The organism is Pantoea sp. B_9, assembly GCF_008632015.1.
Lineage (GTDB): Bacteria > Pseudomonadota > Gammaproteobacteria > Enterobacterales > Enterobacteriaceae > Pantoea > Pantoea dispersa.
This window is the reverse complement of record NZ_VWVL01000004.1, coordinates 402,417-460,087: the sequence shown is the minus strand read 5'-3', so window position 1 is coordinate 460,087 and position 57,671 is coordinate 402,417. Positions and strand designations below refer to the sequence as shown.

Sequence of the window (57,671 nt, the reverse complement as noted above, 5' to 3'; positions counted from 1 at the left end):
GACCAGAACCGGCCGGGAACGAGATGCCAATCGGGAAGCGGGTGTGTGAGTCACCGCCAGTGCCGACGGTATCCGGCAGCAGCATACGGTTCAGCCAGCTGTGAATCACGCCATCGCCCGGACGCAGCGAGACACCGCCACGGTTCATGATGAAGTCCGGCAGCGTGTGGTGTGTGGTGACATCGACCGGCTTCGGATAAGCGGCAGTGTGACAGAAGGACTGCATCACCAGATCGGAGGAGAAGCCCAGACACGCCAGATCTTTCAGTTCATCACGGGTCATTGGACCGGTGGTGTCCTGAGAGCCGACCGAGGTCATTTTCGGTTCACAGTAGGCGCCAGGACGAATCCCTGCCACGCCACAGGCGCGGCCCACCATTTTCTGCGCCAGCGAGTAACCACGGTTGCTTTCAGCCACATCTTTGGCTTTGGTGAACACATCGCTGTGCGGCAGACCCAGCGACTCACGCGCTTTGGTGGTCAGGCCGCGACCGATAATCAGCGGAATACGGCCACCGGCGCGCACTTCATCCAGCAGCACGTCAGTTTTCAGCGCAAAGGTCGCCAGCAGTTCATTGGTCTCGTGATTGCGTACTTCACCCTTGTAAGGGTAAACGTCAATCACATCGCCCATGTTCAGGCGCTCAACGTCGAGTTCGATCGGCAGCGCGCCGGCATCTTCCATGGTGTTGAAGAAGATCGGCGCGATTTTACCGCCGAGGCACAGACCGCCGCCTTTTTTGTTCGGCACATACGGAATGTCGTCACCCATGAACCACAGCACTGAGTTGGTCGCGGACTTACGTGAAGAACCGGTACCAACCACGTCACCGACGTAGGTCAGCGGGAAGCCTTTCTGCTGCAGAGCTTCAATCTGTTTGATCGGGCCAACGTTGCCAACATCGTCGGGTTCGATGCCGTCACGTGGGTTTTTCAGCATCGCCAGCGCGTGCAGTGGAATATCCGGACGTGACCATGCATCCGGCGCCGGAGAGAGGTCGTCGGTGTTGGTTTCGCCGGTCACTTTGAACACGGTGGTGGTGATTTTTTCTGCCAGCTTAGGACGCTTGAGGAACCATTCTGCATCAGCCCAGGACTGGAGGATTTTCTTCGCGTGGGGATTACCCGCTTTGGCTTTCTCTTCGACGTCGTAGAAGTTATCGAACATCAGCAGCGTGTGGGACAGTGCTTCAGCGGCAATCGGTGCCAGAGCCTCATCGTCAAGCGCCTCGATCAGCGCATGGATGTTGTAGCCGCCCTGCATGGTGCCCAGCAGTTCGACTGCTTTTTCACGAGTGACCAGAGGAGAGTGGGCTTCGCCCTTTGCGATAGCTGCCAGGAATCCGGCTTTTACATACGCCGCTTCATCAACACCCGGCGGGACACGGTTGACCAGCAGGTCAGTCAGGAATTCTTCTTCACCCGCTGGCGGGTTTTTCAGCAGTTCAACCAGCGCGGCCATCTGGGAAGCATCTAACGGCTTAGGTACGATTCCCTGGGCAGCACGCTCGGCAACGTGCTTACGGTATTCTTCTAGCACGACGTTCTCCTCGCTCTCATTGTATAGCTTTCCGGTGCACCTGTTGATGCTGTCAAACAGTAGGGTGAGGTGCCCGGTTCTGCGTCGGCCAGCATAGCAGGATTTCGGCTGATTGTTAATCCGTTTACAAAAAAGCAACATCCGCGCGTTATTTAGCAGATTTGTCTGCGCTTTGCGCCAGAAGAGAAGCCAGAGCGGCTCTGGTAGTGCCTGTTCGCGCCTGTGCCGGTAGCCAGTGGAGCCAGGTTTTAGCGCGTAATTTGTTGCATCCGGCCCTCACACAGCGAATCCATAACCTGCAATCCCCTTTCAGGCCGGTTCATTCACTTTTGGTTATGTGCTAATGCGCTTGCACTAAACGGCTACCCTTCAGCTTCCCGCACACGTTTTCCTGAGGAAAAATTAATACCACATCACCTGATAAATATTGAACGTGATGCCTTGCGCGTATTTAATTAATTATCAACGCAGTGCCGGTTTAAATTAACCTTTAAACTTAGTCACTCAATTAAAATACACCCTTAAAAAATAACTGCGATTTAAAAAAGAGATAGAAAAATAAAAGAGGAAATGATAAATAAATAGCGTAGACTGCCTGCGGGCGCTTGAGGCTATCTGCCTTAAGATCTGCAAAAGAAATTGAGGTGGATGGTGGAAGGTGAACCGTGCGATTAATTTTCATTAACCGCACGGGTGAGCCACTACCCTACACCCAGACAGTGTCAGGGTAATGGCTTGCTCGTGCTAATGCAAGGAGTAAGTGATTATGAAGGTGAAATTCAGCACGCTGATTATCAGCGGGCTCATCCTGTTAGGTTTATGCCTGGCAAATCGCAGTTCACTGTGTGAATTACGATTGCGGATATTCGCGGCTGAATTATCGGCTGTCATGGCTTACGAAGCACAACAGTAAACTTCAATAGCGGAGGGTCTCCTCCGCTATTCCGGCATCGTTAACGTGTTGCTCCTGCGCCCGCTTTTATCTATTCAACTTACGTTTTCGATTAATAAAAAAACGGCTCCTTACAGGAGCCGTTAATTAACCTAAGCCTCAGGCGAAATTATTTCTTTTTCGCTTTCGGATTTGGCAGGTCAGTAATGCTACCTTCAAACACTTCCGCCGCCAGGCCAACCGATTCGTGCAGGGTTGGGTGCGCGTGGATGGTCAGCGCGATATCTTCGGCATCACAACCCATCTCGATAGCCAGACCGATTTCACCCAGCAGCTCGCCGCCGTTGGTACCGACAATCGCGCCACCAATAACACGGTGCGTCTCTTTGTCGAAGATCAGTTTGGTCATACCGTCTGCACAGTCAGACGCGATAGCACGGCCCGATGCCGCCCACGGGAAGGTGGACACTTCGTAGCTGATGCCTTTCTCTTTGGCTTCTTTCTCGGTCAGACCCACCCAGGCAACTTCTGGCTCGGTGTAAGCGATAGAAGGGATCACTTTCGGGTCGAAGTAGTGCTTCAGACCGGAAATGACTTCTGCCGCCACGTGACCTTCGTGTACGCCTTTGTGCGCCAGCATTGGCTGACCGACGATGTCACCGATAGCATAGATGTGTGGCACGTTGGTGCGCATCTGTTTGTCGACGCGGATAAAGCCGCGATCGTCCACTTCCACGCCTGCTTTGCCAGCATCCAGACCTTTACCGTTCGGTACACGGCCAATCGCCACCAACACTGCGTCGTAACGCTGTGGTTCAGCCGGCGCTTTTTTACCTTCCATGGATACGTAGATACCGTCGTCTTTCGCTTCTACCGCGGTGACTTTGGTTTCCAGCATCAGGTTGAATTTCTTGCTGATACGCTTGGTGAACACTTTCACCACATCTTTATCGGCGGCCGGGATCACCTGGTCAAACATCTCGACCACGTCGATCTCTGAACCCAGCGCATGGTAGACGGTACCCATCTCCAGACCGATGATGCCACCGCCCATAACCAGCAGACGCTTCGGAACTTCTTTCAGCTCCAGCGCATCGGTAGAGTCCCACACGCGCGGATCGTTATGTGGAATGAAGGGCAGTTCGATTGGACGCGAGCCGGCAGCGATAATGGCGTTGTCGAAGTTGATGGTGGTTGCGCCACCTTCCCCTTCTACCACCAGCGTATTGGCGCCGGTGAATTTACCCAGACCGTTCACCACTTTCACTTTGCGGCCTTTCGCCATGCCAGCCAGACCACCGGTCAGCTGAGTGATGACTTTCTCTTTCCAGGTACGGATTTTGTTGATGTCAGTCTGCGGCTGGCCAAACACGATACCGTGCTCTTCCAGAGCCTTAGCTTCTTCGATGACTTTCGCCACGTGCAGCAGCGCTTTTGACGGGATACAGCCGACGTTCAGACAGACACCGCCGAGGGTGCTGTAGCGCTCTACCAGTACGGTTTCCAGACCTAAATCAGCGCAACGGAAGGCTGCAGAGTAACCTGCAGGACCTGCCCCAAGTACCACGACTTGAGTTTTAATCTCTGTACTCATCATGACCTCTTGTTAGATTGCCGGCGGTCAAAAGCGACCCTTTCCCAGGCTCTTGATGCCCTATCTCCACCGGGACATTTCACCGCGAGAGTTTACAGAATTGTTAACAAACTGCCAACCGCGGCAACTCCGAATGCTTACAACAAGGCCGGCATTTGCCGGCCTTGATTAACGTCACATCACCAGACGGCGAATATCAGACAGCATATTGTTAATGATGGTGATGAAGCGCGCACCATCCGCACCGTCGATGACGCGGTGGTCGAACGACAGCGAAATCGGCATCATCAGGCGCGGAGCGAACTCTTTGCCGTTCCACACCGGCTCCATCGCCGATTTAGACACCCCGAGGATAGCCACTTCCGGCGCGTTAACAATTGGCGCGAAGTGCGTGGTGCCGAGGCCGCCAAGGCTGGAGATGGTGAAGCAGCCGCCCTGCATATCGCTGGCGGTCAGTTTGCCATCACGCGCTTTCTTCGACGTCGCCATCAGCTCACGCGACAGCTCAGTGATGCCTTTCTTGTTCACGTCTTTGAACACCGGAACCACCAGACCGTTTGGCGTATCCACCGCCACACCGATGTTGATGTACTTTTTCAGCGTCAGCTTCTGGCCATCTTCCGACAGCGAGCTGTTGAAGCGTGGCATCTGCTCCAGTGCCGCCGCGACCGCTTTCATGATGAACACTACCGGGGTGAACTTCACATCCAGCTTGCGCTTCTCGGCTTCCGCATTCTGCTGCTTACGGAACGCTTCCAGATCGGTGATATCGGTTTTGTCGAAGTGGGTCACATGCGGAATCATTACCCAGTTACGGCTCAGGTTAGCGCCCGAGATTTTCTGGATACGACCCAGTTCCACTTCTTCGATTTCACCAAACTTGCTGAAGTCCACTTTCGGCCATGGCAGCATGCCCGGAATACCGCCGCCTGCGGCCGCAGCCGGTGCCGCTTCAGCGCGTTTCACCGCATCTTTCACGTAAGCCTGCACGTCCTCTTTGAGGATGCGACCTTTACGGCCGGTGCCTTTGACTTTCGCCAGGTTAACACCGAACTCGCGCGCCAGGCGACGAATCACCGGCGTGGCGTGCACGTAAGCATCGTTTTCAGCAAATTCGCTCTTCGCATCGGCTTTCGCCGCTGCTGGCGCAGGTGCAGCAGCCGGTTTGGCTTCTGCAGCTGGTGCGGCTTCCTGTTTCGCTGCCGGTGCCGCAGCAGCCGGCGCAGCGCCTTCTACTTCGAACACCATGATAAGCGAACCAGTGCTGACTTTATCGCCGGTAGCCACTTTCAGCGCTTTAACCGTACCGGCAAACGGCGCCGGAACTTCCATTGACGCTTTATCGCCTTCCACCACGATCAGTGACTGCTCAGCCTCAACTTTATCGCCTACTTTGACCAGCACTTCGGTGACTTCCACTTCGTCGCCGCCGATATCCGGGACGTTAACGTCTTTGGCACCCGCAGCCGCGGCTGGCGCGGAGGCCGCCGCTTCTTTCACGGCAGGTTTGGCAGCCGCTGCTGGCGCCGCGCCTTCGGCTTCAAAGATCATGATCAGTGAACCGGTGTTCACCTTGTCGCCTGTGGCGATTTTGATCTCTTTCACCACACCGGCAAACGGTGCAGGCACTTCCATGGACGCTTTGTCGCCTTCGACGGTGATCAGCGATTGCTCTGCCGCCACTTTGTCGCCCACTTTAACCAGAATTTCGGTGACTTCTACTTCGTCGCCGCCGATATCCGGTACGTTAACGTCTTTCGCTTCGCTGGCGGCGGCCGCAGCAGGTGCGGCTTCCGCTGGTTTCTCTTCGGCGGCCGGTGCCGCAGCAGCTGCACCTTCGGCGTCGAAAATCATGATCAGTGAACCGGTATTCACTTTGTCACCGGTCGCGATTTTGATCTCTTTGACCACGCCAGCCTGCGGCGAAGGTACTTCCATCGAGGCTTTATCGCCTTCCACGGTGATCAGCGACTGTTCGGCTTCAACCTTGTCGCCCACCTTGACCAGAATCTCGGTGACTTCAACTTCGTCTGACCCGATATCCGGTACGTTAATTTCGATAGCCATTACTCTCTTACCTCTTAAGCCAGACGCGGGTTAACTTTATCGGCATCGATGTTGAATTTCGCGATCGCATCCGCCACCACTTTCTTCTCGATTTCGCCGCGCTTAGCCAGTTCACCCAGGGCTGCAACCACTACGTATGACGCATCCACTTCGAAGTGGTGACGCAGGTTTTCGCGGCTGTCTGAACGGCCGAAACCATCGGTACCCAGCACGCGATAATCGCTGGCTGGCACGTAGCTGCGAACCTGCTCTGCGAACAGCTTCATGTAGTCGGTCGATGCCACCGCCGGCGCGTCGTTCATCACCTGAGCGATGTACGGTACGCGTGGAGTTTCCGTTGGGTGCAGCATGTTCCAGCGCTCACAATCCTGACCGTCGCGTGCCAGCTCGGTGAACGAGGTCACGCTGTAGACGTCAGAACCGATGCCGTAATCCTTCGCCAGGATCTGTGCCGCTTCGCGCACGTGACGCAGGATAGAACCTGAGCCCAGCAGCTGCACTTTGCCTTTGCTGCCTTCTACCGTCTCCAGCTTGTAGATACCCTTACGGATACCCTCTTCCGCACCCTGCGGCATCGCAGGCATGTGGTAGTTTTCATTCAGCGTGGTGATGTAGTAGTAAATATTTTCCTGCGCTTCGCCGTACATACGTACCAGACCGTCATGCATGATGACTGCCACTTCGTACGCGTAAGACGGATCGTAAGAGATACAGTTCGGGATAGTCAGCGACTGAATGTGGCTGTGACCATCTTCGTGCTGCAGACCTTCACCGTTCAGCGTGGTACGACCGGACGTGCCGCCCACCAGGAAGCCGCGCGCCTGCTGGTCGCCTGCCAGCCACATCAGATCGCCGATGCGCTGGAAACCAAACATCGAATAATAGATGTAGAACGGAATCATCGGCAGGTTGTTGGTGCTGTAAGAGGTCGCCGCCGCCAGCCAGGAAGACCCTGCGCCGAGCTCGTTGATCCCTTCCTGCAGAATCTGGCCTTTCTCGTCTTCTTTATAGTACGCAACCTGCTCACGGTCCTGCGGCGTATACTGCTGGCCGTTCGGGCTGTAAATACCAATCTGACGGAACAGACCTTCCATACCAAAGGTACGCGCTTCGTCTGCGAGGATCGGCACCAGACGATCTTTGATCGACTTGTTCTTCAGCATCACGTTGAGCGCACGCACGAAGGCGATGGTGGTAGAGATCTCTTTGCTCTGCTCTTCCAGCAGCGCACTGAACTCTTCCAGCGCCGGCATTTCCAGCTTTTCGCTGAACTCAGCCTGACGGGTTGGCAGATAGCCACCCAGCTTCTCGCGCTGGCCGTGCAGGTAGTTGTACTCTTCTGAGCCTTTTTCGAAGGTCACATACGGCAGCTGTTCGATCTTGTCGTCAGCCACTGGCACGTTGAAGCGATCGCGGATGTAGCGAACGCCATCCATGTTCATCTTCTTAACCTGGTGCGCGATGTTTTTACCTTCCGCAGTGTCACCCATACCATAGCCTTTAATGGTATGCGCCAGGATCAGCGTTGGCTGACCTTTGGTCTCCTGCGCTTTCTTCAGTGCCGCGTAGATTTTCTTCGGATCGTGACCACCACGGTTCAGGGCGAAGATCTCTTCGTCTGACCAGTCTTTCACCAGCGCTGCGGTCTCCGGGTATTTACCGAAGAAGTGCTCGCGCACGTACGCACCGTCGCGTGATTTGAAGGTCTGATAGTCGCCGTCAACGGTTTCGTTCATCAGCTGAATCAGCTTGCCGCTGGTATCTTTCTTCAGCAGCTCGTCCCAGCGTCCGCCCCAGATCACTTTGATCACGTTCCAGCCAGCACCGGCAAAGATGCCTTCCAGCTCGTTGATGATCTTACCGTTACCGGTGACCGGACCGTCGAGGCGCTGCAGGTTACAGTTGATGATGAACACCAGGTTATCCAGCTTCTCACGGGTAGCGATGGTGATCGCCCCTTTGGATTCTGGTTCGTCCATCTCGCCATCGCCAAGGAAGGCGTAAACGGTCTGCTTAGAGGTATCTTTCAGGCCGCGGTGTTCCAGATATTTCAGGAACTTCGCCTGATAGATGGCGTTCAGTGGGCCGAGACCCATCGACACGGTCGGGAACTGCCAGAAGTCCGGCATCAGTTTTGGATGCGGATAGGAAGAGAGACCGTTGCCGTGGACTTCCTGACGGAAGTTGTTCATCTGCTCTTCAGTCAGACGTCCTTCAAGGAACGCACGAGAGTAGATGCCCGGAGAAATGTGGCCCTGGAAATAGACCAGATCGCCGCCATCCTGCTCGCTACGCGCGCGGAAGAAGTGGTTGAAGCACACTTCATAAATGGTGGCAGAAGACTGGAAAGACGACAGGTGACCACCCAGCTCCAGATCTTTCTTCGACGCACGCAGAACCGACATAATGGCGTTCCAGCGGATTGCGGAACGGATACGACGTTCAAGAGAGGTGTTCCCCGGATATTCCGGCTCATCTTCGACCGCAATGGAGTTGATGTAGTTGCTGACGGCATTGCCGCCCGCTGCCACTTTCACACCGCCTTTGCGTGCAGCACTCAATACCTGATCAATCAGATACTGCGCGCGCTCAACACCTTCTTCACGGATGACCGATTCGATCGCCTGTAGCCAGTCACGAGTTTCGATCGGATCCACGTCATTCTGTAAACGTTCTGACATGGGGTGTATTCCTTATCTGTGTCTAATACGTTGAATTATCAGGAGCCTGTCTGCTTGTGCTTTGCTTCTGATTCACAGCACAAGAAGACAGGCCCGTCGTTTATGTCGCACGTTCATTGCCGTGCGTTATTCCTTACGTTGCTGTAAACGACGCAGGGAGCGTTCACGACGGCTCTGCTCCCGACTTCTGTCCAGCAAGATTTCCTCAATGAACGCCAGGTGACGATGGGATGCCTCGCGTGCTTGTTCTGGCTCACGAGCCACAATCGCCTCAAAGATACTGGCGCGGTGACCGCTCACTTTCGCCAGCATTTCGCGGCGAGCGTAGAGCAATTCGAAATTCTGACGGACGTTCTGTTCCAGCATAGGGCCCATCGAACGCAGCAAGTGCAGCAGCACCACATTATGGGCGGCTTCTGTGACAGCGATCTGATACTTCATGACCGCATCGGCCTCAGCATCTAAATCGCCGCTGTCCTGCGCCTGCTGGATGTTGACGTGACAGTCGCGAATACGCTGCAGGTCTTCATCGGTGCCGCGCAGCGCAGCGTAGTAGGCCGCAACGCCTTCCAGCGCGTGGCGGGTTTCCAGCAGGTCAAACTGGGATTCAGGATGTTCAGCAAGCAGGCCGACCAGCGGGTCGCTCAGGCTTTGCCAGAGGTTCTGCTGTACGAAGGTGCCACCACCCTGACGGCGCAGCAGCAGGCCTTTGGCTTCCAGACTCTGGATCGCTTCGCGCAGCGATGGACGTGAGACATCAAACTGTTTGGCCAGTTCACGCTCGGGAAGCAGTTTTTCACCCGGCTGGAGCGTCCCTTCCATAATCAGGGATTCCAGCTGCTGCTCGATTGCATCGGAGAGCTTGGGTTGGCGAATTTTACTGTAGGCCATCATCCCTTCTTATGAGCCAAACGTCCGGAGTAAATTGGTAATACCAATTGAAAAATGGTGCCCGTAAAGTAACAAAGTATTCACCTTGTGTCTATATGGCCCCCCGCACACTTTCACCGCAGACACCGGTTACCGTGCGCTAACTTACCGGGATCTGGCAGAAAAGCGTCTCAGCGCGGCAAATGTTAACAGATTTCACTTTTACCAAATCTTACACTGCATTAGCGCGCATCAGGCTGCGTAGCCATAAGCGAATGCTATTCGTGTTTAAGCCTTATTCATGGCAGAAATAGCGCAAGGGAAGCGCAGAGGATGCTGCTGCTTTTTCAGCCATCTCTCAGCACAAAAAGCAAAAGCAGGTGCAAAGCGGCGCGCTTATCACTATTCTGGTCGCCAGGGTAGCTCAGGCTTGCACACAGCCCGCCGGATACCGTAAAGAAAAACGTACACAGATAGAACAGCCTTACAGTGCGCGCACTGCAGGTGCACAATAACAACATCATGAGGTTTGTATGGAACAACAGCATGGCGAAACGCTGCATCGCGGCCTGAAAAATCGCCATATTCAGCTGATTGCGCTGGGCGGTGCCGTCGGTACCGGTCTGTTTCTGGGCAGCGCATCAGTGATTAAATCGGCCGGTCCGGCCGTGATTCTCGGCTATGCCATCGCCGGTTTTATTGCCTTCCTGATCATGCGCCAGCTCGGTGAAATGGTGGTGGAAGAGCCGGTGGCCGGCAGCTTTAGCCACTTCGCCTATAAATACTGGGGCAACTTTGCCGGCTTTGCCTCCGGCTGGAACTACTGGGTGCTGTATGTGCTGGTGGCGATGGCTGAACTCACCGCCGTCGGCAAATATATTCAGTTCTGGTGGCCGGAATTCCCCACCTGGGCCACTGCGGCTATCTTCTTTGTGGTGATCAACGCCATCAACCTGACCAACGTCAAAGTGTTCGGTGAGATGGAGTTCTGGTTCGCGATTATCAAAGTGGTGGCGGTCATCGGTATGATCCTGTTTGGCGGCTGGCTGCTGTTTAGCGGCAACGGCGGCCCACAGGCCAGCGTCAGCAACCTGTGGAACCAGGGCGGTTTCCTGCCGCACGGCGTCAGCGGGCTGGTGATGATGATGGCGATCATCATGTTCTCCTTCGGCGGCCTTGAACTGGTGGGTATCACCGCCGCAGAAGCCGACAATCCACAAGAAAGCATCCCTAAAGCCACCAACCAGGTGCTGTGGCGTATCCTGATTTTCTACATCGGCTCGCTGGCGGTGTTGCTCTCCCTGCTGCCATGGACGCGCGTCACTGAAGAGACCAGCCCGTTTGTACTGATCTTCCACGAACTGGGCGATGCGCTGGTGGCGAATGCGCTCAACGTGGTGATCCTGACCGCCGCGCTGTCGGTGTATAACAGCTGCGTTTACTGTAATAGCCGCATGCTGTTCGGCCTCGCGCAGCAGGGCAACGCGCCAAAAGCGCTGCTGAAAGTGGATCGTCGTGGTGTGCCGGTGGCGACCATTCTGGTCTCGGCGGTAGCCACTGCGCTGTGCGTGTTGATTAACTATCTGATGCCGGGCGAAGCCTTCGGCCTGCTGATGTCGCTGGTGGTCTCCGCGCTGGTCATCAACTGGGCGATGATCAGCCTCGCGCACCTGAAATTCCGCAAGAAAAAAGACCAGCAGGGCGTGACCACCCGTTTCAGGGCGGTGCTGTATCCGCTGGGTAACTGGATCTGCCTGCTGTTCCTGGCGGCCATTCTGGTGATCATGCTGATGACGCCGGGCATGGCGATTTCAGTGTGGCTGATTCCGGTGTGGCTGCTGGTGCTGGCCGTGGGTTATACCGTTAAAAATCGGGTACAGAAAGCCTGATGCTTCACCGGGCCCGGCACGCTGCTGCCGGGCCGATCCGCTTCACACTTTTCCCTGCCCGCGTATTTTGTCCATCATCCTGACCGATTGTTCCCCACCAGGTTACTGATTTAACGCTGATAATTTTTGCTCCACTTGTCGCAGGAGACGACTGATGAAAGGAGCAGCCCTCTCGTTCAGAGAAAAACTGGGATACGGCATGGGTGACGCCGGATGCAACATGATCGGCGGTGCCATCATGCTGTTTCTCAACTACTTCTACACCGACGTATTTGGCCTTGCTCCGGCGCTGGTCGGCACGCTGTTGCTGTCGGTACGGGTGCTGGATGCGGTGACCGACCCGATAATGGGCGCGATTGCCGACCGCACGCAGAGCCGCTGGGGACGCTTTCGCCCGTGGCTGCTGTGGATATCGCTGCCCTACGTGCTGTTCAGCGTGCTGATGTTTACCACCCCGGACTGGAGTTATGAAAACAAGGTGATCTGGGCATTTGTCACCTATTTCCTGATGTCGCTGACCTACACCGCCATCAATATTCCTTACTGCTCGCTGGGCGGCGTCATCACCAACGATCCCGGTGAACGCGTCTCCTGCCAGTCATACCGCTTTGTCATGGTGGGCATCGCCACGCTGATCCTCTCGCTGTCGCTGCTGCCGATGGCCGAGTGGTTTGGCGGCGACAACAAAGCGCGCGGCTATCAGCTGGCGATGAGCGTGCTGGCGCTGATTGGCCTGGTGATGTTTCTGTTCTGTTTTGCCACGGTGCGCGAGCGTATTCGTCCGGCGGTACCGAGCAACGATGATCTGAAAAAAGATTTGCGCGATGTATGGAAGAACGATCAGTGGGTGCGCATTCTGCTGCTGACGTTCTGTAATGTCTGTCCCGGTTTTATTCGCATGGCCGCCACCATGTATTACGTCACCTGGGTGATGGGCCAGTCGACGCACTTTGCGACGCTGTTTATCAGCCTGGGCGTCATCGGCATGATGCTGGGCAGCACACTGGCGAAAGTCCTCACCGATCGCTGGTGCAAGCTGAAGGTGTTTTTCTGGACCAACATTGCGCTGGCGCTGTTCTCCAGCGGCTTTTACTGGATCGATCCACACGCCACCGTCACCGTGGTGATCGCTTATTTCCTGCTGAACATCCTGCACCAAATTCCGTCGCCGCTGCACTGGTCGCTGATGGCTGATGTCGATGACTACGGCGAATGGAAAACCGGTAAACGCATCACCGGGATCAGCTTCTCCGGCAACCTGTTTTTCCTCAAGGTCGGACTGGCGGTAGCGGGTGCCATGGTCGGGTTTTTATTGTCGATGTATGGCTATGACGCAGCGGCGAAGCAGCAGTCTGCCAGCGCGCTTAACGGCATTGTGCTGCTGTTTACCCTGATCCCCGGCGTCGGCTATCTGATCACCGCCGGCGTGGTGCGCCTGCTGAAAGTGGACCGCGCGCTGATGCGCACCATCCAGCAGGATCTCGCCCTGCGTCGCGCCAACTTCCATGACCTGTCTGCCCCCGTTCGCCGCGCAACCTCACAACCAGGAGAAATTAAATGAGCTGGCCTAACCCGTTTATTACGCAACGTGCCGATCCGTTTATTTTGCGCCACGGCGATGGCTACTACTTTATCGCTTCGGTGCCCGAGTACGATCGACTGGAGCTGCGCTATGCCAGCACGCTTAACGGCCTGATTACCGCCCCGGCCACAACTGTGTGGCGTAAACCGGACAGCGGTCCCTGCAGCGCCCTGATCTGGGCACCGGAACTGCACGTGATCAATGGCCAGTGGGTGATTTACTTTGCCGCCGCGCCGTCCCGCGAAATCAAAGAGGGGCTGTTTCAGCACCGTATGTACGCGCTGGTATGTGATGATGCCGATCCACTCAGCGGTCACTGGCAGCCGTGCCGCCGCGTGCAAACCCACCTCGATACCTTCGCCCTCGACGCCACCCACTTCGTACATCAGGGTAAAAACTGGTATCTGTGGGCGCAAAAAGATCCGGCCATTCCCGGTAACTCCAACCTTTATCTGACGGAATTACTGAATCCGTGGACGCTGAAAACCCAGCCGCTGATGCTCAGCCGGCCGGAGTATGAGTGGGAGTGTGCCGGCTTTAGCGTTAATGAGGGACCGGCGGTGATTCGTCATGGCGAGCGGCTGTTTGTCACCTACTCAGCCAGCGCCACGGATGAAAATTACTGCCTCGGCATACTGAGTATTGACGCGCAGGCCGATCCGCTCGACATCAGCGCATGGCATAAATCGGCGCGGCCGGTATTTGCCACCAGCTGGGATAATCACCAGTACGGTCCGGGGCATAACAGTTTTACCGTGGATGAAGCAGGACGGGATGTGCTGGTGTATCACGCACGGAATTACACCGAAATTGAGGGCGATCCGCTGTGGGATCCCAACCGCCATACGCGGCTTAAATATTTTGCCTGGCGCGAAGACGGCACACCGGATTTCGGCGTGCCGCCTGCCGATCACACTAACGTGCCGTAGATAGTCAGCAGCGCCACTACCACGACCAGTACCAGCGAAACGCGTTTGGCCAGCGCCACGGCGACCCGTGGCGTTTCCACTTTATCCAGATGCGGATCGCGCGCCAGCGAGAACTGCGCCAGGCTGGTCAGCACCTGATACTGTGGACGATGCACATCGCTGAGCGCGGCAAACCATGCCGGCAGCGCACGCTCGCCGTGGCCGAGCAGCGCATAAGCCACACCGGCCAGCCGCACCGGAATCCAGTCCAGCACGTGCAGAATGCGATCGATGCCGGACTGTGCGCGTTCCAGCGGGGAACGGTGTTTTGCGAGCCAGCTTTGCCAGGCACGCAGAAACGCATACCCCACCAGCAACACTGGCCCGTAAGGGCCACCGACCACAAACCAGAACAGCGGCGCAAGATAGAAGCGGAAATTAATCCAGATCAGCGCGTTTTGCAGCGCCTGCAGAAATTCGCGCTCGCTACAGTCAACCGGCACGCCGTGAATCAGCGTCAGCTCTGCCGCCATCGCCTGATGGGCCGCTTCATCATCGTGGCTCGCCGCTTTAAGATACTGATGATAATGCAGCCGCACCGAGCCGGCACCAATGCACAGCAAACCGACCACAATCCAGAACAGCAGCTGCGCCACGCCAAACAGAATGCCCTTCAGGCTCCACACCACCAGCCAGACCAGCAGCATGGCGATCACGGTCATCAGCAGCGTACGCAGCAACGAGAAGCGCTGGCGACCGCGAAACAGCGGCTCAAGCCGATGATCCAGCTGCCAGTGTTCACCTAATTTAAAAAGGCGTTCCCAACCCAAAACTAACAACAAACTAAACAACGTCATACCTGCTCCTGCGGTGTCAGGGGTGCTCCTGCCCGATAGCCTGTTTATAGCGTATCCAGTCAAATGCCGGACCGGGATCGGTCTTGCGTTCCGGCGCAACATCGCTGTGACCGGTGATACGCTGCGGCGTCAGCGGATAATGCTGCATCAGCAGGCGGGTAACCTGCTGCAGCGTAGCGTACTGGGCATCGGTGTAGGGCAGCGTGTCAGTGCCTTCCAGCTCAATGCCCATAGAAAAATCGTTGCAGTTTTCCCGTCCGGCAAACTGCGAAATGCCGGCATGCCAGGCGCGCTGGTCAAAGGAAACATACTGTACCAGCTCACCGTCACGGCGGATCAGACAGTGCGCCGCCACGCGTAACTGGGCGATATCCGCAAAATAGGGATGCGCATCAGCCGGTAGCGTACCGGTGAACAGCCGGTCAATCCACGGACCGCCAAATTCGCCCGGCGGCAGACTGATGTTATGAATGATCAGCAGCGACGGCGCTTCGTTATCCGGCCGCGCATTGAAGTGCGGCGACGGCACCTTGCGTGCGCTCGTGATCCAGCCGTGTTCCAGTTTCATGCCTGTTATCCTGAACAAAATCTGGCTGAGAATACCATGATTCCACCTCGCTGCTTGTGACTTAATGCGTTATGGCATCAGTAAGTTAAGGATACTAAACATTTCGCCTGGCGTGTCTGGCAATAGCTGCAAAATCAGGCTAAGGTGAGCGCACGTAATCCGCAGGGTGGAGCCGCAAAATCATGGTGTCGCGTCGTTATAATCCCGAACATCGTCGTCAGGAATTGCTTAAACGTATTCAGCTGGATATCCCGGAAACCGTGGCGCGCGCGCTTCAGGAGGATTTAGGCGGTGAGGTTGACGCTGACCGCGACATCACTGCCCAGCTGTTGCCGCAGGCGGCGCAGGCTGAAGCGCGCGTTATCACCCGCGATGCCGGTGTTTTCTGTGGTAAACGCTGGGTGGAAGAAGTGTTTATCCAGCTGGGCAATAACGTTTCCATTACCTGGCACGTCGAAGACGGCCAACCGCTGGTGGCCGATCAGCTGCTGTTTGAATTAAAGGGACCGGCAAGATTGCTGCTGACCGCAGAACGCACCGCGTTAAACTTTGTGCAGACGCTCTCCGGCGTGGCGACAGCCGTGAACCGCTATGTGGCGCTCTTGTCTGGCAGCAATACCCAGCTGCTGGATACGCGCAAAACCCTGCCCGGGCTGCGCACCGCGCTCAAGTATGCGGTGCTGTGCGGCGGCGGGCAGAATCATCGCCTGGGCCTGTCCGACGCTTTCCTGATCAAAGAAAACCACATTATTGCCAGCGGTTCTGTCAGTAAAGCGGTGGAGAAAGCCCTGTGGCTGCACCCGGATGTGCCGGTCGAGGTGGAAGTGGAAAGTCTCAGCGAACTGCAGCTGGCGCTGGCGGCCGGTGCCGACATCATCATGCTTGATAACTTCACGCTGGCGATGATGCAGCAGGCGGTTACGCTGACGGCGAAGCGCGCGCTGCTGGAGGTGTCCGGCAACGTGACGGAGACGACGCTGCCGCAGATCGCCGCCACCGGAGTGGATTATGTCTCGGTGGGCGCGCTGACTAAGCACGTGCAGGCGCTCGATCTGTCGATGCGTTTTCGCGAAGTCTGACGTAAGGCCATGCCGCCGGTGCTGGCGGCAAATTGCGAGCCGGCTTCCATCATCATGTGGCTTCGCCTGTAACGCGCTACATTGTCTGCGCGCCCCTTTCCGGGATTGAAACGCGCCCCCTTCCGCTTTTCCCCGCCCTTTTTTACCGTTGCGGCTCCACAACAAGGAGCCTCATTATGGATAAACAACGCGGTTTTACCCTGATCGAGCTGATGATTGTCATCGGTATCGTCGCCATCCTCAGCGCCATTGGCCTGCCCGCTTACCAAAATTATCTGCAACGTGCCGCGCTGACCGACATGCTGCAAACCATGGTGCCCTATAAAACTGCCGTGGAGCTGTGCGCCATTGAGCGCGGCGGACCGGCGCAGTGTCAGGCCGGCGAGCGCGGTATTCCCGCCGCTAAAGGCTCACGCTATGTGGCGAACCTGAGCGTGGTGAATGGTGCCATTACGCTGACCGGCCAGGAGAGCCTGACGGGGTTAACCGTTGCAATGTTGCCGATATGGAATGCGGCGGAAGGCGCACTCAGCTGGCAACGCAGCTGCACCAGCGACAATGCCAGCCTGCGCGACAGCTGCCTTGAGCAGTTCCGCTTTGCCGACAAGGAAGAAAACAATGGATAAGCCGGATAGCACCCTGCAGGCACTGTGTGCCCGCTATCAGGCCGTGATATTGCACCATGACGCCACGCACTTGCGCGTGGCGGTCGCGGACGCGCCAGACCCGTTGTTGTTAGAGGCGCTGCAGTTTGCCAGCCAGTGTGCAGTTGAGGTCGAGTGCTGGCCCGCCGCACGGCTGGAGCAGCTGCTGCACCAGCCAGAAAGCCGTGCGGCACCGCGCGAACAGGCCAGCGCCGAGTCCGCTATTCACGCTGTGGATCAGATTCTGCGCCAGGCCATACAGCGACGCGCCTCCGATGTGCACTTTGAACCGCAGCGTCACGGGCTGCGCGTACGGCTGCGGATTGACGGCGTGCTGCATCCGCTGCCGCAGTTACCGGATGCCCCACCCGCCGCCGTGCTGGCACGGTTGAAAATCCTCGGCGGTCTGGATATCGCGGAGCGTCGGCTGCCGCAGGATGGCCAGTTCAGTCTGGAGATGGATGACAAACCGGCGGCGTTCCGCCTGTCGACCCTGCCGGTCAGCCAGGGCGAAAAAGCGGTGGTACGCCTGCTGCAAAGCGAAAACAGCGCCATTGCGCTCGATAAGCTGGGCATGCCGGTGCCACAGCTGCGCCTGCTGAAAAACGCGCTGGCCAAACCGCAGGGGCTGATTCTGGTCACCGGCCCAACCGGCAGCGGCAAAACCTTTACGCTGTACAGCAGCCTGAGCGCCCTCAACGTGCCGGAGAAAAACGTCTGCAGCGTGGAGGACCCGCTGGAAATTCCGCTACAGGGGATTAACCAGACGCAGGTACAGCCACGGAGCGGTCTCGACTTTAACCGCGTCCTGCGCGCGCTGCTGCGGCAGGATCCGGACGTCATTATGATCGGCGAAATCCGTGATGCTGAAACCGCCAGCATCGCCGTAAAAGCGGCGCAGACCGGACATCTGGTGCTCTCAACCTTGCACACCAACTCGACGGCCGAAACCCTGACCCGCTTACGGCAGATGGACATTCCCGGCTATCTGCTTGGCCCAGCGTTACAGCTGGTGGTGGCGCAGCGGCTGGTGCGCCGTTTGTGCGTGCACTGTCGTCAGCCGGGCCAGGCAATTGCCCATCTGCCCGGCGACATGTGGCCCGGCACGCTGCAAACCTGGCGTGCGCCCGGCTGCGATCACTGCTTCTCGGGTTATTACGGCCGCCTGGCGCTGTTTGAAATCCTGCCGATGAGCAGCAGGTTGCAGAACGCTATCTCGGCTGATATGCCGCTGGAGCACCTGCTGACGCTGGCCGCGGAGCAGGGAATGAAAACGCTGCTGACCGCCGGGCTGGAGGCGGTCAGCCGCGGCGACACCTCTTTCGAGGAGATGCAGCGCGTGGTGGGCCTTGGCAATGGCTAATCGCTACCAGTTTCACTGGCAGGCACTGGACAGTATGGGCCTGCTGCAGGAGGGCGAGTCGCTGCAGCCCACGCAGGATGCCCTGCTCGGCCAACTGGGCGATCGCGGCATGCTGGTGGTGAGCTGGCAACGCGGCAAGTGCTGGCGCGCGCGCGACTGGAAGTGGCAGCAGAAAATTGACCTGATGCGCCAGCTGGCGACGTTGCTGAAAGCCGGGCTGCCGCTGGCGGAGAGTCTGACATTGCTGGCCAGCGGCCATCCTCATGCAGGCTGGCGCGTGCTGCTGAGCCTTCTGCAACAGCGGGTCATGGCCGGTGAGCCGTTTTCACAGGCGCTGCGCGCCTGGCCGGATATCTTCCCGCCGCTGTTTCCGGCACTGATGCAGGTAGGTGAGCTGACCGGGCAACTGGACGAATGTTGCCGCCAGCTGGCACTACAGCAGAGCAGGCAACAGTTTCTGCGCCAGAAAGTGGTGAAAGCGTTGCGCTATCCGCTGTTCATCCTGCTGGTAGCGCTGGCGGTCAGCGCCGGGATGCTGCTGTTTGTACTGCCGGAATTTGTTGCGGTGTACGCCAGCTTTGACGCACCGCTGCCGGCCTTTACCGCCGGCGTGATGGCGCTGTCGGCACTGTTGCAGCAGGCGGCGCTGCCGCTGCTGTTGTGCGGTGTGGCGTCCGGGTGGCTGGCGCGTCTGACCTATCGACGATCCGTTGCGTGGCAAAAGCGCAGCCAGCAGTGGCTGCTGCGGCTTCCGCTGCTGGCCCCGTTGTGGCGCGGCGGTCAGCTCAGCCAGATCTACGCGATTCTGCAACTGACGCAGCAGGCCGGGCTGACGCTGCTGCAAAGCCTGCAGGCGGTGGAAGTGACACTGGCCGCGCGACTGTGGCGCGATGCCGTCGTGGCGTTACAGCAGCATATTGCCGCTGGCGCGCCGCTGCACCAGGCGCTACAGGGACATCCGCTGTTTACGCCGCTGTGCGCTCAGCTGATCCGCGTCGGTGAAGAGGCCGGTGCGCTGGATGTGATGCTGGCGCGGCTGGCGGAGTGGCACGAAGCGCAAACGCTGACGCGCGCAGACAGCCTCGCCGCTTCGCTGGAGCCATTAATGATGGTGGTGATTGGCGGCATTGTCGGCACGCTGGTGATTGCCATGTATCTGCCGGTATTTGGTCTGGGAGACGCCATACGTTAAACGGGCGCACGCGGCGCCCGTTGCGGCACATCAGCGGTTAAAGACGCGGTTTTCCTGTTCTGCCACACGAATAAAGGTCGTGCGTTTGGTCAGCTCTTTCAGGCGCTCTGCGCCGACGTAAGTACAGGCCGAACGCAGTCCGCCGAGGATATCTTTCACCGTCTCCGCGACCGGTCCACGCAGCGGCAGACGAACGGTTTTACCTTCTGCGGCGCGGTAGCCCGCCACACCGCCCACATGACGTTTCATCGCGGATTCGGAGCTCATGCCGTAGAACAGCATGAACTGCTCGCCCTGCTCTTCAACAAGAGTGCCTTCGCACTCATCGTGCGCCGCCAGCATGCCGCCGAGCATCACGAAGTCAGCGCCGCCGCCGAACGCCTTGGCGATATCGCCCGGCACGGCGCAACCGCCGTCACTGACAATCTGCCCGCCGAGGCCGTGCGCCGCATCAGCACACTCAATCACCGCAGAGAGTTGCGGGTAGCCAACGCCGGTTTTGACGCGTGTGGTGCAGACCGAACCCGGACCGATTCCCACCTTCACAATGTCGGCACCGGACAGAATCAGCTCCTCGACCATTTCACCGGTCACCACATTCCCGGCACAAATGGTTTTCCCCGGGAAGCTTTCCCGCGCGCGCTGCAGGAAGGCAACAAAGTGCTCGGAGTAGCCGTTTGCCACATCAATACAGATAAAATTGAGTTGGGGCGACAGCGCGAGGATCGCGCTTAACTTTGTGAAATCTGCTTCTGAGGTCCCGGTGGAGACCATCACGTGACTGAGCACCGTGGCCGGTACGCGCTGGATAAAGGTCTGCCACGCTTCAACACTGTAGTGCTTGTGAACGGCGGTCAGCACGTTAAAGCCAGCCAGCGCTTCGGCCATGGTAAAGGTGCCGACGGTATCCATGTTGGCGGCAATCACCGGAACGCCGGACCAGGCGAGGCCTGAATGTTTGAAGGTGAACGTACGTTCCAGCTCAACCTCGGAACGGCTTTTCAGCGTGGAGCGTTTCGGGCGGATCAATACATCTTTAAAGCCCAGTTTTACATCTTCTTCGATACGCATAGCAGAGTGTCCTGGTTAGTGACGACGAACCGCAGTTCGGGTAGCGCTCACGGCTCCAGTGTCGTTATCATACGCGCCATTCGTTCCGCGACAAGACTGCGAATTTCACTTTATTTAAGCTACAATCCGTTAAATTTAGCTGAGAAAACCGATTGTGATCGGGCTCTCATCACGCTGCGGCAGATGAGAAAATGTTGAGAGAACGCTATGCCTTTTACCGTTGCACTGACCGGCGGCATTGGTAGTGGTAAAAGCACCATTGCTAACGCTTTTGCCGCGCTGAACGTCGACATCATTGATGCCGATGTGATTGCCCGCGAGGTGGTTGAACCGGGCACACCTGCGCTCAATGCGATTGTGAAACGCCACGGAGAATCGATTCTGACCGCAGAAGGCACGCTTTATCGCGCGCGTTTGCGGGAAATTATTTTCCAGCAGCCGCAAGAGAAAAACTGGCTCAATCAACTGCTGCATCCGCTGATTAACGCCCGTACCCAGCAGCTGAAGGCGCAGGCGACTTCGCCTTACGTCATGTGGGTAGTGCCGCTGCTGGTAGAAAATGGTCTGCAGCATCAGGCTGATCGGGTATTAGTCGTAGATGTCGACGAGGCCACGCAGCTGCAGCGCACCCGCCAGCGTGATGGTATCTCTCTCAGCCAGGCGCAACGGATTCTTGCCGCGCAGGCCAGCCGTCAGCAGCGTTTAGCCTGCGCGGATGACATCATTGATAACAGCGGCACGCCGGAACAGGCTTTGCCGCGCGTTGCTGAACTTCACCAGCGCTATTTACGCCTGGCAGCAACCGGACGGGATTAATATCATGAGCACAGTGGTTCTGTTTGAACACCCATTGAATGAGAAAATGCGCACCTGGCTGCGCGTGGAGTTTTTGATTAACCAGCTGCACGAAACGCTGCCGGTCAACAGCTCGGTTGCCGCACTGGGTGTATTTCGTATTATTGGCGACCTGCTGGATATCTTCGAACGCGGCGATATGCGCACCGAGCTGTTAAAAGAGCTGGAGCGTCAGCAGCAAAAACTGCGTGCCTGGCTGGATGTGCCGGGTGTCGATGAACACACTGTCAGCCAGCTACGCGAACAGCTGAAGCAGCAATCCAGCGAGCTGATGGCTGCGCCGCGCATGGGCCAGCAGCTGCGCGAAGACCGGTTGATTGCCTCCGTACGTCAGCGCCTGAGCATTCCCGGCGGCTGCTGCAGTTTTGATCTGCCGGGTTTACACATCTGGCTGCACCAGCCACAGGCGCTGCGCGATACCCTGGTGAATAGCTGGCTGGCCTCGCTCGATCCGCTGCGCAACAGCCTGACGATGATCCTCAACCTGATTCGTCAGTCGGGCGTGTTTCGCCATCAGACCAGCCTCAACGGCTTTTATCAGGATAACGCCGAAGGGTCCGACCTGCTGCGCCTGCAACTGACGCTGGAAGATGCGCTCTATCCGCAGGTCTCTGGTCATAAAAGCCGCTATGCCATCCGCTTTTTACCGCTCGATAGCGAACGCGGTGAAGTGCCGGCGCGACTGAATTTTGAATTAGCCTGTTGTTAGAGGATGTTATGCAGGAAGAGATGATTACCGTACCTTGCCCCAACTGCGGTAAAGCCGTGATGTGGGATGAACTCAGCCCGTGGCGCCCGTTTTGCAGCAAACGCTGTCAGTTGATCGATCTGGGCGAGTGGGCCGCTGAGGAGAAACGCATTCCCAGCAGCGGAGACATGACGGAGAGTGACGACTGGAGTGAAGAGCAGTCGTGATCGGCAGGGGCTCGCGGCCCCTGAGTTTAAATCTCGCCCGCCACTAAGCGGGCAATCAGGGCGTGGTTGGCCGGTGGAAATTCATCGGCCACTAAATCACGCTGCTCGACCCAACGCTGCGGCTGACCTTCGCGTCCCCACGGCTCACCCTGCCAGCCCTCCACCAGGAAGAAATGCAGCGTAACACGCAGGTCATCGTAACTGTGATCGGCCTGACCAATCGCTCTCGCCGCCGTCACTTCAATACCGGTTTCTTCCATCAGCTCACGTTTTAACGCCTGTTCTGCGCTTTCGTGCTGTTCAATTTTTCCGCCCGGGAACTCCCATTTATTGGCCATGTGCGAGCTTGCTGCGCGCTGGGCAAGAAAGATCTGACGACTGGCATTGCGAATGATGCCCACCGCAACCTGCAGGTGTTTCATAAGCTGGATTCCGCTTGTAGTGAGTGAGCGCTGATTTTAAAGCAGACGCCGGACGATGTTAACTGCTGTCGGCTTCACCGCGATCCTGTCGCACAGATTCCAGTTATTAAGACAGGTCGTAATGATCGCACGGCGCCATGTTGGGAATACTCGCAGCCACTTTACTCTAGCCAGGCCGACTACACATGGAACGCAAACTAACAACGTTTCTGGCGCAAGACGCACAGAAACAGATGAATACCTTACGCCATTTGGTTTTCCACGACATCCTGACGCTCGACAGCGCGCAAAACACCTTAACCTGGTGGCCAGAACAGAAGACCATCCCGCTTAATGAAGCACAGAAGCGCTTCTTCTCCTGCCTGCTGCTGCGCATCACCTCGAAACGGCAGATCATAGCCACGGTATGGAATGAGAGCTATCCGGGGATCAGCGACAACAACTATCACCAGCTGCTGTTTCAGAGCCGGGCGCTGTTGAAACGCTATGGTTTGCCGGATGGGCTGCTGGTTACGCTGCCCTACCATGGCGTGCGGCTGAATGAGGAGAAGCTGATGGCGATTACCCGCTAATCAGCCAAAGAAAAAGGAGCCCGCGGGCTCCTTTTTGTTATCAGGCCAGACGACCGTGACACTGTTTGTATTTTTTACCTGAGCCGCATGGGCACGGATCGTTACGTCCCACTTTCCGCTCACCGCCCTGTGCCGCCAGTGCAGCGGCCGCTGCGGTGTCGTCATCGACGTGGCTGAGCTGCTGCTGCTGTGCCAGACGCTCTGCTTCTTCACGACGCTGCTGCTCCATCGCTTCCACTTCTTCCGGCATCCGCACCTGCACTTTGCTCAGGGTGCTGATCACTTCGTACTTCAGCGACTCCAGCATCGCGGCAAACATGGCGAAAGATTCACGTTTGTACTCCTGCTTCGGATCCTTCTGCGCATAGCCACGCAGATGGATACCCTGGCGCAGATAGTCCATCGCCGCCAGATGCTCTTTCCACAGCGAGTCGAGCGTTTGCAGCATCACGCCTTTTTCAAAGTTGCGCATCATTTCTGCGCCGACCACTTCTTCTTTCGCCGCATAGTTTTCGCTGGCGCGGCTCATGATGCGCTCACGCAGCGTCTCTTCATGCAGATCCGGCTCTTTATCCAGCCACTCGGCAATCGGCAGATCCAGATCGAAATCATTGCGCAGACGCTCTTCCAGCCCCGGGACGTCCCACATCTCTTCCAGCGACTGCGGCGGAATGTAAGTGTCGATAGTGGCTTTGAACACATCTTCACGGATGCTGTTGATGGTGTCCGAAACGTCAGAGACATCCAGCAGTTCGTTACGCTGGCTGTAAATGGCGCGGCGCTGATCGTTAGCGACGTCATCGTATTCCAGCAGCTGTTTACGGATATCGAAGTTGCGGCTTTCCACTTTGCGCTGCGCATTAGCAATCGCTTTGGTTACCCACGGATGCTCAATCGCTTCGCCCGGCTTCATACCCAGCTTACGCATCATGTTGGACACACGATCGGAGGCAAAGATACGCATCAGCGCATCTTCCATCGACAGATAGAAGCGCGAAGAACCGGCGTCACCCTGACGACCCGCACGGCCGCGCAGCTGGTTATCGATACGGCGTGATTCGTGGCGTTCGGTACCGATAATATGCAAACCGCCTGCCGCCAGCACCGCATCATGGCGCAGTTTCCACGCCGCCTTGATGGCTTCAATCTGCTCTTCCGTCGGGTTTTCCAGCGCGGCTACTTCCGCCTGCCAGCTACCGCCGAGCATGATGTCCGTACCACGACCGGCCATGTTGGTCGCGATGGTTACCGCGGCTGGCTGACCTGCCTGCGCCACGATATCCGCTTCGCTGGCGTGGAACTTGGCGTTCAGTACGCTGTGCTTGATACCCGCGCGCGTCAGCTCCTGGGATACCACTTCCGATTTTTCAATCGAGATGGTGCCCACCAGTACCGGCTGACCGTTAGCCGTACAGGTACGAATATCTTCGATAATGGCATCGATCTTCTCTTTCTCGGTCATGTAGACCAGATCGGCCATATCTTTACGCACCATCGGACGGTTGGTCGGTACCACGATGGTATCGAGCTTGTAGATGGAGCTGAATTCAAACGCTTCAGTATCAGCGGTACCGGTCATACCGGCCAGTTTCTCGTAGATACGGAAGTAGTTCTGGAAGGTGATGGAAGCCAGCGTCTGGTTTTCATTCTGGATCTCCACACCTTCTTTGGCTTCGACCGCCTGGTGCAGGCCATCAGACCAGCGACGTCCCTGCATGGTACGACCGGTGTGTTCATCAACGATGATCACCTCGCCGTCCTTCACGATGTAGTCAACGTCGCGGGTGAACAGCGCATGGGCGCGCAGTGCTGCCGTCACGTGGTGCATCAGCATGATGTTGGTCGGCGAGTAGAGTGATTCGCCCTCATCCATAATGCCCTGGCTGACCAGCAGCTCTTCCACTTTCACCAGACCGCGTTCGGTCATGTGCGCCTGACGGGCTTTTTCATCCACCCAGAAGTCACCTTCGCCCTGGAAGTTATCCGAGTCTTCTTTTTCCTGGCGCACCAGGTGTGGAATGATTTTGTTGACCTTGATGTAGAGATCGGAGCTGTCTTCGGCCGGACCCGAGATAATCAGCGGGGTACGCGCTTCATCGATTAGGATCGAGTCCACCTCATCCACCAGCGCATAGTGCAGTTTACGCTGTACGCGCTCTTCCGGACTGAAGGCCATGTTATCGCGCAGATAATCGAAGCCGTATTCGTTGTTGGTGCCGTAGGTGATATCGGCTGCATAGGCAGCGCGCTTGGCCACCGCCGGCATGCCCGGCAGGTTGATACCGACTGTCAGACCAAGGAACTCAAACAGCGGACGGTTGTTTTCGGCGTCACGCTGCGCCAGATAGTCGTTGACGGTCACAACGTGCACGCCCTTGCCGCTCAGCGCGTTCAGGTAAGCCGGCAGCGTCGCAGTCAGGGTTTTACCCTCACCGGTGCGCATCTCCGCGATGCAGCGTTCGTTGAGCACCATGCCGCCGATCAGCTGCACGTCAAAGTGGCGCATGCCAAACACGCGCTTACTGGCTTCACGCACGGTGGCGAAGGCTTCGGGAATCAGGCTCTCCAGCGTTTCACCTTTTTTCAGGCGCTCGCGGAATTGATCGGTTTTCGCTTTCAGTTCGTCGTCAGACAGTTTGACGAACTCCGGCTCCATCTTGTTGATGACATCGACCACTTTACGCATGCGGCGCAGAGTACGATCATTGCTGCTACCAAAAACTTTCGTTAACAATTTGATTAACATAATAAATTTATCTCAATTCAGCCGTGACAATACGGGCTGCAAAGGCAAAAAACAGAAAAAGGAAAATAACGTTAGCGTTAAGCAATGAAAGGTCCGGCGCGGATGCCATGAATAGCAGCCTGCCAGTCAGCAGAAGAGTGAACGTTGGGCAAAACATGATGCGCTCGCGACGGCGGTGCCATCGCGGCTAAAGGTTGCGCGGGTGAAGTCAGCAGCGCCTGCAGCGAGTCAATCAGCGCCAGCTTTTGCGCCGCCAGCGGCAATGCATGCTCCGCTTCCGCTGTTGCGGGCGGCGTCATGCTGAATGAGAGATGGCGAATGACGGTGCGGATGGCGTGCTGATGCCAGTAGTCAACGTTGAAACTGGGGCGACGCGCGCTTTCCTGCATTCGAATCAGGTGATCAAACCGCACCACCTTGCCGGTAAACAGGCTGCTGACCGGCGAATCGCTGCTGGTGGGCTCTGCGCTTTGTGCACAGGCAGGCAGGCCGAGACTGGCCGCCACCATTCCCAACAGGAGATGAGGCCAGAAATAGCGTCTGCCGAGTTGTCGCCAGCGTGAGAAAATCCCGATCACCTTTCGTCCATCATGCCAGTCATTAAGCGCTAAGCCAGAGTTACGTTACGTACCCTGCTTACATGAGCGCCAGATAATAGCACTTATGTGGGGCTTCGACATCAGGGATTAAAGGGCTTACGGCGGATTTCACGTTTTTTTGCGCAGGGTTTGATCACTGACAACAGGGTTTTGCGAGCGGGATTACAGCGCCAGCGACGGGCAATAAAAAACGGCGGGTTCCACTGACCGGAGAGGGTGTCAGGGAAGCCCGCCGTTTGATGGCTGACTTATTACGCCAGCACTAAATTTGGCGCTTTGAAGGCCAGTGGCAGTTCAGCTTCGTCTTCGAAGGTCGCCCATTCCCAGGCTTCCTGCTTCGCCAGTACCGCCTGCAACAGCTTGTTGTTCAGCGCATGGCCGGACTTGAACGCAGAGAATGCGCCAATCACGTTATGACCACACATGAACAGGTCGCCGATGGCGTCCAGCATTTTGTGACGCACGAACTCATCTTCAAAGCGCAGGCCATCTTCATTCAATACGCGGAAGTCATCGAGGCCAATCGCACAATCTAAACTACCGCCCAGGCACAGGCCTTTAGACTGCAGATATTCGATTTCACGCATAAAGCCGAAGGTGCGCGCACGGCTAATCTGACGCACAAAGGATTCAGCCGAGAAATTGAGCTGGTAACGCTGCGAGCTTGAGTCGATCGCCGGATGTTTGAAGTCGATGGTGAAGTCGAGTGAAAAACCGTTGTACGGTTTAATCTCGGCCCACTTATCGCCATCTTCTACCCGTACCGTTTGCTTCACGCGCACGAATTTCTTCGCACTGTTCAGCTCTTCGACACCGGCATCCATCAGCAAATAAACAAAAGGCGCGGCACTGCCATCCATGATCGGAATTTCTGGCGCATCGACTTCAACAATAATGTTGTCGATACCCAGACCTGCCAATGCAGCATTCAGGTGTTCAACCGTCGAAATACGCACGCCTTCATCATTCACCAGGCAGGTACTCAGCATGGTGTCGCGCACGTATTTTGCATCAGCCGGGAAATCAACCGGTGGATTCAAGTCAGTGCGACGATAGATGACCCCGGTATTAGCCGACGCAGGGCGTAAAGTCAGCGTGACTTTTTTGCCGGTATGCAAACCGACGCCAGTCGCCTGAACAATACGTTTTAATGTCCTTTGTTTGATCATCGCATTATCTCGCAATATTACCCATCCGACCGCCAGTATAAATTACCGGCGGGCGAACACTTTAGCACAAAGAGCGGAGAATCCCAATTCTCAGGATATTCTTAGTCTGCCTGTTTACGCAGGAAGGCTGGAATATCAAGATAGTCAGGCTCTTTGCTGGATGACGCTGGCTGGTCATTCACCACTTTCGCGGCCGGTTTCTGCTCCTGCGGCAGCGGCGCCATGCCGTGCTGCTGGTAGCGATGATCCATGACCGGCTGAGTCGCAGGCTTGTTAGTCACCAGAGTGATTTCCGGACGCTTGTCCATGCCGATACCGGTCGCCACCACGGTGACGCGCAGCTCGTCGTTCATCTCTGGATCCAGTGAAGTACCGATAACCACGGTCGCGTTGTCCGAGGCGAAGGCGCGGATGGTGTTACCCACGGTTTCGAACTCATCCAGGCGCAGGTCGAAGCCCGCCGTGATGTTGACCAGCACGCCGCGCGCACCCGACAGATCGATATCTTCCAGCAGCGGGCTGGAGATCGCCATTTCGGCAGCTTCTTCAGCACGGTCTTCACCACAGGCAACGCCAGAACCCATCATCGCGTAACCCATTTCTGACATCACGGTACGCACGTCGGCGAAGTCGACGTTCATCAGACCCGGACGGGTAATCAGTTCTGCGATACCCTGCACCGCACCTTTCAGCACGTCGTTAGCCGCACCGAAGGCATCCAGCAGAGAGATACCACGGCCCAGCACTTTCAGCAGCTTGTCGTTAGGAATGGTGATCAGTGAATCAACATGCTTAGACAGCTCTGCGATACCCTGCTCAGCAAACGCCATGCGTTTTTTCCCTTCGAAGTTGAAGGGCTTCGTCACCACCGCAACCGTCAGGATACCTAAATCTTTGGCTACTTCAGCCACCACAGGAGCTGCACCGGTACCGGTACCGCCACCCATGCCCGCGGCGATAAACACCATGTCTGCCCCTTCCAGCGCAGAACGCAGTGCTTCGCGATCCTCTTCCGCCGAGGTACGGCCGACTTCCGGGTTAGCACCCGCACCGAGACCTTTGGTGATATTGGTCCCGATCTGAATCGTCTGGCCGACCGCCGTTTTACGCAACGCCTGCGCGTCGGTATTCACAGCGAAGAATTCCACACCTTCGATACGCTCGCGTACCATGTGCTCTACGGCGTTGCCACCGCCACCGCCGACGCCGATGACTTTAATCACCGCGTCATTGGTTAATTCCATAGGTTCAAACATGATTTCTCTCCGTTATGTGCCTGTCGCCTGGAGATCATAAACATTGCCTGATGATCTCCTTTTTCAAAAAATTAAAACTCTTTCTTCAGCCAGCTGTTGATGCGTTTAAACCAATTGCCCACTGAAGCACGTTTTTCCGTTTCTGCATCACCGTTCATGTGTGACTCTTTGCCGTAATGCAGCAGGCCAACCGCCGTCGAGTAGTACGGCTCCTGCGCATAATCCGTCAGGCCGGTGATGTTAAGCGGCTGACCGATGCGCACCTGAGTGTGGAACACCCGCTGTGCACAGGCCGCCAGACCTTCAATCTGCGCCGCACCGCCGGTCAGCACAATACCGGCTGCCAGATGGTGCTTCACGCCCTGCTGGCGCAGTTGCTCCTGCAGTTGCAGAATCTCGTCGTTCACCAGATTCAGCAGTTCGGTGTAACGCGGCTCAATCACTTCTGCCAGCGTCTGGCGCTGCAGGCTGCGCGGTGGACGTCCACCCACGCTCGGCACCTCGACGTTTTCGTCTTTGCCGACAATCGAACCCAGCGCACAACCATGACGCACTTTAATCGCTTCGGCGTCGGTTGGCGGTGTGCCAAAGGCATAGGCGATATCACTGGTCACCACGTTCCCGGCATAGGGAATCACTTTGGTATGACGCAGCGCGCCGCCGGTGTACACCGCGATATCCATTGTACCGCCACCGATGTCAACAACACAGACTCCCAGCTCACGTTCATCTTCGGTCAGCACCGAAAAACTGGATGCCAGTCCGGCAAAAATCAGTTGGTCAACTTTCAGGCCACAACGTTCAACGGCTTTCACGATATTTTTTGCCATATCGTTGTGGCAGGTGATGAGATGCACCTTGGCCTGCATACGCACGCCGGAAAGGCCAACCGGATTTTTGATGCCTTCCTGATAATCGATGGCGTATTCCTGTGGAATCACATGCAGAATACGATGTTCGTCGCGCACGCGAACGGATTTCGCCGTATGCACCACGTTTTCCACATCATCCTGAGTGACTTCCTCTTCGGAAATCGGAACCATCCCGATTTCGTTCTGACAACTAATATGTTTGCCCGATAAAGCAAGGTATACCGACGAAATCTGGCAGTCTGCCATCAATTCCGCCTGGTCGATGGCGCGCTGAACGCACTTCACCACCGACTCCAGATCGTTCACGCCGCCTTTGTCCATACCGCGGGACGGGCAGCTGCCGACGCCAATAATGTTGACCATACCATCGGGCAGAATTTCCCCAACCAGGGCGGCGACCTTCGCAGTGCCGATTTCAAGTCCTACTACCAGTTTTCTGTCCGTTGCCTTGATCATTGTGGTTTAGCCTGTGCCTGGTTTTGTTGCTGATTACTGTCCTGTGGCTCAATCGGTGCCGGTGCCCAGCCTACTGCGGCGCCGGAGTCATAGCGTAGATCAACATAGCTGATACGCTGGTTCTGACTCTGGCCCTGCTGCTGCAACTCCGGATAGAGCTCAATAAAACGGTTCAGACGCTTCATGGTATCGCTGCGCCCCAGTTCGATGCGCACATCGTCGCTGGTCACCAGCTGCCACGAGCGCCGCGCCGTCATCGACGCGACCTTCAGGGTAAACTTACTGGCCCGCAGCACATCACTCATGGTGTGATAGCCGGCCAATACCTCTTTCTCACTGCCTTCCGGACCATACAGCATCGGCAACGTCTCTTTGCCGATGTGGCTGGCCGGGACGCTGAAGGAGACGCCATCGGCGTCCACCATGTGCGAGTCATTCCAGCGTGCCACCGGGACGTACTCCACCAGGTTTATCTTCAGCTCATCAGGCCACTGCTTGCGCACGCTAACCTGTTTAATCCACGGTAACCGCTCGATCTGCTGCTGGATAATGTCCACGTTCTGCGACATGAACGTTCCCGGCGCGCCGAGCGATAAAATCGCCTGACGAATATCATCGTGCGTGGTGTAGTGGGTTTCGCCCGTCACCACCAGCTTCGACAGCGGCAGTCGCGACGCATCGTTCATCCACTTCAGCACCACCAGGCCGCCAGCCACCATGATGCCCATCACCAGCAGCAGGAACACGATGCCAAACAGCCGTGCTCCGTTGCTCCGTCCGGAGCGCGCACGCTCCTGAGGTTCGCGATTTCTTACGCGCAGTGCCGCCTGAGACATATCAGTCAGCCAGCTCCAGAATGCGCGCCACCAGTTGCGGGAAGCTGTATCCCGCCTGCTTTGCCGCCATCGGCACCAGGCTGTGGCTGGTCATGCCTGGCGAGGTGTTCACTTCCAGCAGCTGGAAATTGCCGTCACCGTCGACCATCACATCAACCCGTCCCCAGCCGCTGCAGCCTAACGCGCGCCACGCGGCCAGCACTAATGTCTGCAGTTCCGCCTCTTTCTCCGCACTCAGGCCGCTCGGGCAGAAGTATTGAGTATCGTCAGAAATGTATTTTGCTTCATAGTCATAGAACTCGCTGGCGGTCTGAATTCTGATTGACGGCAGAATTTCGTCGCCGACGATGCCCACGGTGTATTCGGCACCGCTGAGAAAAGCTTCCACCAGCACGTCATCATCATGGCGAAACGCCTCCTGCAGCGCGGCTGGCAGCGCTTCCGCCTGATTCACGCGGCTGATGCCGACGCTGGAACCTTCACAGCTTGGCTTCACAAACAGCGGCAGTCCGAGCGCGTCAATCGACGCCTGCGCTGCAGCATCCAGCCCCTGCTCATACTGCTGGCGCGTCAGCCAGACAAATTTGCCCGCCGGCAATCCCCTGCCCTGCCACAGCAGTTTGCTGCGCAGTTTATCCATGGTGATGGCCGACGCCATGACGCCGCTGCCGGTGTAGGGCAGTTGCAGAAACTCCAGCAGCGCCTGCAGCGTGCCATCTTCGCCACCGCGACCGTGCAGCGCGATAAACGCTTTGGCAAAGCCCTGCTGCCGGAGGTCCAGCACTGAGACGTCACGGGTGTCGACACCGTGCGCATCAATGCCCATCTCGCGCAGTCCTGCCAGCACCGCGCTGCCGGACATCAGTGACACCTCGCGCTCGGCGGAGGTACCGCCCATCAATACCGCGACTTTCTCAGCCATGGCGCGCCTCCGTGTTCAGAGCCGGCTGCAGCTGAATCTCAGCCAGCTTGCGGGCAATTTTGCCGATGTTGCCGGCGCCCTGCACAATCACCAGATCGTCGCCGGACAGCAGCGGTGCCAGCGCATCCGGCAGCGCTTCGTGCTCGGAGACCAGAATCGGATCGACCTTGCCGCGATTGCGGATGGCACGGCACAGTGAACGACTGTCCGCGCCCGGAATAGCGGCTTCGCCCGCCGGGTAGACATCCAGCATCAGTAACACATCCACCTGCGACAGCACATTGGCGAAGTCATCGAACAGGTCGCGGGTGCGCGTATAGCGATGCGGCTGAAACACCATCACCAGCTTTTTCTCTGGCCAGCCGGCGCGCGCCGCTTTGATGGTGACATCCACTTCGGTCGGATGATGGCCATAATCGTCGACCAGCATCGCGCTGCCTGGCTTACCGTTAACGGCTGCGGTGTCAAACTCGCCCAGCACATCGAAACGTCGACCGGTGCCCTGGAAACTCTCCAGCGCCGCCAGAATAGCGTTGTCGTCAATGCCCTCTTCGCTGGCAACCGCCACGGCTGCCGCGGCGTTCAGCGCGTTATGGCGACCCGGCGCATTCAGCGTCACGTGCAGCACCGGTTTGTCCTGACGAATCAGGGTGAAGTGGCCCTGCGCGCCGCGCTGTTCGTAGTTTTCGACCCGCACATCCGCATCGTCGCTGAAACCATAGGTGGTGACCTGACGGCCCACGCGCGGAATCAGATCGCGAATCACCACATCGTCCACGCACATCACCGCGCGCCCGTAAAACGGCAGGTTGTGCAGGAAGTTAATAAACGTCTGCTTCAGGTTCTCAAAATCGCCCTGATAGGTATCCATGTGATCCGCTTCGATGTTAGTGACAATCGCCACCATCGGTTGCAGATGCAGGAAAGACGCGTCGCTTTCGTCCGCTTCCGCAATCAGATAACGGCTGCTGCCGAGGCGCGCGTGCGTACCCGCCGCTTTAACCAGACCGCCATTGACGAACGTCGGATCGAGACCGCCTTCCGCATAAATACTGGTCACCATCGCAGTGGTGGTGGTTTTACCGTGCGTGCCGGCAATCGCGATGCCGTGACGGAAACGCATCAGCTCAGCCAGCATCTCCGCCCGGCGGATCACCGGGATACGCTGCTCACGCGCCGCCACCAGCTCCGGGTTGTCCTGCGCCACGGCGGTGGAAACCACGACGACGCTGGCGTCGGTAACATTTTCCGGGCGATGGTTGAAGTAAATGGTCGCGCCCAGCGAGGCCAGATGCTGCGTAACCGGATTGGGCGCCAGATCGGAGCCGCTAATGTGATAGCCTTCGTTCGCCAACACCTCGGCAATACCGCCCATGCCGGCACCGCCGATGCCGACAAAGTGGATGTGCCGGACGCGACGCATCTCGGGCACAATAGAACGCAGTTTTGCCAATTGTTGTGTATTCATCTGTCTCTGTTACCTGTTTTCCCGTTTGCACCTGCATTCAGATGCGGGCCAGTCAAACTGACCGGTTAACTTACTTCGCGACGCGCGCAACCTCTTGTGCCACCCGCTCGGTCGCATCAGGAATCGCGACCTGGCGGGCTTTTTCCGCCATCGCCAGCAGCGTGGCGCGATCCCAGTGGCGCAGCGTGTCTGCGACGGCCGCAGCAGTAAACTGCGGCTGCTCGAAAATTTTGGCCGCGCCGGCTTTTTCCAGCGGCAGCGCATTCCAGTACTGCTGACGATCTTTGTGCTGGAACGGCACGAAAATCGCCGGTAAACCCGCCGCCGCCACTTCACTGACGGTCAGCGCGCCGGAGCGGCACACCACCACATCGGCCCACGCATAGGCTTGCGCCATGTCATCGATGAACTCGGTGACCTTATGCTGCGGCTGGCCAGCGGCCTGATACGCCTGCTGCACGGTCTCACGTGCGCCTTTGCCGGTCTGATGCCACAACGTGATGGCGTCACCCAGTTCGGCGGCGACCTGCGGCACGATCTGATTGAGGATGCGCGCGCCCTGACTACCGCCAATCACCAGCACGCGAATCGGCCCGCTGCGGTGTGCCAGACGCTGCGCCGGCAGCGGCAGCGCCAGCACATCATTACGCACCGGGTTGCCCACCACCTCAGCAGTGGGGAACGCGCCCGGAAAGGCCTGCATCACTGTGGTAGCGATTTTCGCCAGCCACTTATTGGTCAGCCCGGCAATACCGTTCTGCTCGTGCAGCACCACCGGGATGCCGCAACTCCACGCCGCAAGGCCGCCCGGACCGGAAACATATCCGCCCATGCCCAGCACCACATCCGGCTGCCAGTTTTTCATGATGCGGCGCGCCTGGCGCCACGCATTGAAGATGCGCACCGGTGCCAGCAGCAGGGCCTTTACGCCTTTACCGCGCAGTCCGCTGATGCGGATGAAGTCGATATCGATGCCATGCTTTGGCACCAGATCGGCTTCCATCCGGTCTGCGGTTCCCAGCCAGCGCACCTGCCAGCCTTGTTCGATCAGATGATGCGCCACGGCCAGTCCGGGGAACACATGTCCGCCGGTACCCCCTGCCATGACCATCAGCCGTTTACCACTCATCGGGCACCTCGGGTAAACGCCTGGGCTTTTGCCAGACGCGTTTCATAATCTATGCGCAATAAAAACACGATGGCGGTCGACATAATGATCAGACTCGATCCACCGTAACTGATCAGCGGCAGCGTCAGGCCCTTGGTCGGCAGCATACCCGCCGCCGCACCAACGTTAACCAGCGCCTGGAAGCTAAACCACACGCCAATGGAACAGGCGAGGAAGCCGGAAAAACGCTGGTCGATTTCCAGCGCGCGACGGCCAATCGACATTGCGCGAAAAGCGACGAAGAATACCATCAACAGCGCCAAAACCACACCGACATAACCCAACTCTTCACCGATAATTGAGAAGATAAAGTCGGTATGCGCTTCCGGCAGATACTCCAGTTTCTGCACCGAGTTGCCCAGGCCCTGCCCCCAGAACTCACCGCGGCCAAACGCCATCAGCGACTGAGTCAGCTGGTAGCCGCTGCCGAACGGATCTTCCCACGGGTTCCAGAAGGAGGTCACGCGGCGCATACGGTAAGGTTCCGCGATAATCAGCAGCACCACGGCGAAAATGCCGGAGCCGATAATCGCCAGGAACTGCCACAGTTTGGCGCCCGCCAGGAACAGCATCGCCAGCGTGGTAACAAACAGCACCACCACGGTGCCGAGGTCCGGCTGGGCCAGCAGCAGCACCGCCAGCACCACCATCACGCCCATCGGCTTACAGAAGCCCCAGAAGTTGTTCCGCACCTCTTCCACTTTGCGCACCAGATAGCTGGCGAGATAGCAGAACAGCGACAGCTTGGATAACTCCGCCGGCTGAATACGCAGCGGCCCGAGCGCGATCCAGCGCGATGCGCCGTTAACCGAGCTACCGACCACCAGTACGATCAGCAGCATCGCCACCGAAGCCATCAGCATCGCGTTACTGTAGCGCTGCCAGAAATCCATCGGTACGCGCAGCGTCACTAACGCCATCCCCAGCGCCAGTGCGATATAAAAGGCATCACGCTTGGCAAAGTAGAACGGATCGTCGTTAAGACGCTGTCCAACCGGCATCGACGCCGAGGTGACCATGACAAAACCGATAATCGCCAGACCAAATGTCAGCCACAGCAGCGTGCGGTCATATAGCACCACCGGCGCGTCGTCGTTGTCGCGCGCGCCCATCACCCAATCACGCAGGCGCAGCGAAATAAAACTGGCGATACTGGCTCCGGGAATACGCATCAGCTCAGCTCCTTCGCCAGTTGCGCGAAGCGATCGCCGCGCTGTTCAAAATTACGGAACTGGTCGAGGCTGGCGCACGCCGGTGACAGCAGCACCAGGTCGCCCGCCTGCACCTGCGCGGCAATCTGCGTCATCGCCTGTTCGAGCGTGTCGGTGCGCGTCGCCACTGCCGGACGCAGCGCGGCCAGCGCGTCGCCGTCACGTCCAAAGCAGAACAGCCGCACGTTGTCGCCCTGCAGATAGCGCGCCAGCGGCGTAAAGTCCGCCCCTTTGCCATCGCCACCCAGCAGCAGCCACAGCGTACCTTTCACCTGCAGGCCGTTAAGCGCGGCTTCGGTGCTGCCCACGTTGGTGGCTTTCGAATCATTAATCCAGCGCACGCCATGCGCTTCGTGCACCAGCTGGAAGCGATGCGGCAGGCCACTGTAGGTGGTTAACGCTTTCAGGCTGGAAGCGCGCGGGATATTCACCGCATCGGCCAGCGCCAGCGCGGCCAGCGCATTGGTGTAGTTGTGCTGCCCGACCAGCTTCATCTCGTCGGTATTAAGGACTTTCTCGCCCTTCACCCGCAGCCAGGTACTGCCCTGCTGCTGGTTGAGGTGATAATCGCCAACGTCGATACCAAAGCTGACGCAGCGGCGATCGGCACCGCGCACCGGCATGGTCATGCCATCGTCGGCATTCACCACGCAGATATCCGCGTTTTCATAGATGCGTAATTTAGCGGCGCGGTACTGCTGCATGCCGAGCGGATAGCGATCCATATGATCCTCAGTGACGTTGAGGATGGTTGCCGCCGCCGCTTTCAGGCTGTGGGTGGTTTCCAGCTGGAAGCTGGAGAGCTCCAGCACATACAGCTGCGCCGGCGATTTGAGCAGCGTCAGCGCTGGCAGCCCAATGTTGCCGCCTACGCCCACCTGCCAGCCCGCGGCGCGCGCCATTTCGCCCACCAGCGTGGTGACGGTACTTTTGCCATTGGAACCGGTGATCGCCACAATCGGCGCCTGCGCTTCACGGCAGAACAGTTCGATATCGCCGACAATTTCAATGCCGGCGTCAGCCGCTTCGCTCAGCGCCGGGTGCGCCAGCGCGATACCCGGGCTGGCGATGATCAAATCGCATGCCAGCAGCCAGTCGCTGTTGATACCGCCAACGTGGCGCTCCACCTGCTCTGGCAGTTTGTCCAGCCCCGGCGGTGACACACGGGTATCCATCACGCGGGGCGTTACGCCCTGCGCGAGGAAGAAATCAACACAGGAAAGGCCGGTAATGCCTAATCCAATGATGACGACTTTTCTGCCCCGATAGTCAGCCATGATTAACGTACCTTGAGCGTTGCCAGGCCAATCAGCACCAGCATCAGCGAAATAATCCAGAAGCGCACGATCACGCGCGGCTCCGGCCAGCCTTTCAGTTCATAGTGGTGATGAATCGGTGCCATGCGGAAAATACGCTGGCCGCGCAGCTTGAACGATCCCACCTGCAGAATCACCGACAGCGTCTCGACCACAAATACGCCGCCCATGATCACCAGCAAAAATTCCTGACGCAGCAGTACAGCCAGCGTACCCAGTGCGCCACCCAGCGCCAGCGAACCCACGTCGCCCATAAAGACCTGCGCCGGATAGGTGTTGAACCACAGGAAGCCGAGACCGGCCCCGACGATCGCGGTACAGACAATCACCAGCTCACCGGCGTGGCGCAGATACGGGATGTGCAGATACTCAGCGAATTTCACGTTACCGGTCGCCCAGGCCACCAGTGCAAATCCCGCCGCGACAAACACCGTTGGCATGATGGCCAAACCATCCAGACCGTCTGTCAGGTTGACCGCATTACCGGTTCCGACAATCACAAAGTAGGCCAGCACCACGTAGAACAGGCCGAGCTGCGGCATAACATCTTTAAAGAATGGCACCACCAGCTGTGTGGCAGGCGTATCTTTACCGGCAACGAACAGCGCGAACGCCACACCAAGCGAAATCACCGACATCCAGAAATATTTCCAGCGCGCGATCAGGCCCTTAGTGTCTTTACGCACCACTTTGCGATAGTCATCAACAAAGCCAATTACGCCAAAACCGACCAGCACCACCAGCACGCACCAGACGTAAGGATTGGACGGATAAGCCCACATCAGCACCGAAACCGTGATGGAGGTCAGAATCATGATGCCGCCCATGGTCGGCGTGCCGCGCTTGCTGAAGTGCGACTCCGGACCATCGTTACGTACCACCTGGCCAATCTGCAGTTTCTGCAGCCAGGCGATCAGGCGCGGGCCCATCCATAAAGAGATGAACAGAGCGGTCAGCAGGCTGACAATGGCGCGAAACGTCAGATAGGAAAAGACGTTAAAGCCGGAATAAAATGCGACCAGATGTTCGGCCAGCCAGACTAGCATGTTCCTTTCTCCTGTAAGCTCTGTACTACCTGCTCCATGGCGGCACTACGTGAACCTTTAACCAAAATAGTGATGTCCGCATGTTGGGACAGCAGCGTGCGTAAACGTTCAGTCAGTTCAGCTTTACTGGCGAAATGTTCGCCCCGGCCGCTGCTTTCACTAATCAAATGGCTGAACCTGCCGGTGCTCAGCACACAATCAATACCGGCGGCTTTCGCCGCTTCGCCCACCTGACGATGACAGGCTTCGGCTTCGTCGCCCAGCTCGCCCATGTCGCCGACCACCATGACGCGGAAGCCCGGCATATCGCCCAGCACCTGCGCAGCGGCGGTCATCGAACCAACGTTAGCGTTGTAGCTGTCATCCAGCAGCAGCTGATTACCGGCGAGGCGAATCGGGAACAGGCGCCCAGGAACGGGCTGTAAGGTTTTAAGGCCAGACTGGATAGCGGTTAACGGCGCGTCAACCGACAGCGCCAGCGCGGCAGCAGCCAGCGCATTAGCGATATTGTGCCGACCCGGCAGCGGCAGCTCGACGGCGATGTCACCGCGCGGCGTGTGCAGGGTAAACAGCGTGGCGTCAGCGCGCAGCACGATATCGCTGGCGCGGAACTCCGCGTCTGCCATCGGCTGCGGCGAAAAGCGCCACAGGGTTTTATCAGCAAACTGCGGCTGCCAGTTGGGCAGATCGTTGCTGTCAGCGTTGATGATTGCGGTGCCGTGTACCGGTAAGCCGCCAAAGATTTCGCCTTTGGCTTTTGCCACGCCCGCCAGTGAACCGAAGCCTTCCAGATGCGCCGCCGCCAGATTGTTAACCAGCGCGGTTTCCGGACGCACCAGATTGGTGGTGTAGGCGATTTCACCCTGATGATTCGCGCCCATTTCAATCACGGCATACGCGTGTTGCGGGGTAAGACGCAGCAGCGTCATCGGCACGCCGTAATCGTTGTTGAGATTACCGGCGGTATACAGCGTTTCACCGCACTGGCGCAGAATCGCCGCGGTCATCTCTTTCACGGAGGTTTTACCGGAGGAGCCGGTCAGCCCCACCACGCGCGCTTTCGCCTGCTGACGCACCCAGGCGCCGAGCTGACCAAAAGCGATACGCGTGTCAGCGACCACCACCTGCGGCACGTCAACCGCTAAACGACGATTCACCAGCAGCGCCTGTGCGCCACTGGCGATAGCGTCGGCGGCAAAATCGTGCGCATCAAAACGTTCACCCACCAGCGCGACAAACAGGCTGCCTGGGGTGACTTTACGGGTATCCGTGGTGACATCCGCAATAGTGAGATCGCTGCCGTGCAGTTGCCCACCGCTAATCTCTGCCAGAGTTTTCAGCGTAACCGGAATCATGCCATTCCCCCCAGCAAACGGGCGACGGTGTCGCGGTCAGAGTAGTCAAGGCGGCGGTTGCCGATGATTTGATAATCTTCATGGCCTTTACCGGCCACCAGCACGATGTCGTCGGCGCTGGCCTGCATCACCGCATGGGTGACCGCCTGCGCTCGTCCTGCTATGACGCGGGCCCGGCCCGGATCGAGCAGGCCGGTGAGAATGTCGTTAACAATCGCCGTCGGCTCTTCGCTACGCGGATTGTCATCGGTGATCACCACGATATCGGCAAACTGTTCGGCAATCGCGCCCATCAGCGGGCGTTTGCCTTTGTCACGGTCGCCACCGCAGCCAAATACGCACCACAGCTGGCCCTTGCAGTGCAGCCGGGCCGCTTCCAGCGCTTTTTCCAGCGCGTCTGGCGTATGTGCGTAATCCACCACTACCGTCGGCTTGTGCGCGGCGGTGAACACTTCCATACGCCCGCACACCGGCTGCAGCTGGCTGGCACTGGCCACCAGCGTGTCGAGCGGATAATCCAGCGTCAGCAGTGTCGCCAGTGCCAGCAGCAGATTGCTGACGTTAAAGGCGCCCATCAGGCGGCTGTCAAACTCGCCGTTGCCCCAGCTCGAACTGAACTGCACGTGTGCGCCGCCGTCGTGATAATCGATCGCCGTCGCCTGCAGCCAGCGGCCACGACAGCCGGGCTGCAGATTGTTGCCCAGCGTGACAGCCACGGCATCCGGTAATTTTTCCAGCCAGCGGCGGCCCACTTCATCATCGGCGTTGATGATGGCCTCGCCTACCTGATGCTCAGAGAACAGCAGCCACTTGGCCGATTCGTAGCCCTGCATGTCACCGTGATAATCAAGGTGATCGCGGCTCAGATTGGTAAATACCGCGGCGGCAAACGGCAGCGCGGCCACGCGATGCTGCACCAGACCGTGCGAAGAGACTTCCATCGCCGCCACGGTAGCCCCCTGCCCGACCAGGTCGTGCAGAATATGCTGTACATCCACCGCCGAGCCGGTGGTGTTTTCACTCGGCACCAGCTGACCGTACAGGCCATTGCCCACCGTGCCCATCACCGCACCGGTTTCGCCCAGCAGGTTGGCCCACTGCGCAATCAGCTGCGTGGTGGTGGTTTTGCCGTTAGTGCCGGTCACACCAATCAGCTTTAATTTTTCAGCCGGCTGCTGGTAGAAACGCCCGGCCAGCGCGGAAAGGCGCTGCGGCAGCTGAGCCAGATAGATAACCGGGACGCCGTGCATCTCGCGGATATCCCCATCGCTGGCTTCGCCTTCAGCCTCGGCAATGACCGCCGCCACACCCTGGGCGATGGCCTGTGGAATAAATCGACGTCCATCAGCATGATGGCCCGCCACGGCGATAAACAGATCGCCAGCAGCCGCAGCGCGGCTGTCCAGTGTCATGTCACGGAGTGGACGCGCCGGCGCGCCAGGCACCCACGGGGCCAGCAAGTCGCGCAGGTTACGATCTGTCACTTGATTCCTCACTTCTCTTATTCTTCACCAACTCGTTTTTATCCACCGTTGGCAGCGCATCCGGTTCAATGTTCATGGTGCGCAGGACACCGCCCATGATGGCGCCAAACACCGGTGCAGAAACCGCACCACCATAATATTTACCGGCCTGGGGATCGTTGATCACCACCACCAGCGCAAAACGCGGGCGACTGGCAGGCGCAACGCCCGCGGTGTAAGCAATGTATTTATTGACGTAGCGTCCGTCCGGCCCGACTTTTTTCGCGGTACCGGTTTTGATCGCGATGCGATAGCCCTTGATGGCGGCTTTAACGCCACCGCCACCCGGCAGCGCCACGCTTTCCATCATGTGCATCACGGTTTTCACCAGGTCTTCCGGGAAAACGCGCTCGCCCGCCACCGGCGGGTCAACTTTGGTAATCGACAGCGGGCGGTTGATGCCGTAGCTGCCAATGGTTGCGTAGACTCGCGCTAACTGTAACGGCGTTACCATTAGCCCATAGCCGAAAGAGAAGGTGGCCCTCTCTATGTCAGACCACCGTTGTTTTTGAGGGTATAAGCCACTACTTTCCCCGACCAGCCCCAAATTGGTCGGTTTACCCAGGCCAAAGCGCGCGTAAGTTTCTACCAGCGCTGAGGAGGGCATCGCTAACGCGAGGCGCGAAACCCCGACGTTACTCGACTTCTGCAGAACCCCGGTAAGGGTCAATTCGTTGTAGCGCGCCACGTCTTTGATCTCATGACCATTGACGCGATACGGCACAGTGTTCAGGACGCTGTTCTCTTTCACCACGCCGCGCTGCAGTGCGGTCATCACCACCATTGGCTTCACGGTGGAACCGGGCTCGAAGATGTCGGTAATAGCGCGGTTACGCATGACGTCTTTCGGCGTGTTGCTGAGATTATTGGGGTTGTAAGCCGGGCTGTTGGCCATCGCCAGCACTTCGCCGGTGTTCACGTCCACCAGCACCGCAGTGCCCGATTCGGCTTTGTTGAAGGCAACGGCATTGTTCAGTTCGCGATACACCAGCGCCTGCAGGCGCTCGTCGATGCTCAGCGTCAGGTTGTGCGCGGCGCGGCTATCGACCGAGGAGATGTCCTCAATCACCCGCCCGTAGCGGTCTTTGCGCACGGTACGTTCGCCCGGCTCACCGGTCAGCCATTTATCGAAGCTCTTCTCGATGCCTTCAATGCCCTGGCCGTCAATGTTGGTGAAGCCAATCAGGTGGGCAGTGACCTGGCCGGCCGGATAGTAGCGACGCGACTCCTGACGCAGGTAAATACCGGGCAGCTTGAGCTTTTTCACGTATTCGCCAATCGCCGGGTTAACCTGACGGGCGAGGTAAATAAAGCGCCCTTTTGGATTGGCGTTGACGCGCGCCGCCAGCTGATCCAGCGGGATCGACAGCGCATCCGACAGCGCTTTCCAGCGGCTATCAACGGTGACGCCGCCGTGCTCGGTCAGCTCTTTGGGATCGGCCCAGATGGCGTTAACCGGCACGCTTACCGCCAGCGGGCGTCCGGCGCGATCGCTGATCATGCCGCGTGCGGTAGGCACTTCCTGCACGCGCAGCGAACGTAAATCGCCTTCCTTCACCAGCTTATCCGGGCTGATGACCTGCAGCCACGCCACGCGCGACAGCAATCCGCCCAGCGCCAGAAGAATACAGCCGCACAGCAACGCAAAACGCCAGCTTACAAAGCTGGCCTTATCTTCCTGTTTTCTTAACTTCAGCGTTTTGCCTGCGCCGCTCATTGAGGTCTGCGATTCCTTATTTCTGCACCACAATATTTTCCTGTGAAGGATCAACATGCTGCAACTGCAGCTTATCGGTTGCTATCCGTTCTACCCGGCTGTGATCGCCCAGCGCATTCTCTTCGAGGATCAGGTTGCGCCACTCGATATCCAGCGCATCACGCTCCAGCACCAGCTGCTCACGCTGCGCCGTCAGCAGACGGGTCTTATGCGTGGTGGTCACCACCAGCACCGAAGAAACCAGCACGGCGATCAGCAGCAGCAGCGGGATCTTGCCAAAACGCAGCAGATCGCCACCAATGACGCCGGGCAGGCTGTGACGCTCATTGCCAATCACGATGCGGTTCTCTCAGCGATACGCAGGACCGAACTGCGCGCGCGCGGGTTGTCTTTGACTTCGGCTTCGCCAGGAATCAGCTTGCCGAGGGTTTTCAGTTCACGTCCGCCCAGCGCTTTTAGCTGGCTCTCGGTCATCGGAATCCCGGCCGGCACCTGCGGTCCGCGGCTCTGGTCACGCATAAAGCGCTTCACCAGCCGATCCTCCAGCGAGTGGAAGCTGATGATGGATAAACGCCCGCCCGGTGCCAGCACCGTTAATGCCCCTTTCAGCGCGATATCGATCTCTTCCAGCTCACTGTTGATCCAGATGCGTATCGCCTGGAAGCTGCGCGTCGCCGGATGCTTAAACTTGTCTTTTACCGGCGTTGCCGCCGCAATCAGATCGGCCAGCTCTTTGGTGCGCGTCATCGGCTGTTCCCGGTTGCGCTCGACAATGGCGCGGGCGATGCGTTTTGCGAAGCGCTCTTCGCCGTAGGTTTTCAGCACAAACGCAATGTCTGCCTCTTCCGCGCTCTGCAACCACTCGGCTGCCGACTGACCGCGCGTCGGATCCATACGCATATCCAGCGGCCCGTCGCGCATAAAGGAGAAACCGCGCTCGGCGTCATCCAGCTGAGGCGAAGAGACGCCCAAATCCAGCAGTACGCCGTCGATTTTGCCGGTCAGCCCGCGCTCTTCGACATACTCAGCCAGCGCTGAAAACGGCCCGTGCACAATCGAGAAACGTGGATCTTTTATCTCAGCGGCTGCGGCTATGGCTTGCGGATCGCGGTCGATCGCCAGTAACTGTCCGTGCGCGCCAAGCTGCGACAGGATCAGGCGTGAGTGACCGCCGCGACCAAAGGTGCCGTCAATATAAATGCCGTCTTCCCTGATATTGAGGCCGTTAACCGCCTCATCCAGCAGCACCGTGGTGTGTTTAAAATTTTCCTGCATAGCTATAGCGACAAGTCCTGCAACCGCTCAGATAAAGGCCCCTGAGCTGACTGTTCTGCGTCAATATCGTCCTTAACTTGTTGATACCAGGTCTGTTCATCCCACAGCTCAAACTTGTTGAACTGTCCAACCAGCATCACTTCTTTGGTCAGGCTCGCATGCTGGCGCAACGTGTTCGCCAGCAGTAAACGGCCTGCGTTATCCATCTGGCACTCGCTGGCATGTCCTAACAGCAGACGCTGCACGCGACGCTCGTTCGGATTCATACTGGATAACCGGGCCAGTTTTTTCTCAATAATTTCCCATTCGGGCAGGGTATAAAGCAGCAGGCAGGGCTGATGGAGGTCAATGGTGCAAACCATTTGACCCTGAGACTCTGCGAGCAGCAATTCGCGATAACGCGTCGGCACCGCCAGGCGCCCTTTGCTGTCGAGATTGACTAACGTTGCTCCACGGAACATGCCAGCCCTACCCCTCAGTTACCCGTTTTCACCACTTTATCCCACTTTTTACCACGAAACGAGTTTACGGAGCCGATGAAATCCTTGTCAAGCCGCAACGGCAAGTGAATATCACTCTTTACACCGAATGAAATTAACCGGAGAGACGAATAAGAGGAGAATGAATGGTCAATTTAAAATTAACCTGATGAATAACAGTATAAAAAAAATTTGCGTCAGATTTATCGGTGAAAATTAGCGCAATTTTACCGCTGCGATTATTCTGCCCCAATCTGCGACGGCGGCGGCATTTTAGGGGATTTCTGAAAGGAAGCCCAGCACCATCGCGTCAGCTCTGCTATGCGCGATTGCTGAAGATGTAAACAAATAAGAAAGTCCAGCGCCGATAATTCGTTAGCCGGAGCGATGATAATTTACGCTTTTTTACGCCCGTGTGCGTCTGGTTAAATATGGATGAGAGAAATTAGCGCGGGCGACGTCTCGCCCGACGCTTCATTTAGCGCGACGACTTAATTGTCCGCGGCGGAATAAATTACGGCGGATACGGGTTAAACCCGGCTTCGGTTTGCGTGGCTCATCCAGCGAAGCCAGCACCAGCTCCAGCACACGCTCAGCGACATCGCGATGGCGCTGCCCTACCGCCAGCACCGGGCACTCCAGAAAGTCTAATAATTCGTGGTCGCCGAAAGTCGCAATAGCCAGGTCTGTCGGCAAGCGGCCGTCACGCTTCAGCGTCACGTCCATCACCCCCTGCAGCAGGCCAAACGAGGTAGTAAACAGCGCTTCGGGCATCGCGTGGTCTTCGAGGTATTTTTCAAACAGCGTCGCCGCAGCGGCGCGGTCAAAGCTGTTGCAATAGATGAAATCGATCGGGCGTTCATCGCCCTGCCACGCCTCGCGGAAACCCATTTCACGCAGGAAGCTGACCGACAGCTCCGGCAGCGCGCCGAGAAACAGCACGTTTTTCACCGGCAGCTGACGCAATTCAGCCGCCAGCGCCTGCGCGTCATCCTGATCGGCACCGACCACGCTGGTGAAGTGTTCACGATCCAGCGCGCGGTCCAGCGCGATAATCGGCAGCGGATCGTTGACCCAGCGCTGATAGAACGGATGTTCCGGCGGCAGCGACGTGGAGACAATGATCGCATCCACCTGACGCTGCAGCAGATGCTCAATGCAGCGCATTTCATTATCCGGCTGATCTTCGGAACAGGCAATCAGCAGCTGATAGCCGCGCTGACGCGCCTGGCGTTCAAGATAGTTGGCGATGCGGGTATAACTGGTGTTTTCCAGATCGGGAATCACCAGGCCAATCGAACGGGTGCGTCCGGCGCGCAGGCCTGCAGCCACCGCGTTGGGGTGATAGTTGTACTCACGCACCACCGCCATGACTTTCTCAACGGTTTTGTCGCTGACACGATACTGCCGCGCTTTGCCATTGATGACATAGCTCGCCGTGGTGCGCGACACGCCCGCCAGGCGCGCAATTTCATCCAGTTTCACGATGACACCTTAATTCTGATAAGCCAGGGCTGGCGAAAATGTCCGCAGAGTAGCTAAGGGTAAAACATTTGTAACATCTAACCGCAGAACAGTACGCTGAGCAACCGCTTTTCATGCACAAGCGGCCGAAGCGCATAAAATAAAAAAACCCGGCATTCCGCCGGGTTAGCTTGAAAACCGATGATAACTTTGCGGTATTAACGCATTACGCGATCGCCGCGTGATACCCCGACGATGCCGGAACGCGCCACTTCAACGATTTCCGCCACTTCGCGTACGGTGTTGAGGAACGCGTCGAGTTTATCGCTGGTGCCGGCCAGCTGAACCGTGTACAGCGTCGGCGTCACATCAATGATCTGCCCACGGAAAATTTCCGCGCTGCGTTTTACCTCTTCGCGACCGTACCCGCTGGCCTGAATCTTCACCAGCATGATTTCACGCTCGACGTAAGCGCCCTGCCCCAGTTCGCTGACGCGCAACACGTCCACCAGCTTGTGCAGTTGCTTTTCGATCTGCTCCAGCACTTTCTGGTCGCCCACGGTCTGAATGGTCATGCGCGACAGGGTAGGATCGTCGGTCGGCGCGACGGTCAGGCTCTCAATGTTATAGCCGCGCTGGGAAAACAGCCCCACCACGCGCGACAATGCGCCGGATTCGTTCTCCAGCAGAACTGATAAAATACGACGCATAATTAAGTCCTCTCCGTTTTGCTCAACCACATCTCATCCATCGCGCCACCGCGAATCTGCATCGGGTAGACGTGCTCGCTGCCGTCCACCGTGACATCCACAAACACCAGACGCCCTTTCGCCAGCGTGTCGAGCGCCAGTTGCAGCTTCTCTTCCAGCTCAGCCGGATGCTGAATCGCGATGCCCACGTGGCCATAGGCTTCCGCCAGACGCACGAAGTCCGGCAGCGATTCCATATAGGATTGTGAATGGCGGCCGGAGTAAATCATGTCCTGCCACTGTTTCACCATGCCGAGAAAGCGGTTGTTCAGGTTCAGCACCAGCACCGGCAGATCATACTGCAGCGCGGTCGACAGCTCCTGAATATTCATCTGAATACTGCCGTCGCCGGTTACGCAAATTACGGTCTCCTGCGGCAGCGCCATCTTCACGCCGAGTGCCGCCGGCAGGCCAAAGCCCATGGTGCCGAGGCCGCCGGAGTTGATCCAGCGACGCGGTTTATCGAACTGGTAGTAAAGCGCGGCGAACATCTGGTGCTGGCCGACGTCCGAGGTCACATACGCCTCGCCGTGCGTCAGACGACAAATGGTTTCGATCACCGCCTGCGGTTTGATTTTGTCGCTGGTACGGTCAAATTCCAGGCACTTGCGGCTGCGCCAGCCTTCAATGCTCTGCCACCAGTCACGCAGGCTGTCGAGCTCCTGCTTCGCCTCGCTCTGCGCCAGCAGCTCCAGCATCTGCGTCAGCGTCTGTCTGGCATCGCCGACAATCGGGATATCGGCGCTGACGGTTTTGGAGATCGAGGTTGGATCGACGTCAATGTGCATCACGGTGGCATTCGGGCAATACTTCGCCAGATTGTTGGTGGTGCGGTCGTCAAAACGTACGCCGATACCAAAGATCAGATCGGCATTGTGCATGGTCATGTTGGCTTCATAGGTGCCGTGCATACCGAGCATGCCCACACACTGACGATGCGTGCCCGGGAACGCGCCCAGCCCCATCAGCGAGGTAGTGACCGGAATATTCAGCTGCTCTGCCAGCTGCAGCAGTTCCGCCTCGCAGCCAGAAGTAATGGCCCCGCCACCGACGTAAATTACCGGCTTGTGCGCCGCCAGCAGCGTCTGCAGCGCGCGCTTGATCTGGCCTTTGTGGCCCTGCAGCGTCGGATTGTAAGAGCGCATGCTGACAGTTTCCGGCCACACGTACGGCAGCTTGTTAGCCGGATTCAGAATATCTTTTGGCAGATCGATCACCACCGGCCCCGGACGACCGCTGGCCGCCAGCCAGAAGGCTTTTTTCAGCACTGTCGGGATCTCTTCGGTGCTTTTCACCAGGAAGCTGTGCTTCACCACCGGACGCGAAATCCCCACCATGTCGCACTCCTGGAAGGCGTCATAGCCAATCAGCGAGGACGGCACCTGACCGGAGAGGATCACCAGCGGAATGGAATCCATATAAGCGGTCGCAATACCGGTGATGGCGTTGGTGGCGCCAGGACCTGAGGTGACCAGCACCACGCCGACTTCGCCGGTCGCGCGCGCCAGGCCATCCGCCATATGTACGGCGCCCTGCTCATGGCGCACCAGCACGTGGTCAATACCACCGACCGTTTGCAGCGCATCATAAATATCGAGCACCGCACCGCCCGGATAACCGAATACCTGCTTAACGCCCTGATCGATTAACGAACGGACGACCATTTCGGCTCCTGACAACATCTCCATTTTCTGCCTCCAGGCTTGAGAGCCAGCTGCGCCAGCAAACGCTATCCTGCGTGCCGCTCGCATCTGTCCCTTTATTGCCAATTAAGATCAAAACCTTATGTTTATGCTCAGAAGACGCCATTCATTTCGTCTTCCAGGTACAGGGATTCTACCTGCGTGGATTCTTTTGAGAGTAGGTCGATTACCATAACCGCAGAAAACCCGGCCTGCAAACGTCATAAGGCGGCACGGCGCTGTCAGTGGCAAAAAAGGCACTGACGCGTGATTATCGCCCGGGAGGAATAAACTAATGCGATGGCATATGGACAGAGGAAAATGCTGGTTTGCAGATTATTTACAGCGTGTTGTAAGAAATATGATTTTCATATTGCCAGCGTGTTTAGCCCACAATTTTTTCCGTTACCGCGTTTCTGGCGTGATTAACTCTTAAATCCATCTTCCACATCACAATCTGCTAAGCAACAAGCTTTATCTTGTTTTTCCACCTGACGAATAAGCCTGACTAAAAACATATAATTCAGCAACTTAAAATTACCCGCCTTTTTTAAAAGATTTTTTAAAGTGGCATAACGCGCTAAGCCACCGTTAATTAATGGCAATGCTCTGTGATGACCGATAATCCCAGCACATCGCCCTTTTCCGGCCAGAGAAATACCCTTTCACTTAGGGTTGACATCGCCAGGCGAATCCAGTACCAATATGTGCAGCACTCATTTTACGAGGTTTGATTCATGTCACGTTCTTTTCGTCTACTCGGTCTACTACTTAACGCATCCAGTTTGCGCGGTAGACTCGTGGGCGAAATCAACAACTGATTCGAACCTGCTGAAAGTTAAAAAACCCGCGCCACTGCGCGGGTTTTTTTATGCTCGTAGCACCGGCGAAGTCAATGCAAAAGGAAGATGACCATGAGCCAGCAAGTAATAATTTTCGATACCACTCTGCGCGACGGCGAACAGGCATTACAGGCCAGCCTGAGTGTTAAAGAAAAACTGCAGATCGCCCTGGCGCTGGAACGGATGGGCGTGGATGTAATGGAAGTCGGTTTTCCGGTCTCTTCGCCGGGTGATTTCGAATCCGTGCAGACCATTGCCCGGACCATCAAAAACAGCCGCGTGTGTGGTCTGGCGCGCTGTGTCGAGAAAGATATCGACGCGGCTTACGAATCGCTGCGCGTGGCCGACGCCTTCCGTATTCACACCTTTATCGCCACTTCGCCGATGCACATCGCCACTAAACTGCGCAGCACGCTGCCGGATGTGATTGAACGCGCGGTGCACATGATTAAGCGGGCGCGCAACTATACCGATGACGTTGAGTTCTCCTGCGAAGACGGTGGTCGTACGCCGATTGACGACCTGTGCCGCATGGTAGAAGCCGCGATCAACGCCGGCGCCACCACCATCAATATTCCGGACACCGTGGGCTATACCCTGCCGGGCGAGTACGCCAACATTATTGGTCAGCTGGTGCAGCGCGTACCCAACATCGACAAAGCGATTCTGTCGGTGCACACCCATGACGATCTGGGCATGGCGACCGGTAACGCCATTGCGGCAGTGCTGGCCGGTGCGCGTCAGGTCGAAGGCACGCTGAACGGCCTGGGCGAGCGCGCCGGTAACTGTGCGCTGGAAGAGGTGATCATGGCGATCAAAACCCGTCAGCAGATCATGAACGTGCACACCAATATCAATCATCAGGAAATCTACCGCACCAGCCAGATTGTCAGCCAGATCTGCAACATGCCGATCCCCGCCAACAAAGCGGTGGTCGGTTCCAACGCCTTCGCCCACTCCTCCGGCATTCATCAGGATGGCGTGCTGAAGAACCGCGAAAACTACGAAATCCTGACGCCAGAATCGATTGGCCTGCACAAAATTCAGCTGAACCTGACGTCCCGCTCCGGCCGTGCCGCCGTGAAGCACCGTATGGAAGAGATGGGTTATAAAGAGTCCGATTACAACCTGGATACGCTGTACGACGCCTTCCTCAAGCTGGCGGACAAAAAAGGCCAGGTGTTCGATTACGACCTGGAAGCGCTGGCCTTCATTAATAAGCAGAATGAAGAGCCGGAGTACTTCCAGCTGAACGAATTCAACGTGCAGACCGGCTCCAGCGTCACCGCAACGGCGTCAGTGCAGCTGGGCTGCGGCGAAGAGGCCAAAGCCGACGCCGCTACCGGTAACGGTCCGGTTGATGCCGTCTACCAAGCCATTAATCGTATCACCGGCTTCGATGCTGAGCTGGTGAACTACAAGCTGACCGCGAAAGGCCACGGCGAAAACGCGCTGGGTCAGGTCGATATCGTAGTCAACTACAACGGGCGTAAATTCCACGGCGTGGGCCTGGCGACCGATATCGTCGAATCCTCGGCGAAAGCGATGGTGAATGCCCTGAACAACATCTGGCGGGCAAAGCAGGTCGAAAAAGAATTGCAGCGTAAATTTAAAGATCAGAAGGAAACGGTGTAACTATGACTCAGTCTTATCATATTGCGGTAATGCCAGGCGACGGAATCGGTCCGGAAGTTATGGCGCAGGCCATGAAAGTTCTCGACGCGATTCGCGCGCGCTTCGATATGCGCATCACCACCAGCGAATATGATGTCGGCGGTATCGCCATCGATCGTCACGGTGAACCTTTACCCGCCGCCACCGTGGCCGGTGCTGAGCAGGCTGATGCCATTCTGTTCGGCTCGGTCGGCGGTCCAAAATGGGAACATCTGCCGCCGGCCGGCCAGCCTGAGCGCGGTGCGCTGCTGCCGCTGCGTAAACACTTCAAACTGTTCAGCAACCTGCGCCCGGCGGCGCTGTACAAAGGTCTGGAAGCATTTTGCCCGCTGCGCAGCGACATCGCTGCCCGCAGCTTTGATATCCTGTGCGTGCGTGAGCTGACCGGTGGCATCTATTTCGGCCAGCCGAAAGGCCGCGAAGGCAGCGGCGCGCATGAACGCGCTTTTGATACCGAGGTCTATCACCGTTTTGAAATCGAGCGTATTGCCCGCAACGCCTTTGAAGCTGCGCGCAAGCGCCGTAATAAAGTGACTTCTGTTGATAAAGCTAACGTGCTGGCGACCTCGGTGATGTGGCGTGAAATCGTCAACGAAGTGGCAAAAGATTATCCGGATGTGCAGCTGAGCCATATGTACATCGACAACGCCACCATGCAGCTGATTAAGGATCCGTCGCAGTTTGACGTTTTACTCTGCTCGAATTTGTTTGGTGACATTCTGTCGGACGAGTGCGCGATGATTACCGGCTCGATGGGCATGCTGCCTTCGGCCAGCCTGAATGAAGAGGGATTCGGCCTGTTCGAACCGGCGGGCGGTTCCGCACCGGATATCGCCGGCCAGAACATCGCCAACCCGATTGCGCAGATTCTGTCGCTGGCGATGCTGCTGCGTTTCAGCCTGAACGCTGACGCCGCTGCGGATAGCATTGAGCGCGCGGTAAGCCGTGCGCTGGAAGCGGGCCATCGCACCCGTGATTTGGCCGGTGACGGCCCTGCCGTGAGCACCGATGAAATGGGCAGCATCATTGCCGGTTACATCAGCGAGGAAAAATAACAAAATGAAAAGCTTATACCAGAAGTTATTTGATGCACATGTCGTTCACGAAGCGCCAGACGAAACGCCGTTGCTGTATATCGATCGTCACCTGATTCACGAAGTCACCTCGCCGCAGGCGTTTGACGGTTTGCGTGCGCACGGCCGTAAAGTGCGCCAGCCGTCGAAGACCTTTGCCACCATGGACCACAACGTTTCCACCCAGACCAAAGACATCAACGCCTCGGGTGAGATGGCGCGTATTCAGATGCAGGAGCTGATGAAGAACTGTGCTGAGTTCGGCATTCAGCTGTATGACCTGAACCACCCGTTCCAGGGCATTGTGCACGTGATCGGTCCCGAGCAGGGCATGACGCTGCCAGGCATGACCATCGTTTGCGGCGACTCGCACACCGCAACGCACGGCGCCTTCGGTTCCCTGGCGTTCGGTATCGGCACCTCCGAAGTGGAGCACGTGTTCGCCACCCAGACCCTGAAACAGGGCCGGGCGAAAACCATGAAGATTGAAGTGCTGGGCGAAGCTGCGCCGGGCATCACCGCCAAAGACATCGTACTGGCGATCATCGGTAAAACCGGCAGCGCCGGCGGCACCGGTCACGTGGTTGAATTCTGTGGCCCGGCGATTGAAGCGCTGAGCATGGAAGGCCGCATGACGCTGTGCAACATGGCGATTGAGATGGGCGCCAAAGCGGGCCTGGTAGCACCGGATGACACCACGTTTGCCTATCTGAAAGACAAGCAGTTCGCGCCGAAGGGCGAGCAGTGGGAGCAGGCGGTGGCTTACTGGCGCACCCTGAAGTCCGACAGCGACGCGCAGTTTGACGCCGTCGTGACGCTGAATGCTGCCGATATCGCGCCGCAGGTCACCTGGGGCACCAATCCGGGCCAGGTGATGGCCGTGGATCAGGCCATCCCGAATCCGGCCTCGTTTACCGATCCGGTTGAACGCGCTTCCGCCGAGAAAGCGCTGGCCTATATGGATCTGCAGCCGGGCATCAAACTGACTGAGGTAGCGATCGATAAAGTGTTTATCGGTTCCTGCACTAACTCACGTATCGAAGATCTGCGCGCGGCTGCCGCGATCGCCAAAGGCCGCAAAGTGGCGCCGGGCGTGGTTGCGATGGTGGTGCCAGGTTCCGGTCCGGTGAAAGCGCAGGCTGAAGCCGAAGGTCTGGACAAAATCTTCCTCGAAGCCGGTTTTGAATGGCGTCTGCCGGGCTGTTCGATGTGCCTGGCGATGAACAACGATCGTCTGAATCCGGGTGAGCGCTGTGCCTCAACCAGTAACCGTAACTTTGAAGGTCGCCAGGGTCGCGGCGGTCGCACCCATCTGGTGAGCCCGGCGATGGCTGCTGCGGCGGCGGTAAACGGTCGTTTTGCCGACATTCGTGAATTGACTCAGGGAGCTTAAGCCATGGCGAACAAATTTACCCAACACACCGGGATTGTGGCCCCGCTGGATGCCGCAAACGTCGACACCGATGCCATCATCCCGAAGCAGTTTTTACAGAAAGTGACGCGCACCGGCTTTGGCGCACACCTGTTCCACGACTGGCGTTTTGATGATGACGCCGGCACCCAGCCGACCGCCAGCTTCGTGCTGAATAAGCCGGAGTTCAAAGGCACCAGCATCCTGCTGGCGCGCGAGAACTTTGGTTGCGGCTCCTCGCGTGAACACGCGCCGTGGGCGCTGACCGACTTCGGTTTTCACGTGGTGATTGCGCCAAGTTTCGCCGACATCTTCTACGGTAACAGCTTTAACAACCAGCTGCTGCCGGTGAAGCTGAGCGAAGAGCAGGTCGATGAAATGTTCAAACTGGTGGCCGCGCAGCCGGGTATCCGCTTCACCGTCGATCTCGAAGCGCAGACCGTCACCGCCGGCGACAAGGTTTATAGCTTTGAAATCGACAGCTTCCGCCGTCACTGCATGATCAACGGCCTCGACAGCATTGGCCTGACGCTGCAGCATGAAGCGTCCATCGCCAGCTACGAATCCAGCCAGCCAGCGTTTCTGCGTTAAGGTTTACCCGGTGCGCAGCAAGGCGCCCCCTACAGCAAACGCGCCAGTAATTTGGTCGCCATTGATGGCGACCAGAGATGCTTAAATGCACAATGCCCTGTAGGGTCGCCATTTATGGCGACCAAAAATGTGCAAAACATGCCCGAAATGCGCAATGCCCTGCTGGGTCGCCATTTATGGCGCCCTTCAATCTCCACACAGCCCTCACTGCGCATCGCGTACCCGCGCCGCCAGCACCAGCGCCACCACCGCCATCACTAACGCCAGCCAGTACACCGACTCATGACCAAAGCGCTCACTCAGTATCCCCTGGATCAGGCCGGCGATAATCAACCCGGTTGAAATCGAGGTGGTGAACATGGTGGTCGCCGCACCGGCACGGCCCGGCATCAAATCCTGAAACCACAGCATACCTATGCCGGCGATGATGCCGATAAACGCGGCATTAAACAGCTGCAGCATCATCAGCGCGGTTTGAGAACGGAATAGCACCAGCCCGAGATAAAACACAATCGCCGCCACCAGCGCCAGCAGCATCAGCTTGCGCTTGCCGTAGCGCTTCGCGTAATGGCCGGCCAGCAGCATGATCGGGATCTCCAGCCCGGCAGCGGTGCCCATCAGCAGCCCTGCCAGCTTCTCCGGCAGGCCAAGGGTTGCGCTGATATACAGCGGCATATCAATGATATACATGGTATTACACGCCCACATCACCACCGAGGCGATAAACAGCAGCCGCACCTGGCTGTCTTTCCACGGGCTGAGCTGCATCAGCACCTGCTCCGGCGTGGCGGCGATGCGCGGCACCGAGGGCAGCGTGCGCCAGATCAGCAGCATACTCAGCAGAAAAATCACCGCCGCCACGCAGAATAGCGTGACGAAGCCGTAGTTGAGCGCCAGCGCGAACGACAGCGGCGGCCCAATCACCCACGCCAGCGACAGCTGCGCGCGCATCACCGAACTGAACATCACTACTTCACGCGCCGACTGATCGGCATATTCACGCGCCAGCGCGAAGATCTGCGGAATCGCCACGCTGGCCAGCGCCGACAGCAGCACGCCGAGGGTGATGAGCGTCAGATAGTGACGGTTAAAGGCAAACAGTAGCGCGTTGGCCACCGCCATCAGGCAGCAAAACAGGATCAGATGACGGCGATCGCCACGGTTATCCGAACGCTTCGCCATCAGCAGGCTGATTACGATCCCGGCGACGGCGTTGATGGTAAAGAACAGGCCGACCCAGAACGGCCGCACCTGCACCTCGCGCGTCAAAAACAGGCTGAGCGTCGGCGCCTGTAACGCCCCCGCCACGCCGACCATAAACGACACCGCCATAAAGGAGAGGTAAACCGGATTCAGGCGGCGCGGCCGCGGTAACAGCGATTTCATGCAGAAATCCCTTTGAGGAAAAAGACCGGGAAAAAAACAGCGTAGAAGATTCCACAGCAAAACGAAAAAAGCCAGCAGAGAAAAACTCCGCTGGCGGTGAAATTGCACCCTACTCAGAAAAGGTTCCACGTCGGCGGAACCGCTGGCAGAGCGCCATTCATTGCTGAATGCCTCCCGCTCTTCCATTGCCCGCCAGTATGCCTCTAATATGGGGCAGGAAAAACTGAGCGAAGTCGAGAAGGAGTTCCCCTTTTATGTCCTCTGCGCGTCTGCAACAGCAATTCATTCGCCTGTGGCAACACTGTCAGGGCCAGGATCAGGAAACCACGCTGAGCGAGCTGGCCGAACTGCTGCACTGCTCACGCCGCCACATGCGTAATCTGCTGAACGCCATGCAGGCGGCGGGCTGGCTGATCTGGCAGGCTGAAGCCGGTCGCGGTAAACGCTCGCTGCTAAGCTTCTGCTACACCGGACTGGCGCTACAGCAGCAGCGCGCCGAAGACCTGCTGGAGCAGGATCGCATCGACCAGCTGGTGCAGCTGGTGGGCGATAAAAACCAGGTGCGACAGATGATTGCCGCGCACCTTGGCCGCAGCTTTCGCCAGGGCAAGCATATTCTGCGCGTGCTCTACTACCGGCCTCTGCCTAACCTGCTGCCTGGCTCGCCGCTGCGCCGTTCAGAAACCCATCTGGCGCGGCAGATATTCAGCGGCCTGACGCGTATAAATGAGGAAAAGGGGGAAATCGCCGCCGACATTGCCCATCACTGGCAGCAAACCTCTCCGCTGCACTGGCGCTTCTTCCTGCGGCCGGCAATCCGCTTTCATCATGGCCGCGAGCTGGAGATGGAGGATGTCATCGCCTCGCTGGAGCGGGTGCGCAGCCAGCCGCTGTTTTCGCACATCGACCAGCTGCACTCGCCGGCGCCGTGGACGCTGGATATCCATCTCAGCCAGCCGGACTGCTGGCTGCCGTGGCTGCTGGCCAGCGTCAGCGCCATGATTCTGCCGCGTGAGTGGCCGACGCTGCGCCACTTCGCCCGTCAGCCTATTGGCACCGGTCCGTACAGCGTGGTGCGCAATCAGCAAACCCAGCTGAAAATCGCCGCGTTTGATGACTACTTCGGCTACCGCGCGCTGATTGATGATGTCTCGATCTGGGTGCTGCCGGAGATCAGCGATGAGCTGGTCTACGCCGGTGTAAAACTGGAAGGCGAAAACGACGACGAAAAATCGGAAGAGAGTCGCCTCGAAGAGGGCTGCTATTTTCTGCTGTTCGATCAGCGCTCTGAACGCGGGCGCGATGCCGGTTTCCGCCGCTGGGTGAGCGATCTGCTTAACCCTATCGCGCTGCTCAATCATGCCGGCGTCGGCTATCAGCGCTACTGGTTCCCGGCTTATGGCCTGCTGCCGCGCTGGCACCATCGGCGCGATATCACTCCGGCCCACAAGCCCGACGGCGTGACCCAGCTGACGCTCAGCTGGTACAGCCACCACGTCGAACACGAGGGCATCGCCAATGCGCTGCGGCCGCTGCTGGCGCAGCAGGGCGTCGAGCTGATTACCCGCGAAGTGAGCTACGAAAGCTGGTTCGACGGCGCGGGCGAGAGTGACATCTGGCTGGGCAGCGTCAACTTTACCCTGCCGCTCGACTACGCCCTGTTCGCTCAGCTCTACGAGCTACCGCTGATGCATCACTGTATCCCGCTGGACTGGCAGGCCGACGCTGCGCGCTGGCGTGAGAAAGCGCTGCCGCTGGCGGAGTGGAGCAAACAGCTGGTAAACAGCGACTATCTGCATCCGCTGTTTCATCACTGGCTGCTGC

General features: G+C 57.7%; 50 protein-coding genes (2 of these 50 cut by a window edge). 18 read left to right on the top strand and 32 right to left on the bottom strand.

Annotated features, from left to right (window positions below; genetic code table 11):
- Positions 1-1,540 carry the 5' portion of a bifunctional aconitate hydratase 2/2-methylisocitrate dehydratase gene (gene acnB / locus F3I21_RS15195; protein WP_088516643.1) on the bottom strand. 1,058 nt of this gene lie to the left of the window's left edge, so only the first 1,540 of its 2,598 coding nucleotides appear in the window; the start codon lies at positions 1,538-1,540; its stop codon lies off the left edge, out of view.
- Positions 1,541-2,306: 766 nt separating this feature from the next.
- On the opposite strand from acnB, the gene F3I21_RS23625 reads away from it, so the two are divergent.
- Positions 2,307-2,453, top strand: coding sequence for a Hok/Gef family protein (locus F3I21_RS23625; RefSeq protein ID WP_021314460.1), 147 nt, complete (start codon positions 2,307-2,309; stop codon positions 2,451-2,453).
- A gap of 148 nt (positions 2,454-2,601) precedes the next feature.
- Here F3I21_RS23625 and lpdA read toward each other — a convergent pair whose 3' ends face one another.
- From lpdA to pdhR, 4 genes are all read right to left on the bottom strand, one after another.
- Entirely contained in the window at positions 2,602-4,026 is a 1,425-nt protein-coding gene (gene lpdA, locus F3I21_RS15185; protein WP_021507536.1) for a dihydrolipoyl dehydrogenase, read from the bottom strand.
- A gap of 174 nt (positions 4,027-4,200) precedes the next feature.
- Positions 4,201-6,093, bottom strand: a complete 1,893-nt coding sequence (aceF, locus tag F3I21_RS15180) for a pyruvate dehydrogenase complex dihydrolipoyllysine-residue acetyltransferase (protein ID WP_058770609.1) — start codon at positions 6,091-6,093, stop codon at positions 4,201-4,203.
- A gap of 14 nt (positions 6,094-6,107) precedes the next feature.
- Complete coding sequence (gene aceE, locus F3I21_RS15175) at positions 6,108-8,774, bottom strand: pyruvate dehydrogenase (acetyl-transferring), homodimeric type (protein WP_021507538.1); 2,667 nt, start codon at positions 8,772-8,774, stop codon at positions 6,108-6,110.
- Between the two features lie 126 nt (positions 8,775-8,900).
- Complete coding sequence (gene pdhR, locus F3I21_RS15170) at positions 8,901-9,665, bottom strand: pyruvate dehydrogenase complex transcriptional repressor PdhR (RefSeq protein WP_021507539.1); 765 nt, start codon at positions 9,663-9,665, stop codon at positions 8,901-8,903.
- A 512-nt stretch (positions 9,666-10,177) separates the two neighbouring features.
- On the opposite strand from pdhR, the gene aroP reads away from it, so the two are divergent.
- From aroP to F3I21_RS15155, 3 genes are all read left to right on the top strand, one after another.
- Entirely contained in the window at positions 10,178-11,533 is a 1,356-nt protein-coding gene (aroP, locus tag F3I21_RS15165) for an aromatic amino acid transporter AroP (protein WP_058759500.1), read from the top strand.
- A 154-nt stretch (positions 11,534-11,687) separates the two neighbouring features.
- Complete coding sequence (locus tag F3I21_RS15160) at positions 11,688-13,094, top strand: glycoside-pentoside-hexuronide (GPH):cation symporter (protein WP_058780448.1); 1,407 nt, start codon at positions 11,688-11,690, stop codon at positions 13,092-13,094.
- Positions 13,091-14,044, top strand: a complete 954-nt coding sequence (locus F3I21_RS15155) for a family 43 glycosylhydrolase (protein WP_150059255.1) — start codon at positions 13,091-13,093, stop codon at positions 14,042-14,044. Before F3I21_RS15160 ends, F3I21_RS15155 begins: the two co-directional genes overlap by 4 nt.
- Here the strand turns inward: F3I21_RS15155 and ampE are convergent.
- Entirely contained in the window at positions 14,026-14,880 is an 855-nt protein-coding gene (gene ampE / locus F3I21_RS15150; RefSeq protein ID WP_031279700.1) for a beta-lactamase regulator AmpE, read from the bottom strand. The genes F3I21_RS15155 and ampE overlap by 19 nt on opposite strands.
- Positions 14,881-14,896: 16 nt before the next feature.
- Entirely contained in the window at positions 14,897-15,448 is a 552-nt protein-coding gene (gene ampD / locus F3I21_RS15145) for a 1,6-anhydro-N-acetylmuramyl-L-alanine amidase AmpD (RefSeq protein ID WP_010618114.1), read from the bottom strand.
- Positions 15,449-15,630: 182 nt separating this feature from the next.
- Between ampD and nadC the strand changes: the two genes are divergently transcribed.
- The 4 genes from nadC (at position 15,631) to hofC (ending at position 19,726) form a co-directional block, all read left to right on the top strand.
- Positions 15,631-16,527 (top strand): carboxylating nicotinate-nucleotide diphosphorylase, encoded by an 897-nt coding sequence (gene nadC / locus F3I21_RS15140; protein WP_150059254.1) that lies wholly within the window; start codon positions 15,631-15,633, stop codon positions 16,525-16,527.
- A 176-nt stretch (positions 16,528-16,703) separates the two neighbouring features.
- Entirely contained in the window at positions 16,704-17,153 is a 450-nt protein-coding gene (gene ppdD / locus F3I21_RS15135) for a prepilin peptidase-dependent pilin (RefSeq protein WP_021507545.1), read from the top strand.
- Positions 17,146-18,534 carry a type II secretion system protein GspE gene (gene gspE / locus F3I21_RS15130; RefSeq protein ID WP_150059253.1) on the top strand — a complete coding sequence of 463 codons (1,389 nt, stop codon included), beginning with the start codon at positions 17,146-17,148 and terminating at the stop codon, positions 18,532-18,534. Before ppdD ends, gspE begins: the two co-directional genes overlap by 8 nt.
- Entirely contained in the window at positions 18,527-19,726 is a 1,200-nt protein-coding gene (hofC, locus tag F3I21_RS15125; protein WP_150059252.1) for a protein transport protein HofC, read from the top strand. Before gspE ends, hofC begins: the two co-directional genes overlap by 8 nt.
- Positions 19,727-19,756: 30 nt before the next feature.
- Here hofC and F3I21_RS15120 read toward each other — a convergent pair whose 3' ends face one another.
- Positions 19,757-20,797 carry a GMP reductase gene (locus F3I21_RS15120; RefSeq protein WP_021507548.1) on the bottom strand — a complete coding sequence of 347 codons (1,041 nt, stop codon included), beginning with the start codon at positions 20,795-20,797 and terminating at the stop codon, positions 19,757-19,759.
- A 207-nt stretch (positions 20,798-21,004) separates the two neighbouring features.
- Between F3I21_RS15120 and coaE the strand changes: the two genes are divergently transcribed.
- The 3 genes from coaE to yacG are packed head-to-tail and all read left to right on the top strand — an operon-like array spanning position 21,005 to position 22,567.
- Positions 21,005-21,613: a dephospho-CoA kinase gene (coaE, locus tag F3I21_RS15115; protein ID WP_058780442.1), complete on the top strand. Its 609-nt coding sequence runs from the start codon at positions 21,005-21,007 to the stop codon at positions 21,611-21,613.
- 4 nt (positions 21,614-21,617) lie between these two features.
- Positions 21,618-22,361: a cell division protein ZapD gene (gene zapD / locus F3I21_RS15110; protein WP_058759493.1), complete on the top strand. Its 744-nt coding sequence runs from the start codon at positions 21,618-21,620 to the stop codon at positions 22,359-22,361.
- A gap of 8 nt (positions 22,362-22,369) precedes the next feature.
- The gene (yacG, locus tag F3I21_RS15105; RefSeq protein WP_021507551.1) at positions 22,370-22,567 is read left to right on the top strand and encodes a DNA gyrase inhibitor YacG; all 198 of its coding nucleotides are present in this window, start codon (positions 22,370-22,372) and stop codon (positions 22,565-22,567) included.
- A 26-nt stretch (positions 22,568-22,593) separates the two neighbouring features.
- On the opposite strand, the gene mutT is transcribed toward yacG, so the two are convergent.
- Positions 22,594-22,989 carry an 8-oxo-dGTP diphosphatase MutT gene (gene mutT, locus F3I21_RS15100; RefSeq protein WP_150059251.1) on the bottom strand — a complete coding sequence of 132 codons (396 nt, stop codon included), beginning with the start codon at positions 22,987-22,989 and terminating at the stop codon, positions 22,594-22,596.
- A 185-nt stretch (positions 22,990-23,174) separates the two neighbouring features.
- Between mutT and F3I21_RS15095 the strand changes: the two genes are divergently transcribed.
- Positions 23,175-23,561: a transcriptional regulator gene (locus F3I21_RS15095; RefSeq protein WP_021507552.1), complete on the top strand. Its 387-nt coding sequence runs from the start codon at positions 23,175-23,177 to the stop codon at positions 23,559-23,561.
- Between the two features lie 40 nt (positions 23,562-23,601).
- Here F3I21_RS15095 and secA read toward each other — a convergent pair whose 3' ends face one another.
- The 22 genes from secA to F3I21_RS14985 all read right to left on the bottom strand — a co-directional run bounded on the left by secA (position 23,602) and on the right by F3I21_RS14985 (position 49,475).
- Positions 23,602-26,307, bottom strand: a complete 2,706-nt coding sequence (secA, locus tag F3I21_RS15090) for a preprotein translocase subunit SecA (RefSeq protein ID WP_059010287.1) — start codon at positions 26,305-26,307, stop codon at positions 23,602-23,604.
- A 77-nt stretch (positions 26,308-26,384) separates the two neighbouring features.
- Complete coding sequence (gene secM, locus F3I21_RS15085; RefSeq protein ID WP_150059250.1) at positions 26,385-26,885, bottom strand: secA translation cis-regulator SecM; 501 nt, start codon at positions 26,883-26,885, stop codon at positions 26,385-26,387.
- Positions 26,886-27,157: 272 nt separating this feature from the next.
- A complete protein-coding gene (gene lpxC, locus F3I21_RS15080; RefSeq protein WP_031279703.1) occupies positions 27,158-28,075 on the bottom strand; it encodes a UDP-3-O-acyl-N-acetylglucosamine deacetylase in 918 nt (305 codons plus the stop codon).
- A gap of 101 nt (positions 28,076-28,176) precedes the next feature.
- Positions 28,177-29,331, bottom strand: a complete 1,155-nt coding sequence (ftsZ, locus tag F3I21_RS15075) for a cell division protein FtsZ (protein ID WP_021507556.1) — start codon at positions 29,329-29,331, stop codon at positions 28,177-28,179.
- 71 nt (positions 29,332-29,402) lie between these two features.
- Complete coding sequence (gene ftsA / locus F3I21_RS15070; RefSeq protein WP_013507861.1) at positions 29,403-30,659, bottom strand: cell division protein FtsA; 1,257 nt, start codon at positions 30,657-30,659, stop codon at positions 29,403-29,405.
- Positions 30,656-31,495: a cell division protein FtsQ gene (gene ftsQ, locus F3I21_RS15065; protein ID WP_021507557.1), complete on the bottom strand. Its 840-nt coding sequence runs from the start codon at positions 31,493-31,495 to the stop codon at positions 30,656-30,658. Before ftsQ ends, ftsA begins: the two co-directional genes overlap by 4 nt.
- Before the next feature lies 1 nt (position 31,496).
- Positions 31,497-32,417, bottom strand: a complete 921-nt coding sequence (locus F3I21_RS15060) for a D-alanine--D-alanine ligase (RefSeq protein ID WP_058770620.1) — start codon at positions 32,415-32,417, stop codon at positions 31,497-31,499.
- Positions 32,410-33,885 carry a UDP-N-acetylmuramate--L-alanine ligase gene (murC, locus tag F3I21_RS15055; protein ID WP_031279704.1) on the bottom strand — a complete coding sequence of 492 codons (1,476 nt, stop codon included), beginning with the start codon at positions 33,883-33,885 and terminating at the stop codon, positions 32,410-32,412. The genes F3I21_RS15060 and murC overlap by 8 nt, the downstream gene beginning before the upstream one ends.
- A gap of 70 nt (positions 33,886-33,955) precedes the next feature.
- On the bottom strand, positions 33,956-35,014 hold the full coding sequence (murG, locus tag F3I21_RS15050) for an undecaprenyldiphospho-muramoylpentapeptide beta-N-acetylglucosaminyltransferase (RefSeq protein WP_059010288.1): 1,059 nt from the start codon (positions 35,012-35,014) through the stop codon (positions 33,956-33,958).
- On the bottom strand, positions 35,011-36,225 hold the full coding sequence (ftsW, locus tag F3I21_RS15045) for a cell division protein FtsW (RefSeq protein ID WP_021507561.1): 1,215 nt from the start codon (positions 36,223-36,225) through the stop codon (positions 35,011-35,013). The genes murG and ftsW overlap by 4 nt, the downstream gene beginning before the upstream one ends.
- A complete protein-coding gene (gene murD / locus F3I21_RS15040; RefSeq protein WP_058770622.1) occupies positions 36,225-37,541 on the bottom strand; it encodes a UDP-N-acetylmuramoyl-L-alanine--D-glutamate ligase in 1,317 nt (438 codons plus the stop codon). The genes ftsW and murD overlap by 1 nt, the downstream gene beginning before the upstream one ends.
- A 2-nt stretch (positions 37,542-37,543) precedes the next feature.
- On the bottom strand, positions 37,544-38,626 hold the full coding sequence (mraY, locus tag F3I21_RS15035; RefSeq protein WP_150059249.1) for a phospho-N-acetylmuramoyl-pentapeptide-transferase: 1,083 nt from the start codon (positions 38,624-38,626) through the stop codon (positions 37,544-37,546).
- Entirely contained in the window at positions 38,620-39,981 is a 1,362-nt protein-coding gene (gene murF, locus F3I21_RS15030) for a UDP-N-acetylmuramoyl-tripeptide--D-alanyl-D-alanine ligase (protein WP_058770623.1), read from the bottom strand. Before murF ends, mraY begins: the two co-directional genes overlap by 7 nt.
- The gene (murE, locus tag F3I21_RS15025) at positions 39,978-41,465 is read right to left on the bottom strand and encodes a UDP-N-acetylmuramoyl-L-alanyl-D-glutamate--2,6-diaminopimelate ligase (RefSeq protein WP_150059248.1); all 1,488 of its coding nucleotides are present in this window, start codon (positions 41,463-41,465) and stop codon (positions 39,978-39,980) included. Before murE ends, murF begins: the two co-directional genes overlap by 4 nt.
- Complete coding sequence (locus tag F3I21_RS15020; RefSeq protein WP_021507566.1) at positions 41,452-43,221, bottom strand: peptidoglycan glycosyltransferase FtsI; 1,770 nt, start codon at positions 43,219-43,221, stop codon at positions 41,452-41,454. Before F3I21_RS15020 ends, murE begins: the two co-directional genes overlap by 14 nt.
- A 16-nt stretch (positions 43,222-43,237) precedes the next feature.
- The gene (gene ftsL / locus F3I21_RS15015; RefSeq protein ID WP_021507567.1) at positions 43,238-43,558 is read right to left on the bottom strand and encodes a cell division protein FtsL; all 321 of its coding nucleotides are present in this window, start codon (positions 43,556-43,558) and stop codon (positions 43,238-43,240) included.
- Entirely contained in the window at positions 43,555-44,496 is a 942-nt protein-coding gene (rsmH, locus tag F3I21_RS15010; RefSeq protein WP_021507568.1) for a 16S rRNA (cytosine(1402)-N(4))-methyltransferase RsmH, read from the bottom strand. Before rsmH ends, ftsL begins: the two co-directional genes overlap by 4 nt.
- Positions 44,497-44,498: 2 nt before the next feature.
- The gene (gene mraZ / locus F3I21_RS15005; RefSeq protein WP_150059247.1) at positions 44,499-44,957 is read right to left on the bottom strand and encodes a division/cell wall cluster transcriptional repressor MraZ; all 459 of its coding nucleotides are present in this window, start codon (positions 44,955-44,957) and stop codon (positions 44,499-44,501) included.
- A 492-nt stretch (positions 44,958-45,449) separates the two neighbouring features.
- The gene (gene cra / locus F3I21_RS15000) at positions 45,450-46,460 is read right to left on the bottom strand and encodes a catabolite repressor/activator (RefSeq protein ID WP_010615604.1); all 1,011 of its coding nucleotides are present in this window, start codon (positions 46,458-46,460) and stop codon (positions 45,450-45,452) included.
- A 197-nt stretch (positions 46,461-46,657) separates the two neighbouring features.
- Positions 46,658-47,149, bottom strand: a complete 492-nt coding sequence (gene ilvN / locus F3I21_RS14995) for an acetolactate synthase small subunit (RefSeq protein WP_010615603.1) — start codon at positions 47,147-47,149, stop codon at positions 46,658-46,660.
- 2 nt (positions 47,150-47,151) lie between these two features.
- Positions 47,152-48,876, bottom strand: coding sequence for an acetolactate synthase 3 large subunit (gene ilvI, locus F3I21_RS14990; RefSeq protein ID WP_031279705.1), 1,725 nt, complete (start codon positions 48,874-48,876; stop codon positions 47,152-47,154).
- A gap of 419 nt (positions 48,877-49,295) precedes the next feature.
- Entirely contained in the window at positions 49,296-49,475 is a 180-nt protein-coding gene (locus tag F3I21_RS14985; protein WP_150059246.1) for a hypothetical protein, read from the bottom strand.
- 132 nt (positions 49,476-49,607) lie between these two features.
- Here F3I21_RS14985 and leuL point away from each other — a divergent pair, with 132 nt between their 5' ends.
- The 5 genes from leuL (at position 49,608) to leuD (ending at position 54,461) form a co-directional block, all read left to right on the top strand.
- A complete protein-coding gene (gene leuL, locus F3I21_RS23620) occupies positions 49,608-49,691 on the top strand; it encodes a leu operon leader peptide (RefSeq protein WP_125308910.1) in 84 nt (27 codons plus the stop codon).
- Between the two features lie 93 nt (positions 49,692-49,784).
- Positions 49,785-51,347 carry a 2-isopropylmalate synthase gene (leuA, locus tag F3I21_RS14975; protein WP_058759632.1) on the top strand — a complete coding sequence of 521 codons (1,563 nt, stop codon included), beginning with the start codon at positions 49,785-49,787 and terminating at the stop codon, positions 51,345-51,347.
- 2 nt (positions 51,348-51,349) lie between these two features.
- Entirely contained in the window at positions 51,350-52,441 is a 1,092-nt protein-coding gene (gene leuB / locus F3I21_RS14970) for a 3-isopropylmalate dehydrogenase (RefSeq protein ID WP_150059245.1), read from the top strand.
- 4 nt (positions 52,442-52,445) lie between these two features.
- Positions 52,446-53,852 carry a 3-isopropylmalate dehydratase large subunit gene (gene leuC, locus F3I21_RS14965; protein WP_150059244.1) on the top strand — a complete coding sequence of 469 codons (1,407 nt, stop codon included), beginning with the start codon at positions 52,446-52,448 and terminating at the stop codon, positions 53,850-53,852.
- A gap of 3 nt (positions 53,853-53,855) precedes the next feature.
- Positions 53,856-54,461: a 3-isopropylmalate dehydratase small subunit gene (gene leuD, locus F3I21_RS14960; protein WP_058759635.1), complete on the top strand. Its 606-nt coding sequence runs from the start codon at positions 53,856-53,858 to the stop codon at positions 54,459-54,461.
- Between the two features lie 204 nt (positions 54,462-54,665).
- On the opposite strand, the gene F3I21_RS14955 is transcribed toward leuD, so the two are convergent.
- Entirely contained in the window at positions 54,666-55,847 is a 1,182-nt protein-coding gene (locus F3I21_RS14955) for an MFS transporter (protein ID WP_150059243.1), read from the bottom strand.
- A gap of 254 nt (positions 55,848-56,101) precedes the next feature.
- Here F3I21_RS14955 and sgrR point away from each other — a divergent pair, with 254 nt between their 5' ends.
- Positions 56,102-57,671, top strand: the 5' portion of a protein-coding gene (gene sgrR / locus F3I21_RS14950) for an HTH-type transcriptional regulator SgrR (RefSeq protein WP_058770626.1). It continues 92 nt past the right edge of the window; only the first 1,570 of its 1,662 coding nucleotides appear in the window; its start codon is at positions 56,102-56,104; its stop codon lies beyond the right edge, outside the window.

Coding starts and splice junctions, on each gene's coding strand:
- F3I21_RS23625 (WP_021314460.1), top strand. CDS start 2,307: ATGAAGGTGAAATTCAGCACGCTGATTATCAGCGGGCTCATCCTGTTA.
- lpdA (WP_021507536.1), bottom strand. CDS start 4,026: ATGAGTACAGAGATTAAAACTCAAGTCGTGGTACTTGGGGCAGGTCCT.
- aceF (WP_058770609.1), bottom strand. CDS start 6,093: ATGGCTATCGAAATTAACGTACCGGATATCGGGTCAGACGAAGTTGAA.
- aceE (WP_021507538.1), bottom strand. CDS start 8,774: ATGTCAGAACGTTTACAGAATGACGTGGATCCGATCGAAACTCGTGAC.
- pdhR (WP_021507539.1), bottom strand. CDS start 9,665: ATGGCCTACAGTAAAATTCGCCAACCCAAGCTCTCCGATGCAATCGAG.
- aroP (WP_058759500.1), top strand. CDS start 10,178: ATGGAACAACAGCATGGCGAAACGCTGCATCGCGGCCTGAAAAATCGC.
- F3I21_RS15160 (WP_058780448.1), top strand. CDS start 11,688: ATGAAAGGAGCAGCCCTCTCGTTCAGAGAAAAACTGGGATACGGCATG.
- F3I21_RS15155 (WP_150059255.1), top strand. CDS start 13,091: ATGAGCTGGCCTAACCCGTTTATTACGCAACGTGCCGATCCGTTTATT.
- ampE (WP_031279700.1), bottom strand. CDS start 14,880: ATGACGTTGTTTAGTTTGTTGTTAGTTTTGGGTTGGGAACGCCTTTTT.
- ampD (WP_010618114.1), bottom strand. CDS start 15,448: ATGAAACTGGAACACGGCTGGATCACGAGCGCACGCAAGGTGCCGTCG.
- nadC (WP_150059254.1), top strand. CDS start 15,631: ATGGTGTCGCGTCGTTATAATCCCGAACATCGTCGTCAGGAATTGCTT.
- ppdD (WP_021507545.1), top strand. CDS start 16,704: ATGGATAAACAACGCGGTTTTACCCTGATCGAGCTGATGATTGTCATC.
- gspE (WP_150059253.1), top strand. CDS start 17,146: ATGGATAAGCCGGATAGCACCCTGCAGGCACTGTGTGCCCGCTATCAG.
- hofC (WP_150059252.1), top strand. CDS start 18,527: ATGGCTAATCGCTACCAGTTTCACTGGCAGGCACTGGACAGTATGGGC.
- F3I21_RS15120 (WP_021507548.1), bottom strand. CDS start 20,797: ATGCGTATCGAAGAAGATGTAAAACTGGGCTTTAAAGATGTATTGATC.
- coaE (WP_058780442.1), top strand. CDS start 21,005: ATGCCTTTTACCGTTGCACTGACCGGCGGCATTGGTAGTGGTAAAAGC.
- zapD (WP_058759493.1), top strand. CDS start 21,618: ATGAGCACAGTGGTTCTGTTTGAACACCCATTGAATGAGAAAATGCGC.
- yacG (WP_021507551.1), top strand. CDS start 22,370: ATGCAGGAAGAGATGATTACCGTACCTTGCCCCAACTGCGGTAAAGCC.
- mutT (WP_150059251.1), bottom strand. CDS start 22,989: ATGAAACACCTGCAGGTTGCGGTGGGCATCATTCGCAATGCCAGTCGT.
- F3I21_RS15095 (WP_021507552.1), top strand. CDS start 23,175: ATGGAACGCAAACTAACAACGTTTCTGGCGCAAGACGCACAGAAACAG.
- secA (WP_059010287.1), bottom strand. CDS start 26,307: ATGTTAATCAAATTGTTAACGAAAGTTTTTGGTAGCAGCAATGATCGT.
- lpxC (WP_031279703.1), bottom strand. CDS start 28,075: ATGATCAAACAAAGGACATTAAAACGTATTGTTCAGGCGACTGGCGTC.
- ftsZ (WP_021507556.1), bottom strand. CDS start 29,331: ATGTTTGAACCTATGGAATTAACCAATGACGCGGTGATTAAAGTCATC.
- ftsA (WP_013507861.1), bottom strand. CDS start 30,659: ATGATCAAGGCAACGGACAGAAAACTGGTAGTAGGACTTGAAATCGGC.
- ftsQ (WP_021507557.1), bottom strand. CDS start 31,495: ATGTCTCAGGCGGCACTGCGCGTAAGAAATCGCGAACCTCAGGAGCGT.
- F3I21_RS15060 (WP_058770620.1), bottom strand. CDS start 32,417: ATGGCTGAGAAAGTCGCGGTATTGATGGGCGGTACCTCCGCCGAGCGC.
- murC (WP_031279704.1), bottom strand. CDS start 33,885: ATGAATACACAACAATTGGCAAAACTGCGTTCTATTGTGCCCGAGATG.
- murG (WP_059010288.1), bottom strand. CDS start 35,014: ATGAGTGGTAAACGGCTGATGGTCATGGCAGGGGGTACCGGCGGACAT.
- ftsW (WP_021507561.1), bottom strand. CDS start 36,225: ATGCGTATTCCCGGAGCCAGTATCGCCAGTTTTATTTCGCTGCGCCTG.
- murD (WP_058770622.1), bottom strand. CDS start 37,541: ATGGCTGACTATCGGGGCAGAAAAGTCGTCATCATTGGATTAGGCATT.
- mraY (WP_150059249.1), bottom strand. CDS start 38,626: ATGCTAGTCTGGCTGGCCGAACATCTGGTCGCATTTTATTCCGGCTTT.
- murF (WP_058770623.1), bottom strand. CDS start 39,981: ATGATTCCGGTTACGCTGAAAACTCTGGCAGAGATTAGCGGTGGGCAA.
- F3I21_RS15020 (WP_021507566.1), bottom strand. CDS start 43,221: ATGAGCGGCGCAGGCAAAACGCTGAAGTTAAGAAAACAGGAAGATAAG.
- rsmH (WP_021507568.1), bottom strand. CDS start 44,496: ATGCAGGAAAATTTTAAACACACCACGGTGCTGCTGGATGAGGCGGTT.
- mraZ (WP_150059247.1), bottom strand. CDS start 44,957: ATGTTCCGTGGAGCAACGTTAGTCAATCTCGACAGCAAAGGGCGCCTG.
- ilvN (WP_010615603.1), bottom strand. CDS start 47,149: ATGCGTCGTATTTTATCAGTTCTGCTGGAGAACGAATCCGGCGCATTG.
- ilvI (WP_031279705.1), bottom strand. CDS start 48,876: ATGGAGATGTTGTCAGGAGCCGAAATGGTCGTCCGTTCGTTAATCGAT.
- leuL (WP_125308910.1), top strand. CDS start 49,608: ATGTCACGTTCTTTTCGTCTACTCGGTCTACTACTTAACGCATCCAGT.
- leuA (WP_058759632.1), top strand. CDS start 49,785: ATGAGCCAGCAAGTAATAATTTTCGATACCACTCTGCGCGACGGCGAA.
- leuB (WP_150059245.1), top strand. CDS start 51,350: ATGACTCAGTCTTATCATATTGCGGTAATGCCAGGCGACGGAATCGGT.
- leuC (WP_150059244.1), top strand. CDS start 52,446: ATGAAAAGCTTATACCAGAAGTTATTTGATGCACATGTCGTTCACGAA.
- leuD (WP_058759635.1), top strand. CDS start 53,856: ATGGCGAACAAATTTACCCAACACACCGGGATTGTGGCCCCGCTGGAT.
- F3I21_RS14955 (WP_150059243.1), bottom strand. CDS start 55,847: ATGAAATCGCTGTTACCGCGGCCGCGCCGCCTGAATCCGGTTTACCTC.